Genomic DNA, 53,790 nt, shown 5'->3' with positions numbered 1-53,790 from the left:
CCGCTAATGCTGGGATCGCATATCGACACTGTGATCAATGCCGGCATTTACGACGGCTGCTATGGCGTGCTCTCGGGCCTCGAAGTTATCGAAACACTGAAGGCGGAAGGGTTCGTTCCGGCCCGTCCGATCGTCGTTGCCGCCTTCACCAATGAGGAAGGCGTGCGCTATGCGCCCGACATGATGGGGTCGCTTGTCTATGCGGGCGGCCTGGCCGTCGAGGAAGCACTGGCGACCATCGGCACCGATGGCAGCGTCCTGGGCGAGGAACTCGCAAGGATCGGCTATGCCGGGCCGCATGAGCCCGGCTTCCTGAAGCCGCATGCCTATATCGAACTGCATATCGAACAGGGCCCGGTGCTCAAGCGCGAAGGCATTCCGGTCGGGGCGGTCGAGAACTTGCAGGGCATTTCCTGGCAGCGGGTGACCATCCAGGGCGACGCCAATCATGCCGGCACGACGCCGATGTCAATGCGCCGCGATGCCGGGCTAGCGGCGGCGCGTGTCATTACATTCCTGCGTGCCCGAGCGCAGGCGTCGAACACGCCGACGGTCGCCACGGTCGGCTGCATGGCTTTCGAGCCGAACGCGATCAACGTCATCCCGTCGCGGGCGACCTTTACCGTCGATTTGCGCGATCCTGACGAGGAGCGGCTTCAGGCCGAAGAGGCTGCACTTGCGCAATTCCTCGAGACGATCGCCGAGGAAGAACAGGTCGAGGTGACCACGGAGCGGCTGGCGCGCTTCGAGCCCGTGACGTTCGACAAAGGCATCGTCACGCTTGTCGAGCAGGCCGCGATGGCGCGTGGACTGAAATCCCGGCGCATGACATCGGGGGCAGGCCATGACGCCCAGATGATCGCGAGAATCGCGCCTGCCGCGATGATTTTCGTGCCGAGTGTCGCCGGCATCAGCCACAATCCGAAGGAATTCACTCCCGAGGCCGATCTGGTCGCGGGGGCCAATATTCTGCTCGACGTCGTGCGCAAACTCACCGGACCGGAGGAATGACAATGGCAGATCTGCAAGCACTCCAGGCGGAAATGACCGAATGGCGTCATCGCCTTCACGCCAATCCGGAATTCGGCTTCGAGGAGACATCGACATCCGCCTTCGTGGCTGCCAAGCTGCGCGAATTCGGTCTGGACGAGGTCGCCGAGGGCGTCGGCGGCACCGGGGTGGTCGGCACGATCAGACGCGGCAGCGGCAATCGGGCGGTCGCGCTCAGGGCCGACATGGATGCGCTGCGCATCACCGAGCTCGGAGACAAGGGCTACACGTCGCGGAATCCGGGCGTCATGCATGCCTGCGGCCATGATGGTCATACGACGATGCTGCTCGGAGCGGCGAAACTGCTGGCCGAGGATGGCGGCTTTGACGGCACGGTACGCTTCATCTTCCAGCCTGCCGAGGAATGGGGCAAGGGCGCGCTGGCAATGATCGCGGACGGTCTTTTCGAGCGGTTTGCCTTCGACGAGATCTATGGCATCCACAACATGCCGGGTCTTCCGATCGGCTATTTCCAGACCCGACCCGGTGCGCTCATGTCGGCCGAGGACAATTTCGAAATCACCCTGAAAGGCGTCGGCGGCCATGCCGCGCGGCCGCATTGGGGCAACGAAGTCCTGGTCGCCGCCTGCGCGCTGGTGACCAATCTGCAGACCATCGTGGCGCGCCGGATCGACCCGGCCGATATCGGCGTCGTCTCGGTGACCGAGCTGATCACCGACGGTACGCGTAATGCCCTGCCGGGCACCGCCCGCATCCTCGGCGACGCCAGGAGCTTCAGTCCTGAGGTCAGCGAACGTATCGAACAGCAGATGCGGGTGATCGCCGAGGGAACCGCCCTCGCCTATAATGTCGAGGCCGACGTCCAATATTCGAGGGAGTTCGTTCCGCTCCTCAACGACGCCGGGCTTGCCGAAGAGGCACTCGCCGTGGCGACTGATCTCTATGGCGCTGACAATGCCGAGATTGCGGACAAGCCGATGACAGGTTCAGAGGATTTCGCCCAATTCCTGTCGCGGGTGCCGGGCTGCTTCGTCTTCCTTGGCAATGGCAAGGCGTCCGCGCCGCTACACAATCCGAACTTTGATTTCGACGATGCCGGGTTGATCCACGGCGTGAATTTCCACACGGGCATCGTCCGTCGACGTCTGCCGGCGACGTGATATAAGCCGGCGCCTGAACACGACACGCGACAACCGCGAAGGCAGCCGGATCGCCAAGGCTTGACGAGCAGCCGATACCAAGCGTCAAGTCGGCTCCTCCAGGGCTGAAGTCATGGACTTGAAGCGCTTCAGGATATCTCCAGCATAAGGATTGGCCTTCAGGATTGCCTGGAACACTTCCGGCGCATCATACCGGACCATGTCCACGGCGGACATCAACAGTTCAAAGCTTCGTGTGGTCATGCGTGTCGGTTGCAGATTCATCTTCACCAGCACGCTCGCCACCAGATGCGTGATCCCCTGAACCTGGGCGATATCCCGGTCGTGTGCCCCCGGTGTCGTCATGATGACATCGAGGCCGAGCATCCTGCAAAAAGCCGCCACCCGGAAGCGTCGCCCGCGAATGGGGCATATGGCGATCGGTAATCCGCGGATACCGTCACGCGCGCTCTGCGGGCCGAAAAGCGGATGTGTCGCGACGACCTCGACATTGCCGGGAAGCAGTTCGTCCATGATCGCGGCAGGCTCGACCTTGACGCTGCCGACGTCGAGGACGAGCGTCCCGGGTTGCAAAAGCGGAGCGAGGCGGGCGACGACGTTGCGCATCTGGCCGACCGGAACTGAGAGGATGACTACGGGGCACGCCGCGACGGCCTCGAACGGCGCCATCGATACGTTGAGCGCTTCCGCTCTCGCAGCGTCGGCTTCAATGTCGAAAGCCATGATCGGAAAGTGAGAGCAGAGATGCTCGGCCATTAATTGCCCGAATGCGCCGAAGCCTATAACGCCGATCGGCATCTTCGTGAGTTCATTTGGATTGTTAGACATGACGTCCTCTCGAAAGCCACGCGGGCCAGAGGCGTCCGTCAACATCAACCGCTGGCCAGGCAGCGGTTGAACATAATGATGCACCCTGCCGCTATTTCTGCGGCGCGTAATAAAATCCAGTGAAGTTCGGCACGGTCATCATATATTTTGGATATCGGCGAAGCCAGCCAAAGTCAATCTGCCGATCATGCGTCCGCCCGATGCGATCGGTCGGATCTGACGGAGACGGCGCGCGTCTAGAGCGCTTTGCGTTCTGATGGAATCAGAACCGCGCTCTACATCTTTGTTTTTGCGCATGTCGTTATCCTGAAACCGGTTCCACTTTCAGGCGACATGCTCCAGAGGGGGAACGGGAGGTCATCTTGGTTGTCATCAGGCTTTGCAAAATCGCACTCGTGGCGGCGAGCGCGCTGTTTTTCTCGTTGGTCGCTTACGGAAACATCGCCGACTACGGCAGCAATTGGCTGTTCGTCCAGCATGTGCTCTCGATGGATACGACCTTCCCGAATTCCAGCCTGCATTGGCGCGCGATCACCAATCCGTCCGTGCAGGAGGCGGGTTACTGGCTGATCATCGCGGCGGAAATGATCGCCGCTGTGCTTCTCTGGCTGGGCGCCGCGCGTCTGCTGACCGTGGCCGGAACGCCGGCATTCGAGGAGGCTAAAGGCATTGCCGTCGCCGGGCTGACCATAGGACTTCTGCTCTACATGGTGGGCTTCATCATCGCCGGCGGCGAATGGTTCGCGATGTGGCAGTCCGCAGTCTGGAACGGCCAGCAGAAAGCCTTCGACTTCATTGCGATGATCGGTCTCGTGCTTGTCGTCCTCCTGTTGCCTGACGGTGATCACGCAGAATAGCCGTTGCCCTCTTCTCAGGATTGCGCAAAGTCGCTCGCAGTGAAGGTTGGCAACGGCATCTCGGCCTGCAACCGGGAAAACGGCCAGAATTCCGAATCCAATGCGCTAAAATACCATTCTCGCGCAAGCGACCTATCGTATTTTACGACTTGGTCAGGAAGCACTGTTCGGAAATGCACTACGCAATGAGCACCGGGACTTGGAATCGCATCATTACTATCGAAATCGGTACCAGAACGCATATGGTGGTCCGCGTCGAAAATACCCGCCAGGCCGCCGAATGCCTTCTGGGCGAATGGCCGGTCAAGTCAGGCTTTTACTACCATCGTGCCATACTGGCCTGCACGCGGGCGCTCAAAGGTGAATTGCCGGACGAAGACGCGCGCTTCCTGTTCACTGACGCCATCGACGATGCACACCTGCCCTATCTCGTATCGCTCAACAATGCATTGCGCGATGAGCTCGATACGGAGATCGCCGCAATCTGTGACGAAATCGCGTTCGAAGATCGCACCGCGCAATAGCGGAATCTTTGGTAATTGTCCGTTTTCTTGGATTTTGGATGAAGCCGCACCCAGCGGCGGCTCAGCTCTACCGGCCTGACCGGCGTGGACGTCCCGCAAGATCTGAAGCAGGACAGAATGAAGTGACTAAAGAAACATTCGGAGCAAATTCATACGGCTAATATCGGATGCGGGAAACCGGACCGTCATCCTCCTCCGACCCCAGCTTATGGATCAGCCCGAAGATGCGCGACCAAGTCCCGCGTCCGGACACGGAAACGGACCGCCGCCCGATAATGGTGGGGATGCGATGTGCGGGCAGTGCCCGCGCAGAATCCGGCAGCGGCAGCTGTCTATCTTGATGTTCGATGTCCGACATGGGTTTCCCCGCTAAGCGGCGATTCAACGTTCTGTGACCCGGATAAGTTCCGGCAGCACATGACCGATAGTCCATTTGACGGACAAAAATTGGCAGCATCTCGCAAGCCCTCCCCGCCGGCCGCTATCTCTACGACTCCCGATCGGCCGGCGGATCATATTAGCTTTGTCGAACTTTAACACCTGCGAAAGTATCGTATGGGAAAACTAACGCGATTGTGAAGTGCAATCGGAAGCGCGAACCAGCAAGGCAGCGGGGAGAGCGTGGCTACCGTTAGCATCGGTGCACCCCTTTTTACATCAGGGGCGCCGGCCGCGACTGCATCGGGTTCGCGGATGTGCCGGATTGCCCTTTGCAGGGCCACAGCCCACAGCAACCAAAAGGCAACCTGAGGCGCATCGCAATTTCCAGGCTTTGCTCCCGGTCTTTCAGCCCTCGTTTCTGCACATGCCTTTATTCCGGAGCCTGAACCCAGTTTCGCAGACTATGCGCGGAAAGCGATTCATTCGGCTGCTGCGGCGGCGGCGCATCCGTCGATGATCCCCCGAATCTCGGCGCGGCAGGAGCCGCAATTGGTCCCGGCATTGAGCGCCTTGCCGATCGCCTCGACGCTCCGGCAGCCCTGCCGGGCGGCAGCGACGATCTGGTTGACGCCGACGCTGAAGCAGGCACAGACGGTGGCGCCGGGATCCGGTTTGTCGGCACCCGGCCGGCCGGCGACGAGGGCGAAGCGCTTGCGGAGATTGCCGTGTTCGGCTGTCAGTTGCGCGATTGCCCAGTTGCGGGCGACAGCGACTGGTTCGGACGCCAGGAACAGAGCGGCGAGCAGACGATCGCCGTCGAAGAAGGCGAGCCTGATGTCACCGGACTGACGGTCGACATAGCGGAGCGGCTCGATTGTGTCGGGAATGGAAAAAGCGCTGCGGCACAAGCTCACCCAATCTTCGACAGGCTGCCGGAAAGCGAGTTCCACACGCCAGCCGCCATCGGCCTTGGCCAGAGCCCAGTAATCGGCGTTGAGATGATCGGGTTTTGCCTGGGAGACGGCAAAACCATAATATGCCGCCTTGAAGCGGCACGCTGCAACCGCGACATTCTTCGACGCCGGCTGACCCGAGATCGGGTCCGTCACCGGCGGCACGAGCGTGTCGATGCGGGCCCTGGCGGTAAACTGGTCGTTCCAGTGCATCGGCACGAACACGCTGCCGCGCGCCTGACGTTCTGTGATCAGCGCGCGGACGACGACGCTGCCGTGGGGGCTCTGGATCTCCACCAGGCTTGCGCTGCCTATGCCCAGCTCGATGGCATCGCGTGGATGCAGTTCGGCGAAGGGCTCGGCGATATGGGAGAAAAGACGTGCCGTTTTGCCGGTCCGCGTCATCGTGTGCCACTGATCGCGAATGCGGCCGGTGTTCAGTATGAAGGGATAATCAGCGTTGGTGCGGTCTGAAGGATTCGGCACAATGGGAACGAAGCGCGCCTTTCCGTCCGCATGATAGAAACCGCCCTCGGTGAAAAAGCGCGTTTCGACCGCCTCCCGCCCCGTCGGCTGCGGCCATTGGAAAGGCGCGAGCACGTCATAACTTTGCTGGTCGATAGTGGCGTAGGCGCCGATATCGAAATCACGGCTGCCATTGTTTTCAAACGCCGAAAGCGCTGCGTGTTCAGTGAAAATCTCAGCATTCGACTCAAAGGCGAAGGCGTGGGAAAAGCCCATCCGCTGCCCCACCTCCGCTAGCTGCCACCAATCTGCGCGCGCCTCTGCCGGCGGATCGAGGAAAGCACGCTGACGGGAAATGCGGCGCTCGGAATTGGTGACCGTGCCGCTCTTCTCACCCCAGCCGAGTGAGGGCAGCAGAACATGGGCGTGCCGCGCGGTATCGGTGTCCTTGAGGATGTCGGAGACGACGACGAACGGGCAGGCCTTGATGGCAGCCTCGACAATGTCGGCGTCGGGCATGGAGACGACCGGGTTCGTTGCCATGATCCACAGCGCCTTGATCCGCCCATCGGCAACCGCCCGGAACATGTCGACCGCCTTTAGCCCCGGCTTGGCGGCAATCGCCGGCGACTGCCAGAAGCGCTGCACGCGGTCACGATCGCTTGGATTTTCGATCGCCATATGGGCAGCGAGCATATTGGCCAGCCCACCGACCTCGCGCCCGCCCATAGCATTCGGCTGCCCGGTAAGCGAAAACGGCCCCATGCCGGGGCGACCGATGCGGCCGGTGGCAAGGTGGCAATTGATGATGGCGTTGACCTTGTCCGTGCCGGATGAGGACTGGTTGACGCCCTGGCTGTAACAGGTCACGACCTTTTCGGTCGTGGTGAACAGGCGGTAGAATTCGCGCAACTGCATGGCCGGCAGACCGGTCATTTCCAGGACTTCCGTAAAGGACAGGCCGGAGGCGGAGGCGAAGGCCTCGGAGAAGCCGCTGGTATATTGGGCGACGTAGTTCTGGTCGACCGCGTTGTTCTTGATCAGATGTGAGGACAGGCCAACGAACAGCGCCACATCCGTGTCCGGCCGGATTGCCAGATGTAGATCGGCAATGTCGGCCGTCATCGTCCGGCGCGGGTCGATGACCACGACCTTCATGCCCGGGCGGCGCGCCTTCGCAGCCGCCAGCCGCTGATAGATGACCGGATGGCACCAGGCGAGATTGGAGCCGGTGAGGATCACCAGGTCGGCGAGTTCAATATCTTCATAGGTCCCAGGCACGGTATCCGAGCCGAAGGCGCGGCGATGGCCGGCGACGGAGGACGACATGCAGAGGCGAGAATTGGTGTCGATATTGGCGGAGCCGACGAAACCCTTCATCAGCTTGTTGGCGACGTAATAATCCTCGGTCAGCAACTGCCCGGAGACATAGAAGGCGACCGAGTCCGGCCCATGTTCGGCAATGGCGTCCGAGAACCGACGCGCGACCAGATCAAGCGCTTCGTCCCAACCGGCACGCTGCCCGCCGATCTCGGGGTGCAGGATGCGTCCGTCGAGATCGATGGTTTCCGCTAGCGCCGAGCCTTTCGAGCATAGCCGCCCGTAGTTAGACGGATGGTCCGGATCACCCTTGACGGAAACCGCGCCGTCATCGCGCACGGTGGCAATGACGCCGCAGCCGACGCCGCAATAGGGACAGGTGGTCTTGACCTCCCCGTCCATCATTCCGCTGCCATCATTAGGCTTTCAAGCGCGATGAACAGCGCGCCGTCCTCGTTGCGCAGCGGGATGGTCCGCACTGCGCCCTCGTCAGCGCCCAGCGCCTTGCCGGTTTCGAGCGAAATCACCCAATTGTGCAGCGGGCACGTCACCGCCTTTGCATGGACGATGCCTTGCGAGAGTGGGCCACCCTTATGCGGGCACTGGTCCTCGATGGCGAAGACTTCGTTTTCCGCGGTGCGGAAGACGGCGATTTTGCCCTGCGGTGTCTTCACACAGCGCGCACCGCGCAGCGGGATGTCGGAAATGTCGCCGATCGGGTGCCAGTTGTTGTTTGGCCAATCCATGTCCAACTCCTATTCCGCTGCCTGCTGGTAGCCGATCGTCGCCATCGGCCTGAATTCATGCTTGTCCTTGCCGGAAACGCGTTCCGACCAGGGATCGACCTGGGCAAATTTCTGGCTGAAGACGAAGCGGTCGTAATAGGCCTTGCGCTTTTCCGCATCGCCCATGATCTGCCTGCGGATCTCGTCGAGGCCGACACGCTTTGCCCATTTGTAGATGCGCTCGAGATATCGGCCCTGCTCGCGATACATCTGCGTCAACGCGACGATATGTTCGAGCGCCTCGTCCTCGGTCTTGACCAGACCGAGCACTTCGGTGCCCTTGATGTCGAGGCCGGCGGCGCCGGCGAAATGGATCTCGTAGCCGGAATCGACGCAGATGACGCCGATGTCCTTGCAGGTGGCTTCGGCGCAATTGCGCGGACAGCCGGAGACCGCCATCTTCAGCTTGGCCGGCGTCCAGGAGCCCCACATGAATTTCTCGATGCGGATGCCAAGGCCGGTCGAATCCTGCGTGYCGAAGCGGCACCAGTCCGAACCGACGCAGGTTTTGACGGTGCGCAAGCCCTTGGCATAGGCCTGCCCGGAGATAAATCCGGCCTTGCCGAGCTCTGCCCAGACTGCCGGCAGGTCTTCCTTTTCGATGCCGAGCATGTCGATGCGCTGGCCGCCGGTGACCTTGACCATCGGGACGTTGAACTTGTCGACGACGTCGGCGATCGCGCGCAATTCCTTCGAATTGGTGACGCCGCCCCACATACGCGGCACGACGGAATAGGTGCCGTCCTTCTGGATATTGGCGTGGACGCGTTCATTGATGAAGCGCGACTGATAGTCATCGGCATATTCGTCCGGCCAATCGCAGACGAGATAGTAATTGAGCGCTGGCCGGCATTTGGCGCAGCCGCAGGAGGTCTTCCATTCGAGCTCCTGCATGACGGCCGGAATGCTCTTCAGGCCCTTGGCCTTGATCAGCCGGCGGACCTCGTCGTGACCAAGCGTCGTGCAGCCGCACATCGGCTGCACCGCGGCCGGGTTGTATTGGTCGCCGAGCGTCAACGTCATCAGTTTTTCGACGAGGCCGGTGCAGGAGCCGCAGGACGCGGATGCCTTGGTGTGAGCCCTGACATCGTCGAGCGATGTCAGGCCCTTTCCCGTGATCGTCGAGACGATCTTGCCCTTGCAAACGCCGTTGCAGCCGCAGATTTCCGCATCATCCGGCAAGGCTGCAACGGCCGCCATAGGGTCCAGCGGGGACCCTCCCTGGTAGGCCTGGCCGAAGATCAGCGTCTCGCGCATGCCGCTGATATCGGTCTGTTTCTTCTTCAGGTCGTTGAACCAGGCGCCATCGGCTGTTTCGCCGTAGAGAACGGTGCCGATGATCTTGTTCTGCTTCAGCACGATGCGCTTGTAGACGCCGGCGGAAGCGTCGCGCAGGACGATTTCCTCACGGTCGTCGCCGTCGGCGAAATCGCCGAGCGAATAGAGCTCGATGCCGGTCACCTTCAGCTTGGTCGGCGTATCCGAATGAACGAAGGCGGCGGAGCGATCGCCCGCCAGATGCGAGGCGGCGACGCGCGCCATCTCATAGAGTGGCGCGACAAGGCCATAGACTGTGCCGCCGACCTCGGCGCATTCGCCGAGCGCCAGGATATTGCCGTCCGAGGTCTGCATGCCGTCATCGACGACGATACCGCGATTGACGGCAATGCCGGCGTCGCGCGCCAGCCCGACACTAGGCCGGATGCCGACCGCCATGACGACGAGCGTCGCCGGGATGATGCGGCCGTCATCGAGCTCGACGCCCTCGACCTTGCCGTCGCCGACGATCGCCTTGGTGTTGGCCTTGCAGAGGATCTTGATGCCGCGGCCTTCCAGTTCCTTCTCAAGGAGATAGCCGGCAGAGGGGTCGAGCTGCCGGTCCATCAGTGTCGGCATGACATGCAGCACAGTGACATCCATGCCGCGTCCGGCGAGACCGGCCGCGGCTTCGAGGCCAAGCAGTCCGCCGCCGATGACGATGGCCTTCTCACGCGACTGGGCGGCGAGCAGCATGGCCTGCACGTCGTCGAGATCGCGATAGGTGATGACGCCGCGCAGATTGTTGCCGGGCACCGGGATGATGAATGGCACCGAGCCGGTGGCGATGACCAGTTTGTCGTAGCTTTCGGTGACGCCGTGATCGGAGGTGACCGTCTTGGCGAGGCGATCAATCGCCACGATCTTGTGGCCCTTGTAGAGGGTGATGCCGTGCTTGATATACCAGCCGTCGCCGTGGATGATGATCTCTTCATACTCCTTCTCGCCGGATAGGACCGGCGAGAGCATGATGCGGTCGTAATTGACCCGCGGCTCGGCATTGAAGATGGTGACCTGGTATTGATCCGGCGCCTTTTCCAGCAGGTGTTCCAGCATGCGGCCAGGCGCCATGCCATTGCCGATGATGACGAGTTTTTCAGTCATGAGTTCAAGTCCTTCGATTGCATAGGCTCAGGCGGCGGCAACGGCTTGCGCCGAGGAGCTGCGGCGGTTGAGCTGCATGACCGACAGATGCATCCAGACGAGCGAGATGACGACGACGGCGAAGAGCAGCATGAAGCAGCTCGACCAGAGGCCGGTCATATCCTTGAGAAAACCGAAGGCGATCGGCAGGATGAAGCCGCCGAGGCCGCCCATCATGCCGACGATGCCGCCGACGGCGCCAACGCTATCGGGATAATAAGCCGGGATGTGCTTGTAGACCGCCGCCTTGCCAAGGCTCATGACGAAGCCGAGCACGAAGATGACGACGATGAAGACCAGAGGGGTAATGCCGTGCGCATTGCCGCTGCCCGCTGCCGGCAGGGACAGGATGAGCGTTGCGACCGCGGCAACCGCAAACATCGTATACATGACGCTGCGGGCGCCCTTCTTGTCCGACAGCATGCCGCCGAAGGCGCGGAAAATGCTGCCTGGGATCGAATAGGCTGCTGCGACCATGCCTGCGGTTTCCAGGTTGAAGCCATAGACACCGACGAGGTAGCGCGGCAGCCACAGCGACAGTGCCACGAAGCCGCCAAAGGCGAAGAAATAGTAGAGCGAGAAGCGCCACACCTGGATGTTCTTCAGAGGCGCAAACTCCTCGGCAAGGCTCTTGGATGCGACACCCTGCTGACGCCGCAAGCGGAATGCCGGATCATCCGACGTGGTGAACCAGAAGACGATCGCCATCACCGCCAGCACAGCCGCCCAAATCTGGGCGACGGACTGCCAGCCCCAGGCCATCAGGACGAAGGGTGCGGCAAACTTGGTCACGGCGGCGCCGACATTACCGGCGCCGAAGATACCGAGCGCCGTTCCCTGCTTTTCCGCCGGAAAGAAGGGCGAGACATAGGCCACGCCGACCGCGAAGGAGCCGCCGGCGAGACCAACGCCGAGCCCGGCAATCAGCATCTCGGTATAGGTATGGGCATAGGAGAGCAGGAAGGTCGCAACTGCGGCAGACAGCATGGTGAGCGTATAGACCAGGCGACCGCCATAACGGCCGGTCCAGATGCCCAGCACGATGCGGACGAGCGAGCCGGTCAGCACGGGCGTGCCGATCAGCAATCCGAACTCGGCTTCGTTCAGGCCGAGCTGCTGTTTGATGCGGATGCCGATGATCGCAAAGATCGTCCACACGGCGAAACAGAGCGTGAAGGCAATCGTGGAAATCCACAATGCCTTGGCCGGCTCGCCGGCGGACATGGGCTGGGTTTTCTCGATAACAGACATGGCTTCTCCGAGGCCCGACAAGGTCGTGCCGATCCATCTTTAGGGGTTAAAAACAAAAAGCCGCTGCTCAAGAAACGCTTGCACGAAAGGGGCGTGCGCGAAAATCCTGATCAGCGGCTTTGCTGGTGGCGCCCGCCATTGGACGCCGAATTCGTGACCCGAAGGCCTGCCTATATCAAAGCAATCTTCGTGCCAGATTGAAAAAGCGCTTATTTTTCAATGAAACCACCCGCCTCACACACTCAAGCGGCTAGGTCGGCATTATCGGAGAAGCAGCTGCTGCACTAAATTTTGTGCAATGCGCATAAAATAGACGCGCGGCTAGCCGTGCGTTTGCGACGCAATATAGCCGTCCACATCGTCCGGATCGAACAGGCCGCCGTCGAAAAATCCATCCGGCCCGAGCGTCAGCGCACCGCTGGAACCGACCGGCGTTTCGACGCGGAGCGCGCCCTCTACCTTGGCGCTCGCCGCCGGCAAGGCGACGCCCATCGCCTTTAACGCGCTGCGATAAATATCGGGCCTGTAGCTGTCCCCGGCAATCCTCTGATGCTCGGCCATGTGCCGCACCTGACCCCAGCGGACCATCTGCGTGTAGAACCACAGCGCATGACTTTTCCAGGGAAAGGTCGCAGCCTTGGCATTGGGCACGAAGAAGTCCTTTACATCAAGAATTTCGCCGCCACCGGTGTGAAGCATGCCGGTCAGGGCCGGCAGCAGGCTTTCCGCCGGACGACCGACATAAGCAGGCCGCGCCATGAGGTCGGCCAATTCGTGCCGATTGCCGCTGTCTCCGCACCAGAGCGAGGCTTTGTAGAGCGCCTGCAACAACGCCGACAGCGCCTCGGCGTGACCGTCAGCCCATCGGCTGTTGACGCCGAGCACCTTTTCCGGGCTCGATTTCCAGATCGCAGCCTTGACCGTCGCAAGATGCGCATCGTTATGGAGAACGCCGAGCGTATTCCAGGGCTCGCCGGCGCAATAGCCGTCGATGAGATTGGCGGTCAGAGCATCGGCCATATCAGGCGGAGGCAGGATGCCGATCTCGACGTCGCGGTCGGGATCGATGCCGCTGGCGGCAAGCCAGTAGCGCAATTCGTAATTATGGCCCGAATAGGGATGGACGACAGCGAAGCGGAGCCGTTCGCCCTGGCGATGATCGATAACCTGGCGCAGCGCCCGCCCGCTTGAACGGGCATCGAGGTCCGGTCGGGCGCCGAAGTCACCCATCTCCCGCCAAAGGCCGGCGGAGACGGTGACGGCATTGCCACCCAGCCCCATCGCCATCGGCACGATCATGCGCGGCGCCGGCGCGGTCAGCCCGAGATTACAGGCGATCGGCATGGGCGCGAGAATATGAGCGACGTCGAAATGGCTGACGGCAAGCCGGTCCCGGATGGTGGCCCAGGAGCGTTCGCGCACAAGCTTTAGATCGATGTCCAATTCCGCCGCAAAGCCCTTTTCCCTGGCGACGACGAGGAGCGCGCTGTCGAGCAGCGGCAGGAAGCCGGCATTGATCTGATGTCTTGACGTCATGCGCTTGTTCCCGGGTCGAGAAGGCTTGCGGCGGTGATCAGGCTCTGCGCGATCTCGACGATCTTCCTGTTCTGGTTCATCGCCGTTCGCCTGAGCAGAGCATAGGCCTCGTCCTCCGACAGGCCGCGCGAGCGCATCAGCAATCCCTTGGCGCGATCGATCAGTTTGCGGTTTTCGAGTTCGCCACGCGTCTCCTCCAATTCGCGGGTCAGGCGCGAATAGGCGTTGAAGCGGCTGATGGCCATTTTCAGGATCGGCCGCACCCGTTCCTGCTTGAGGCCGTCGACGATATAGGCGGAAACCCCCGCCTCCACCGCGGCCTCGATGGAAGCCTCATCGGACTTGTCGACAAACATGGCGATCGGGCGCTTGACCACCCGCGAAATCTGAAAAATGCTTTCCAGCATGTCCCGATTGGGGTTTTCTATATCGATGACGATGACATCGGGATTGATGTCCATGATGCGGCGGGCAAGGCCGTTCATGTCATCGATGATCGTGACATTGTCATAGCCCGCTTCGCGCAAGCCCATTTCGATGATCGAGGCCCTGATGCTGTTCTCGTCGATGACGAGCACATTGAGATCGCCAGGCTTGGAAAGACGGTTTGCCAAGGATTACCACCGGTCGACAATGCCGGGCACGAAGACAGGCCGAATCGGCCTCGGCATCATTATCGGAAAAATTGCCATGCTTGTTGCGCTGCTCTCTGGTCGACACTCTCTCGCGAAGCTCGCGTGGCCGTTAAATGCGCGAACGTCGCCCGAAAATCAAGCAGTTTCGACATTTGCCTATTTAGTAGGCAAAACTCACAAAAATTGAACAGCCGTCCGGAGACAGTACACGGCAGCGGCAGCGTCCTCTTCAGTCAAAGAACAGGAACTAGGTGGCAACCATGGCTGTCTACCACGATCGTTACGACAGCACATCCTCACCGCACCTGGTCGAGCAGGCGTTTGCATTCCAGGAGATCGAACAGCGCCTCCTGCAGCAAAGCCCGATCCTCCTTGCCGATCTGCGGGCCGCCGATAGCGGAGAAATCGTCGTCGTTACCGCCGATCAGGCCGAAGAATCGACGATGCGTCGGCGGCTTGGCGCGGCCGACGATCTGGTCATCCTCGAAAGTGGGTTGCGGTTTCGGCTGCGGCGCGGGGGCGGCCTCTTCCTGCTCTTCCGCCTCGCTCGCGGCAGCAAGCGCCTCCATAGTCGCGAGATCGCCGCTGGCAGCGGCGGCGACGAATTTGTTGCCGTTGTTTTTCAGAAGCTTTTGCACGCCCTTGATCGTATAGCCGTGATCGTAGAGCAGATGGCGGATGCCCTTGAGCAATTCGACGTCGTCCGGCCGGTAGTAGCGGCGGCCGCCGCCGCGCTTCAGCGGCTTGATCTGGGGAAAACGGGTCTCCCAGAAGCGCAGCACATGCTGCGGCAATTCGAGCTCGTCAGCCACTTCGCTGATGGTTCGGAAGGCATCCGGGCTTTTTTCCATGGCTGAGGCGGCTCCGCGTGACGGACAGACTGCCGGTCCGGCGGGCGAACCAGTATGAACTTTCGATTATAAGCAATTGAAACAGCCGGAAAAGGCCGAATTTATGTTTTAGGCCTTCGCCTTCGCCTTACGGGAGAGATGGCTCTTCAAAATCCGGCTCTTGAGCACGTTCGAGGCCTTGAAGGTCATGACCCGGCGCGGCGAGATCGGCACTTCCTCGCCGGTCTTTGGGTTGCGGCCGATACGCTCGTTCTTGGCGCGCACCTGGAAGGTTGCAAAGGAGGAAAGCTTGACGCTTTCACCCCGCACGATCGCGTTGCAAATCTCGTCGATCACCGTCTCCACGAGCTGGGCGGATTCGGTTCGCGACAATCCGACTTTGCGGAACACAGACTCCGCCAGATCCGCCCTCGTCACAGTCTTGCCGCTCATGGTCCCCCGCTTATTCTATTTTGGACGTGAACACGGGCGAAGAGTATTGTTGTTGCACCTTCGGGTCAAGCACCGCCGCGCACCCGGAAGCGACCTTTTTTTTCGTGTATTACCAGCGCAGTAGCACCGATCCCCAGGTGAAGCCGCCGCCCATGGCTTCGAGCAGGACAAGGTCCCCTTGCTTGATCCTGCCGTCTGCGGTTGCAGCGGCCAAAGCGAGCGGAATCGAGGCGGCAGAGGTGTTGCCGTGCTGATCGACGGTGACCACGACTTTTTCCATCGGAATGCACAGTTTTTTAGCGGAGCCTTCGATGATGCGGATATTGGCCTGGTGCGGCACCAGCCAGTCGATCTGGTCGACCGAAAGTTCCGCCTTGTCGAAAGCATCGACAATGACGTCGGTGATCATGCCGACGGCATGCTTGAACACTTCGCGGCCTTCCATTCGCAGATGTCCGACCGTGCCGGTCGACGACGGGCCGCCGTCGACATAGAGCTTTTCCTTGTGGGTGCCGTCGGACCGAAGCGAGGCCGTCAGCACGCCGCGATCGGTATTGGCGCCAGTCCCCTCGCCTGCTTCCAGCACCACGGCGCCGGCACCGTCGCCGAAGAGCACGCAAGTTGTCCGGTCGGTCCAGTCGAGGATCCGCGAGAATGTTTCGGCGCCGATCACCAGCACGCGCTTGGCCATGCCGCCGCGGATATAGAGATCGGCGGTGTTCATCGCATAGACGAAGCCGCTGCAGACCGCCTGCATGTCGAAGGCGGCACCGTGACGGATGCCGAGACGCTGCTGGATGTTGACCGCGGTGGCGGGAAAGGTGTTGTCCGGCGTCGAGGTGGCAACGATGATCAGATCGACGGCATCGGGCGCCAGACCGGCATTGGCAAGGGCGGCACGCGCCGCAGCCTCGCCGAGCGAGGCAGTGGTTTCGTCGTCACCAGCGATGTAGCGCTGGCGGATGCCGGTGCGCTGTATGATCCATTCATCCGTGGTATCGACAATGGATTCCATTTCACGATTGGTCAGCAGCCGCTTCGGAAGCGAAGCGCCAACCCCACGGACGATTGATCGGATCATACTATTCCCGCCGTTTCCTCCTGCGCATCCGAGGGAGGAACGCGCAGCGCATGATATTTTTTTAGGTCGGCTTGAATTTTCTCGAACAGACCGTTGCGGACCATGTCATAGCCGACCTTGATGGCCGCCGCATAGCCCTCGCCATCCGTTCCGCCATGACTTTTTATGACAACGCCGTTCAAACCGAGAAACACACCGCCGTTGACCTTGCGCGGATCCATCTTCTCGCGCACCCGGTCGAAAGCGCTTTTGGCGAGCAGATAGCCCAGCTTGGCCATCCAGGTCCGCTCGATTGCCATGCGCAGGAAATCGGCGATCTGGCGGGCGGTGCCTTCCGCAGCCTTGAGCGCGATATTGCCGGTGAAGCCTTCGGTAACCACGACATCGACGGTGCCCTTGCCGATATCATCGCCCTCGACGAAGCCGCGATAATCGATCGTGTCGAGACCGGCTTCACGCAGCAATCGGCCGGCCTCCTTGACCTCTTCCTGGCCCTTGATCTCTTCGACGCCGACATTGAGCAGACCGACGGTCGGCCGGCGGATTTCGAACAGCGCCCGCGCCATGGCGCCACCCATCAGTGCGAAATCGAGAAGCTGCTGCGAATCGGCGCCGATCGTGGCACCTATGTCGAGGACGATGCTCTCGCCCCGCATTGTCGGCCAAATGCCCGCAATCGCCGGCCTTTCGACATTTGCCATCGTGCGCAGACAGAATTTCGACATTGCCATCAGGGCGCCAGTATTGCCCGCGGACACCGCAACATCGGCTTCACCGAGCTTCACCGCTTCGATCGCCTTCCACATCGACGACGAATAACGACCGCGCCGGAGCGCCTGGCTCGGCTTCTCATCCATACGCACCGCGATGTCGCAATGATGGAAGGCCGCATTGGCCTTGAGCTTCGGATAGCGTTCGAGGATCGGGCGGCAGACACTWTCCTGGCCATAGAGGATGAATTGAATGTCGGGCTGCCGGACCAAAGCCGTCGCGGCTCCCGCCAGACTGACTTCCGGCCCGAAATCGCCGCCCATAGCGTCGAGAGAGATTCTGATCACGCGTCCCTAGTCCTTGTCGTTTCGCGCCTTTGGCGGCGTCTTTGCTTGGGTCCTTGCCGGCCGGTCACTGCTTATAGGGCGAGTTGCCACAATTTTGTGGCAAACCTGCCCAGATCGGCAAAATCTGTCGGACTGGCGCTCATTTATCGATTTTCAGGTTCTTGAGCACGGCAAATGGCGAGGGTTTCGCCTCCGTTCCAGCGGAATTTTCGATGTGTGGTTCAAATTCGACACCCACCTTGCGCGGATAGGGATCAATGCCCATGGCGGCAAACTCGGCGACGACCGCGCCGATATCGATCGTGTCGCCAGCAAACATCTCCGGCAGGTCCGGCCCATCAGGATCGATGATCATCTCACCCTGGTCATTGGCAGGCATTCGGGCGAGCGCCGAGCCCTCCGGCACGAAGATCTGGTCCATCTCCTCGTCGATATCCGACTCGACCGGATCGAGCGTGACAACGCAGGCCTGGGTGACATGCGCATGAATGGTGCCGAAAACCTTGACGCCGTCCTTCTTCCAGCGGCGTATCTTGAGGTCGGCGCGCAACGCTTCGACACTCTGCACCTTCCAGAGCACGGCAAGCGCCTTGAGCTCGCGCGCGTCAGCTTCGACATGCACCTCGATCGGATTATGCGAAACGTGGCCCACCTTGACCAGGTAGGAAAACGGCGGCCTCTCGCCTGTATTTTCATGGCGCATCATCGCTCGCCTCCATCGTCCATCACCGGGATCTCCGCTTCCCCGCGCTCCAGGGCCTCGGTGCTCACCGCGGCAAGCGCCGCTGCAGCGCGCATCATATAGCGTGCGAGCACCGCCATAGAAAGTTCAGCATCCTGGCTTTGCGGGTAAAAATTGCGCTTCAGCGCCGCCGCAAGGGCGACCTCGTCGCCGGCATCGAGCGCCTTGCCGTAGGAATCGACGCGTCCATAGAACATCGACGCCAGCTTCTTCATGCGTTTTGGCACGCCCTGGTCGCCGATACCAAGCTCGCGAATCGAATGATCGAGGTCCAGGAAGAAGGCGTCGACGATCTCCTGGGCGATGTCCTTGATCGCGGCGCCTTCGCTATTGGTGCGGCGGAAATAGAGAATCATGATGACGGAGAGCATTTCGAACCGGCCCATGACGGTGTCGGGCACATCGGCGTTCAGATAGAATGCTTTCTGTCGCGCCGCTGTTGTCAAAATGCCATACTGTCGGTCGATAATCGCGCGATTGGCGTTATTTCGCCGAAAGAAGCCCAATATCATCAATTTGCCCTGATTTGCCTTTGTGAAAGTCGACACAGAGGCAAGCGCCGTGTTGCATCCTGCCAAAAGCTGGTTTACCGAAGCAGGCACGAATTGCAATGGCGTTGGCGCATCTGGGGCAAACCGTCCCGGCATCCCGGCCGGCGCGGATGGACGGGGCGATGGCCAGGAGCCATAGACTGTGGAGATGTCGTTGAGAATGCAATTTCACGGGCACCGCGCCAAAGCTGCGCATGGCGTTTTCCTGGCGATGGCGCTGGCCGCGACAACGCTTTCCGGTTGCTCGTCGTTCGGTGAAACGATCCAGAACGGCTATGTCGTCGACCAGCAGACGCTGGCGCTTGTGCCTGCGGGATCGAGCAAGGAGCAGGTTTACCTCTCGCTCGGCACGCCTTCGGCGACCGCAACTTTCGACAACGAGGTCTTCTACTATATCTCGCAGAAGCGCTACCGCGCGATCGCCTTCATGAAGCCGCGGCTTGAAGAGCAGACGGTGCTGGCCGTCTATTTCACCAAGGACGGCACTGTCGACCATCTGGCGCATTATTCGCTGAAGGATGGCCGGGTCATCGACATGCTGACCATGACCACACCGACCGGCGGCGTCGAAAAGACCTTCCTGATGCGTCTGCTCTCCGGCGGCATCAATCCGGCCGACGCAGCACAACAGCTTCTCGGACACGTGCCCAGCACCTTGGGCCAGCACTATTGATTTGAACGGAGCCGTTTGGCTCCCGCATTCTTCGCAGATGTAGAAAAAGCCGCATCCGGTCACCCCGATGCGGCTTTCGATTTTTACGGCATATGAGCCGAAACTGGTCCTTTGTTTCAGGATAGTGATATCCGCAGAAACAGAAGATAAAGCGCATCACTTTGTGCGACGCGCTTTATTTGATCGGCTCAGGCCAGGACGGCGAGCAGCAGCAGCGCCACGATATTGGTGATCTTGATTGCCGGGTTGACGGCGGGGCCGGCAGTGTCCTTGTAGGGGTCGCCCACGGTGTCGCCAGTCACCGAGGCCTTGTGCGCATCCGAACCCTTCATGTGGCGGACGCCGTCCTTGTCGACGAAGCCGTCCTCGAAGCTTTTCTTGGCATTGTCCCAGGCGCCGCCGCCGGAGGTCATCGAGATCGCCACGAACAGACCGTTGACGATCACACCGAGCAGAGAGGCGCCAAGTGCGGCGAAAGCCGAGGCCTTGGAGCCGGAGAGCAAGAGCACGCCGAAATAGACGACCAGCGGCGCCAGCACCGGCAGCAGCGACGGCACGATCATTTCGCGAATCGCCGCCCGGGTCAGCAGGTCGACGGCGCGGCCATAATCGGGCCGTTCCGTACCTTCCATAATGCCGGGCTTCTCGCGGAACTGCCTGCGCACTTCCTCGACGATCGAGCCGGCGGCGCGGCCGACAGCAGTCATGGCAATGCCGCCAAAGAGATAGGGGATGAGGCCACCGAAGATCAGGCCGGCGACGACATAGGGGTTGGAGAGGTCGAAGGAGATTTCGCCGATGCCCTTGAAGTAGGGGTAGAGGGTCGAACCTGCCTTGTTGGCCTCGGTGGCAAAGAAATGCAGGTCGTTGGAATAGGCGGCGAACAGGACCAGTGCGCCAAGGCCGGCCGAGCCAATCGCATAGCCCTTGGTCACCGCCTTGGTGGTGTTGCCGACAGCGTCGAGCGCGTCGGTGGACTTGCGCACTTCCGGCGGCAGATGCGACATTTCGGCGATGCCGCCGGCATTGTCGGTGACCGGGCCGAAGGCGTCGAGCGCCACGATCATGCCGGCAAGGCCGAGCATGGCGGTAACGGCGATGCCGGTGCCGAACAGACCGGCGAGCTGGTAGGTGGCGATGATGCCGCCGACGATGACGATGGCCGGCAGCGCCGTCGATTCGAGCGAGACAGCCAGACCCTGGATAACGTTGGTGCCGTGGCCGGTAACGGAGGCCTGGGCGATCGACACAACCGGCCGCTTGCCGGTGCCGGTATAGTATTCGGTGATCACCACGATGAGCGCCGTGACGATCAGGCCGACCAGTGCGCAAAGGAACAGATTGGTGCCGTTGACCGTCGTGCCGGCAGCGCCGACCGGACCCCAACCGACCGTCAGCCAGGTGGCGAGCGCGACAGCGACGATCGAGAGAACGCCGGTGACGATCAGGCCCTTGTAGAGCGCGCCCATGATGTCGTTACTCGGGCCGAGCTTGACGAAGAAGGTGCCGATGATCGAGGTGATGATCGAGCCGCCGCAGATCGCCAGCGGATAGAGCATGGCGCTTTCGAGGATCGGCGTACCGGCAAAGAAAATCGACGCCAGAACCATGGTGGCAACGACGGTCACGGCGTAGGTTTCGAACAGGTCGGCGGCCATGCCGGCGCAGTCGCCGACATTGTCGCCGACATTGTCGGCGATCGTGGCCGGGTTGCGCGGGTCGTCTTCCGGAATGCCGGCCTCGACCTTGCCGACCAGGTCACCACCGACGTCGGCGCCCTTGGTGAAGATGCCGCCGCCGAGACGGGCAAAGATCGAGATCAGCGAGGCGCCGAAACCGAGCGCCACCAGCGCGTCGATGACTTCACGGCTGCCTTGCTGCATGCCGACAATATGGGTGAGGATGAAATAGTAGACGGAGACGCCGAGCAGCGCCAGGCCGGCGACCAGCATGCCGGTGATGGCGCCCGACTTGAAGGCGATTTCAAGACCTTCCGCAAGCCCCTTCGATGAGGCCTGGGCGGTGCGAACATTGGCGCGGACCGAGACATGCATGCCGATGAAGCCAGCCGCGCCCGACAGTACGGCGCCGATCAGGAAGCCGAAAGCCGCTGCAGCGGAAAGGAGCGCGAATACGAGAATGAAAACCACAACGCCGACAATGCCGATCGTCGTATACTGGCGCGTCAGATAGGCCTGCGCACCTTCGCGAATATAGCCAGCGATCTCCTGCATGCGGCTGTTGCCCTGGTCTGCGGCCATGACCGATTGCGTCGCCCATACAGCATAGGCGATGGACAATAGCCCGCACACGATCACGCACAACAAAATCCCCATTCCCAAATTCCTCCAATTTGACGGCGGATTGGCCATCCGCAGTTTCTGCGACAACCGGCAAACTCCCCACGCCAGTCATCCGGATTCACAAATCGCGTGGACATTGATGGGTGGCGTCCGCCACGTCAAGTCTCCGCCGCCAGGTTTGGATCGGTCGGGTCAAATAATTCAGTTGAATATTAAACTTCTTCGGAGCGTGGTTCGGAATGGTTCAAAAAGAACAAGAGGACGAGGCCGAGTATAGCGAGCGGCCAGACCGGCAGAATCATCGCATCCCAGCCGAAGCGGCTGAAAATCTGGCCGGAAGCGAAAGACGAGAGCGCCACGGTGGAGAACAGGATGATGTCGTGAAAACCCTGCACCTTGTCTGCCTCGTCGGGCCTGTAGCTCCGGGCGACGATCGAGGTGCCGCCGATGAAGCCGAAATTCCAGCCGGCGCCGAGCAGCGTCAACGCCCCCCAGAAATTCCACAGCTGGACGCCCATATGGGCGATCACGGCGCAGATCATCAGGATAGCGAGGCCGGTCGCCACGATTCGTTCCGCCCCGAACCGGCGGATCAGCCGCCCGGTGAAGAAACTTGGAGCAAACATGGCGAGCACGTGGAACTGGATGCCGAGCGTCGATTGACCGTCCGAGAAGCCGCAGCCGACGACCATGGCGAGCGGTGCGCCAGTCATCATGAAGGTCATCAGCGCATAGGACGCGATGCCGCAATACATGCCAGTGAGGAAGCGGCGGCGGAAGACGATTTCCGAAAGCGGCCGCGATGGCGCATGAGTATCTGCATGTGCGCGCGTCAAGGCCGGCAGTTTCAGGAAGGACAGAATCAGGGCGCCCGCTATGCTCATCGGCGCGAAGGCGACGAAGGGGCCGACAAAGGCGATCGGTGCGAAGAGGTCGCGCGCATGGATCGCAATCTGCGGGCCAAGCACGGCGGAGACGATGCCGCCGGCGAGGATCCAGGAGATCGCCGTACCCTTGTAGAAGGATGGTGACGCGTCGGCAGCCGCAAAGCGGAATTTCTGGGTGAAGCCAGCGGCGACGCCGGTCAGCATCAGGCTTGCCACGAAGAGCCAGAAATTGCCCCGATAAATGCCGATCGACGCCAGCAGGCCGCCGATACCCAGGAGCAATGCCCCGAAGATGAAGGAGGGGCGCCGCGACAGGTAGCGGGACAGCATGGCGACCAGGACGGTACCGGCTGCCGTACCGACATTGAATCCCGTCAGCGGTGCGGTCGCCAACGACTTGTCGGCGCCGAGCATCTGATAGGCGGCGAGCCCGCCGACGGCGAAGGTGATGGAAGGCGCCGCACCGAGTATTGCCTGCGCCGCGGCCAGCAGCGCGACGTTGCGGTGTGCGGAACGGATCTCCGTCTCCAGTCCTTCGACAGAGGCCGTCACGCCGTCACCCGATCACTTCTTGCCGCGCAGCTTGCGGGCGACGCTGTCGAGCACGGCATTGACGAGTTTCGGCTCTTCCTCATCGAAAAAGGCATGAGCGATCTCGACATATTCGCTGACGATGACGGCGGTCGGCACGTCCTTGCGCTCGATGATCTCGAAGGTGCCGGCGCGCAGGATGGCGCGCAGCGTCGCATCGAGCCGGGAGAGCGGCCAGCCTTCGAGGAGCGAATCGGCGATGATCGGGTCGAGCGCCCGCTGGTCACGCACCACGCCGGAGACGATCGACCGGAACCAGGACGGATCGGCCTTCAGATATTGCTGGCCGTCGATCTCCTGGCCGAGGCGGAAATTCTCGTACTCACTGACGATCTCAAGCACGCCGGTGCCGGACAGTTCCATCTGGTAGAGCGCCTGCACGGCGGCGAGGCGCGCGGCACCCCGCTGGTTTGCCTGCTTCACGTCCTGCTTTTCGGCTTCGTCGGACATTTCAGGCGCCAAGCTTCTTCTTGAGGGCAATCATGGTCAGCGCCGCGCGCGCGGCAAAGCCGCCCTTGTCGAGTTCGCTGCGTTTTGCGCGACGCCAGCCCTGTTCATCGTTTTCGACGGTCAGAATGCCATTGCCGATCGGCATCGATTCCGACACGGCCAGATCCATCAGCGCACGTGCCGATTCATTGGCGACGACGTCGAAATGGTAGGTCTCGCCGCGGATGATCATGCCGAGCGCGACGAAGCCGTCATATTCGGTGCCGTCCTCATCTGCGGCGTCGAGCGCCATGGAGATTGCCGGCGGGATTTCGAGCGCGCCGGGCACGGTGATGACGTCATAGGTGGCTCCGGCCGCCTTCAGCGCCTCGGTGGCGCCTTCCAGCAAAGCATCCGCCATGTCGTCGTAGAAACGCGCCTCGACGATCAACAGATGCGGTTTGTTCTTCTTCTTGGCCATGTTTTCCTCGGAAAATGTGYAAATCGGCGCCCGGCCGTCGTTTGGCCCCRGTCAAACCACGGACGATGCGCCTTGGCAAGGGGTTTTTCGCCTATCCAGCCCCCCGGAAAATGCATCCGCATCACACTTGGCAAAGAATGCTTCACACCATAATGATATGACAGARACGGAGCTTCTCAAATCGGCTTCGCGTACCTACATGAAGTCCGTCAAGACTCGGCATGTTGAAAAGGAATCAGACGATGAACCGCCTTACCACCGCGACACTTTTTGCAGCTCTCGCAGCTGGCACGCTCGCGGGTGCCGCTCATGCCCAGTCGACGACCAGCGACCCGCTGGGCATCAACGCCACCGACGACCCGACGACGGCGCGTCTGAACGGTCAGCTGCAGGGCGGCACCAACAGTGGGCTCGGCATGATGCCTGATTCTTACCGTAACGAGGACACGGTGAGTGGCTGGTCGTTGGAAAATGGCGACATCATTTTCCACAAGAAGGGCGATCTGAAATAAGCCGGCCTCGCCCAGAGCGACCATGAAAGATAAAGCCGGCCTCGATGCCGGCTTTTTGCTGCCGTCGTGATGCAGAATGTATGGACGAAACGGATGCCGGTTGCCTGCACGAGCAAATGGTCCGGTTTCTTCATTGAAATGACACGGGCTCCTTTGATGCCGAGGATCGATATCGATGATTGCGGCGGAGGTTGATATTCCCAATCCGTTGTTTCCGCCGAAGCTCCGGCCCGGCGACAAGGTTCGATTCGTCTCGCCCGCCAGCACACCCGGCGAGGACGCCGTGTTTGCCCGCATCAGTGTCCTGGAAACCTGGGGCCTGAAGGTCGACATAGGCCGGCATGCCTTCAACAGGCTCGGATATCTGGCCGGCACAGATGCGGAGCGATTGGAGGATCTCAACGCGGCATTTCGCGATCCGGAGGTCAGGGCCGTTTTCGCCACGCAAGGCGGCAAGGGTTCTTATCGCATCGCCGACCGGCTCGATTTCCCCGCTATCGTGCGCGACCCCAAATATCTCATCGGTTTCAGTGATATCACGGCACTGCATCTGATGCTCTGCAGCGCCAGCGGCCTGGTCGGCATTCACGGCGCACTGGTGGATGTCGATGACGACAGCGCGGTCGCAACGCTGCGCGACGCACTCATGTCGCCGGACTTTGCAACAGTGGCGTGGCGGCGCGACGAGCCGACATCGGCGCTGACGACCGAAGGTTCCGCCGCCGGCCGCCTGATTGGCGGCAATCTCGACATGGTCTCTACGATGGCGGGATGGGGTCTGCCATCGCTTGAAGGCGCAATCCTCTTCATCGAGGCGACGAACATGTATATCGGCCAGGTGGACCGGCAACTGACGGCATTGCGCAAAGGCGGCCATCTCCGCGGCCTGACGGGCGTGGCGCTCGGACAGTTCACTGGATTCGAGCTTAACAAGCGCTATTCGGTGATCGATGTGCTGCGCGAACACATGACTGAACTCGGCGTCCCCGTGCTCGGCGGTCTGCCGCTCGGTCACGGCAGTTCGCCGATGGTTGTTCCGATCGGAGCGCGTGCGAGGATCGACACAGCAAAAGGCACTTTGTCCTTCGGTTGCTGACACGTCTCACCCGCGGCATCGGTGCGGCATTTTGGTGCTCCCCACAAGCTGCCGCAATCCTGCCGCATGACGACATCTTCGCGGCAGCGCAACATGAAAAAACTTTAATTCTTTTCAGTGCCTTATTGCATTGAAACGGCCGTATTCGGCGTCCAGATCTTGGTTTGCAAGCGCGACGATGGACCGGGCCGATCGATCCACGCCGCAGGTGGTGACAGGACCAAGGAGCAAAGCCATGAACCGCTTCATTGTCATCAGCCGCGCAACTACGCCCGTCGCCGCCAAGACCGCCATGGATGGCGGCATGACCCTCTACGTCCGTTGAACCTCGTGCCCCCGGAGTTCATCGGCGACTAGCGAGATGGGCCGGTTGACCTCCCCGGCCCACCTCGTTGCCTATTTGAACTCCGCAAGCCGCGCCGCGTAGCGCGCCATCGTATCGATTTCCAGATTGACCTTGTCGCCGGTTCTGCGCTCGCCCCAGGTGGTCACTTCCTGTGTGTGGCGAATGATCAGCACGTCGAAATCCGTTCCATCGACCTTGTTGACCGTTAGCGACGTGCCGTCGAGCGCCACGGATCCTTTCGGCGCGATGAATTTGGCGAATTCCCGCGGCGCCCGAAGGGTGAAGCGGGTCGCGTCGCCCTCCTCATCGACCTTGACGATCTCCGCCATGCCATCGACATGGCCCGAAACGATATGGCCGCCCAACTCGTCGCCGACCTTCAGCGCTCGTTCGAGATTGAGCCGCGCGCCCTCGGTCCAGGCGCCTGCCGTGGTCAGGCGCAGCGCTTCTTCCCATGCCTCGACTTCGTGCCAGCGCTGGTTTGATCCTTCTTCGGCCAGCGCCGTCACCGTCAGGCAGACACCGGCATGCGAAATAGACGCGCCGATGGCGATCGTCTCGGGATCATAACCGGAGGACACACGCAACCGGATGCCTTCATTGAGCGGCGTGATCTTCTCGACCGTGCCGATATCGGTGACGATGCCTGTGAACATGACTTTTCTCTCATTCTCCATTCGCTCGATGGATATAGTCGTCCACGACATCGTCGCCAAGGCACTCGTGCCTGCGAACGGCAAATCCATCAGCAACGCTCTGTTGCGAAACCGGCGACGGTATTCCTCCCTCTCCAACCACGACAGGCGAGGAGAAGAGCAGGATGCGGTCGACGAGTTGTTCGTTGACAAAACGGTTCGCCGTTTGAGCACCGCCCTCCACGATCAGCGACGACAGACCTCGAGCTGCCAGCGCCTCGAGCAAAACAGCAAGTTCTGCCTCGACAATTATTTCCGCACCGGCAGCTTCCAGCGCCTGCCGGCGGCCTGCATCGGCTTCCGGCTCGGCAACGACGAGAAGCGGATGCCCGTCCTGGATCGTGCGGACGAGCTTTGATGTCAGCGGCAGGTCGAGCCGCTTGTCGAGCACGATCCTCAGCGGCGATCGGTCCTCCAAACCTGGTAGGCGGCAGGTCAGTGCAGGATCATCGGTCAGCGCCGTGCCGATGCCAACCAGGATCGCGTCACTTTCCGCACGCAGGATATGCGATTGCGCTCGCGCACTCTTGCCGGTGATCGGGAATTGGGAGACGCCCTGCTTGCCCATCATGCCGTCAGCGGAAGTCGCAAGCTTCAGAATCACTTGCGGCCGCTTCCTGCGCTGTCGATTCAAATAGGCTTCAAGTTGTTCTTCAGCTTGCTCGCGCAACACATCAGCCACGACCTCGATGCCGGCGTCGGCGAGCATTTTCAGCCCCCTGCCCGACACCCGCTCATCCGGATCGGTGAGCGCCACGACCACGCGCGCCACACCATAAGCAATCAGGGCCTCGGCGCAGGGGGGCGTCTTGCCATGGTGGGAGCAGGGCTCCAGTGTCACATAAGCCGTGGCGCCGCGCGCCGCTTCGCCTGCTTCAGCCAAAGCCTGGGGTTCAGCGTGCGGCCGGCCGGAAAGTGCGGTGACCCCGCGGCCGACGATGACGCCGTCCCTGACGATCAGGCAGCCGACCGACGGGTTGGAGCCCGTCTGCCCCAGATGCCAGCGCGACAGGCGGATGGCCGCCGCCATGAAGCGCTCATCCAGGCGGTGTTGCTCTGCGTCACGTGTGTGCTGGTCCATGTCCATTCGGCGCCGCCGGGAAAGACCTCAGCGCTCCTCGATCGGGTCGCGGGCGATCTTTGCCGAGATTTGCTTTATCGCCTCGGAAAAGTCCTCGATATGGGTGAAGTCGCGATAGACCGAGGCGTAGCGGACGAAGGCGACGTCATCGAGGTTCTTCAGCGCTTCAAGCACCTGCGTGCCGATCTCGGTCGAGCTGATTTCCGTCTCGCCCGAGCTTTCGAGCCGGCGGATGATGCCGGACACGGCGCGCTCGATCCGGTCGCGGTCGATCGGCCGCTTTCGCAGCGCAATCTCGAAGGACTTCACCAGCTTGTCGCGGTCGAACGGCATCTTGCGGCCGGATTTCTTGACCACCATCAGTTCGCGCAATTGCACGCGCTCGAATGTGGTGAAGCGGCCGCCGCAATCCGGGCAGATACGTCGCCGGCGAATGGAGGAGCCATCCTCCGCGGGGCGGGAATCCTTGACCTGTGTATCTTCGGAATTGCAAAACGGGCAGCGCATGGAGAACCTTATCGGGGAGAAATCACTCCGGCGTTCAAATAGCGTCCGGCGACAGGCGGGACAAGGGGTATAGCCAAGCCGGGAGCAAAGGTCCCTCTGAAAACCAGGAAGAGAGACTGCCAACAGGTTCCGAGCACCGTTTTAGTCGCATTGGCGGCTTGGTTCGCCGCCTAAAATATGAGCTATCGCCTTATAAGTGGTCAAAATTTTCGTCGCGATCGTGGAACCGCGGAAAACCTTCGCGGTTTTGTCTCGAATTTAAAGTTCTGTTCGCTTCCGGCAGAGGCGCCCTGTGCGATTGTCCCATTGCTCCCAAGCAGATCACAGAATTGGAAAAACATCATGAAATGGATCAAGACTCTCCTCGCCGCCGCGGCTCTCGCCCAGATCGTTTCGGCTGGTGCCGCACTTGCAGGCTCCAACCTTGAAGACATCAAGTCGGCCGGCACTCTCAAGGTCGGCACCGAGGGCACCTATGCACCCTTCACCTATCATGATGCCTCCGGCGCACTGGTTGGTTTCGATGTCGAGATCGCCCAGGCGATCGCCAAGAAGATCGGCGTCAAGGCGGAATTCGTCGAAGGCAAGTGGGATGGCCTGATCGCGGGCCTCGATGCCAAGCGCTATGACACCGTCATCAACGAGGTCGGCATTACCGACGGACGCAAGAAGAAGTATGACTTCTCCGAGCCCTATATCGCCTCGAAGGCGGTGCTGATCGTCAAGAGCGACAATGATGGCATCAAGACCTTCGCCGATCTCAAGGGCAAGAAGTCGGCACAGTCGCTGACCAGCAATTTCGGCAAGCTGGCCGAATCCTCCGGCGCCGAGCTCGTCGGCACGGACGGTTTCGACCAGTCGATCCAGCTGGTGCTGACCGGCCGCGCCGACGCCACGATCAATGACAGCCTGTCTTTCCTCGACTTCAAGAAGCACAAGCCGGATGCGCCGGTGAAGATCGTGGCGCAGGAAGCCAATGCCGACTATTCCGGCGTGATCATCCGCAAGGGCGAGCCGGAATTTTTGGCGGCGGTCAACAAGGCGCTGGCGGACATCAAGGCCGACGGCACCTATGACGCAATCTCGAAGAAGTATTTCGGTGCGGACGTTTCGAAATAATTTCCGGCGATTTCACCGTTCGACACAAGGCACTATAGCTCGATCCGCTCCGGGTGCCGGAGCGGATTTTCGTTCAAGGGGTCCGATTTGCCTTCCTGGCTTCAACTCATGCTGGATTCGCTCCAGCCTCTGCTCTGGGCAGGGTTGATCTTCACCATACCGCTGACGCTCTTGTCCTTCGCGTTGGGGCTGACGCTCGGGCTGGTCGTGGCTGTGGTCCGGCTGTTCGGGCCGAAGCCGCTGGTCGTCATCGTCCGGTTCTATGTTTGGGTGATCCGCGGCACACCGCTTCTGGTGCAACTCTTCGTCATCTTCTACGGCCTGCCGAGCCTCGGCATCCTGCTCGACGCCTTTCCCGCGGCGCTGATCGGCTTCACGCTCAATATCGGCGCCTATACGTCCGAGATCATCCGCGCCGTGATTTCCTCGGTCCCGCGCGGGCAATGGGAAGCGGCCTATTCCATCGGCATGAGCTGGAGCCAGGCCATGCGCCGCACCATCCTGCCGCAGGCAACCCGCGTCGCGGTGCCTCCGCTTTCCAATACCTTCATTTCGCTGGTCAAGGATACGTCGCTCGCCGCTGCCATCACGGTGCCGGAACTGTTCCAGACGGCGCAACGCATCGTCGCCACTACCTATGAGCCTCTTATCCTCTATATCGAAGCGGCGCTGATCTATCTTGCCATGAGTTCGGTGCTTTCAGCGCTGCAGGTGCGGCTCGAGCGCCGCTTCGCCCGCTATGGCGGCTTCCTGGAGGCGCGGACATGATCGAGCTCTCCCATATCGAAAAGCGCTTCGGCGACAATATCGTCTTGAAGGATATCAGCGTCCGGATCTCAGAAGGCACGGTGACGGCGCTTGTCGGCCCCTCGGGCGGCGGCAAGAGCACGCTGCTGCGCTGCATCAACCTCCTGGAAATACCGACCTCGGGCGACATCCGGTTGGGCGAGGAAAACATCCACTTCCAGCCGGGCAAAAAGGTCGGCTGGGATGCGATCCAGCACCTGCGCCGGCAGACGGGCATGGTGTTTCAGAGTTTTCAGCTCTTTCCGCACCAGACTGCCATCGAGAATGTCATGGAAGGGTTGGTGACAGTGCTGAAATGGCCGAAAGCGAAAGCCCGAGCGCATGCGCTCGAACTGCTGCAGAAAGTCGGCATGGCCCACAAGGCCGATGCCTGGCCGGCCACGCTTTCGGGCGGCCAGCAACAACGCGTCGCCATCGCCCGGGCATTGGCGCCATCGCCACGCGTGCTGCTTTGCGACGAGCCGACCTCGGCGCTTGATCCCGAACTCGCAGAGGAAGTTGTCGAGGTGCTAAGCCGGCTTGCCCGTGAAGGCACGACGATGATCATGGCGACGCATGACCTGCGGCTCGCGTCTCGCGTGGCCGAGCAGGTCCTGTTCCTCGACGGCGGTTTGATTGTCGAAAGCGGTCCGCCAAAGGCGATCTTCCAGTCGCCGGAGCGGGAGCGAACGAAAAGATTCATTGCCTCGCTGAATGCGGGGCATAGTTACGATATCTGAGCCCTGTTGTCAGATTTTGAATGCCAGCGCAGAGGACGCTTTTCCGACATGCATAGTGTTGCCGCCATCAACTCATCCGACAAGACGACGTTCTACGCTGAACTTGCCCAACAACTGGCAGCCGTACTCGAAGGCGAGCGCGATCCGATTGCCAATGCGGCTAATCTTTCGGCGCTTGTGTTCGATCAGGCTCCGGATCTCAACTGGGCAGGTTTCTATTTCCTGAAAACGCCGCAGGAACTGGTGCTTGGCCCGTTCCAGGGTAAGGTAGCCTGCGTCCGCATCGCGGTTGGCAAAGGCGTCTGCGGCAGTTCGGTGGCGGAGAAAAGGACGATGCTGGTCCCGGATGTCCATGCTTTTCCGGGCCATATCGCCTGTGACGCCAATTCCCGCTCTGAGCTCGTCGTGCCGCTGATCGCTAATGGCCGGGTCATCGGTGTACTCGATCTCGACAGCCCCTTGCCGGGCCGGTTCGACACCGCGGACCAAGCGGGCTTCGAACGCCTTGCCGAGATCTATGTCGGCGCGAGCGATGTCTGACCCTCACCTGTCGTTCTACTCGAATTTGGCAGGTCCTGGCCTCAAACTTCACCGCACCGTATGCGCATTGCGCCGTATGCTTTTTGGCCAGATCATGTAACTTCAGCTTAGAAAACCGGGGGATATCCGGAACGTGCCGGAGAGCGGCGGAGCGCAAAGGCATGTCAACTGAATTGCACTGCGCTATTGCAATGTTACTTTTCGTTGCATGAAATAATCCGCCCGAAAACCAAGTCGCCAGCCACGGCATTGCGTCTCGGTTCGGCGGAACAAATCCGTGTCTCAATAATTATAGGTGCTGGGGAGTTTCATTCTTGAAGAATGGAAAACACACCTTGACTGCATGATATGCTCATCGGTCCCCGTCGCGGCCAAGCAAGGTAACGAGTAAACAGGGGACGTACATGTTGCAGGGCGATCTTCATGGCGGTGATCCCTTCCGATTTCTTGGCCATAACGGCGATGTTGCCCGCCTGATCCGGAATTTCGACTGGGCATCGACGCCTCTCGGCCCCGTGCAAAGCTGGCCGCCATCCCTCAAAACTGCCACCGCTCTGCTGCTTCATTCTCCCGTGCCGATCGTCATGCTCTGGGGTGAGACCGGCGTGATGATCTACAATGACGCCTATTCGGTTTTCGCCGGCCATCGCCACCCGGCGCTGCTTGGTTCCAATGTGCGCGAAGGCTGGGCGGAGGTCGCGGACTTCAACGACAACGTCATGAAAGTCGGCCTCTCCGGTGGCACGCTTGCCTATCGCGACCAGGAACTTACCCTGCACAGAAAAGGCTATCCGGAGCAGGTCTGGATGAACCTCGATTACTCCCCGGTTCTTGATGAAAACGGCAAGCCGGCAGGCGTGATCGCCATCGTCGTCGAGACGACCGAACGCGTGCTGGCAGAGAGACGCAACAGGGAAGAGTTTCAGCGTCTGCAGAACATGTTTTCGCAGGCCCCGACCTTCATGGCCGTGCTCGGTGGGCCGGAACACCGCTTCGAACTGGTGAACCCCGAATATCGTAAGCTGATCGGCAATCGCCTGGTCGACGGAAAAACCATTGCCGAAGGGTTGCCTGAAGTCGTCGAGCAGGGTTTTGTCACGCTGCTCGACCAGGTGTTCCAGACGGGTGAAGCGATTGCCAGAACATCAGAGCGCATCCTGTTGAGATGGACCGACGAAGGTCCTCTCGAAGAGCGCTTCGTCGATTTCGTCTATCAGCCGATCCGCGATGAAAAGGCAACGGTGACTCATATCTTCGTGCAAGGATACGATGTGACCGAGCGGGTCCGCGCCGAAAACCATCAGAAACTATTGATCAACGAACTCAATCACCGCGTCAAGAACACGCTGGCGTCGATCCAGGCGATCGTCTCGCAGACGTTGAGAGGCGTGCAAACCACCGAGGAGGCATCGAAGGCGATCTCCTCACGCATCCAGGCACTCTCGACCGCGCACAATGTGTTGACGAACGAGAATTGGGATGGCGCCGACCTGCGCACCATGGTGGAGCATTCGCTGGAGGCGTTCCAGCATGCCGGGCGCGCGGCGATCCATATTTCCGGTCCGAAATTGCGCGTCGGTCCCCACGCCGCTCTTTCCATCGGGCTGGCAATGCATGAGCTTGCGACCAATGCCGCAAAATACGGAAGTCTCTCCGGTCCAACGGGAGTCGTCGATGTAAACTGGTCGGTTGGATCCGGCGACGTCTTCAAACTTGCCTGGATGGAAACCGGAGGCCCAACCGTCTCTACAACAGATCGGACAGGCTTTGGCTCCAGGTTGATCCTTCATGTACTGCCGAAGGAACTGCAAGGAACCGCCGAGATTGACTATCGTTCCACTGGCGTGGTCTTCAGCCTGACCACGACGCTTGAGGCCGTCAGCGACAAGCCGCGCTGAACAGGGGATAAATTTTGAGAATACTTGTCGTCGAAGACGAGATGCTGGTCGCCATGCTGATCGAAGACGCGGTCACCGATCTCGGACATCAGGTGGTCGGGCCCGCGATGCGGCTGGACGCGGCACTGGTGGCGGCCGGCGAGGAAGACTTTGATTTTGCCATTCTCGACATCAACCTCGCGGGCAAGCAATCATTTCCCGTGGCCGATCGACTGATCGAGCGCGGCATTCCGTTCATGTTCGCCAGCGGATATGGCCTTGCCGGCCTGGTCGACCCCTATCGCAGTGCGCCGGTGCTGCAGAAGCCGTTCGAGGTCGACCAGATCGCGAAAATGCTGCTGCGGGTGCCGGCACGATAGCGGACTTGCGGCACGGGGGCTCAAGCGCAACCGAACAGCAAGGCTACCTAAAGAAAGAACCCTCTCCATCGCTGGAGAAGGTCCCAAGGATCGGCCCAAAGCCAATCAAGCTTACATATAGCCGTACATCGGGAAGCGGCCGGTCATCGCCACGACCTTGTCGCGCACCTTGGCTTCCGTGGCGGCATTGCCCTCATCCGAATTGGCTTCGCGCAGGCCGTCCAGCACTTCGACGATCAGGTTGCCGATCTCGGTGAACTCGGCTTCCTTGAAGCCGCGCGTCGTGCCGGCCGGAGCGCCGAGGCGGACGCCAGAGGTGACGAAGGGCTTTTCCGGGTCGAAGGGAATGCCATTCTTGTTGCAGGTGATGTAGGCGCGGCCGAGCGCGGTTTCGGCGCGCTTGCCGGTGGCGTTCTTCTTGCGCAGGTCGACCAGCATCAGGTGGTTGTCGGTGCCGCCAGAGACGACGTCGAGGCCGTTCTTGATCAGCGAGGCAGACAGCGCCTTGGCGTTCTTGACGATCTGGGCGGCGTATTCCTTGAATTCCGGCTGCAGCGCTTCGCCGAGGGCGACGGCCTTGGCGGCGATGACATGCATCAGCGGGCCACCCTGCAGACCGGGGAACACGGCTGAGTTCATTTTCTTGGCCAAATCCTCATCATTGGTGAGGATCATGCCACCGCGCGGGCCGCGCAGCGACTTGTGCGTCGTCGTCGTGGCGACATGGCAATGCGGGAACGGCGACGGATGCTGGCCACCAGCGACGAGGCCGGCGATGTGGGCCATGTCGACCATCAGATAAGCGCCGACCGAATCGGCGATCTCGCGGAAGGCCTTCCAATCCCAGATGCGGGAATAGGCGGTGCCGCCGGCGATGATCAGCTTCGGCTTGGTCTGTTCGGCCTTCTTGCGGACATCGTCCATATCGAGCAGGTGGTCCTCCTCGCGCACGCCATAGGAGACGACGTTGAACCACTTGCCGGACATGTTGACCGGCGAACCATGGGTCAGGTGGCCACCTGAATTGAGGTCGAGCCCCATGAACGTGTCGCCGGGCTGCAGCAGCGCCAGGAACACGGCCTGGTTCATCTGCGAGCCGGAATTCGGCTGGACATTGGCGAAATTGACGCCGAACAGTTTTTTCGCGCGCTCGATGGCGAGGTCCTCGGCGATATCGACGAACTGGCAGCCGCCGTAATAGCGCTTGCCCGGATAGCCCTCGGCATATTTATTGGTCATGATCGAGCCCTGCGCCTCGAGCACGGCGCGGGAGACGATGTTTTCGGAGGCGATCAGCTCGATCTCATGGCGCTGGCGGCCGAGTTCCTTGGTGATGGCGCCAAAAATGTCAGGATCGGTATCGGCAAGCGTGCGGGTGAAGAAGGTATCGGTGGCGCTCATGGGCTCATCTCTCCGGGAACCAGGAATGTGAGCGGTCTTAGCGGCAGACGGGCGGAGGAGCAAGACGATTTGCGCCGACGAATGTGACGCCTGCGGCACGGCGGCGTTCTTGGCGAGCCCGCTCGCCACCGCATGTGGCGATTTCGCCGCAGCTTGACACCTGGCGGAAACTGGCAAAGATGGCGCCACCTGAATCGAGAGCCACACCGAAAGAGCCTGACTTGTCTTCCAAAACCGTCGAGCTCTTTTATTTCGACGCCGGCGGCGGCCACCGCAACGCGATGAATGTCCTGTCGCGGCAATTGAGCGTGCAGCACCCGGACTGGCTGATCATTCCCGTCGACCTGCAGAAGCTGCTTGAGCCGATCGACCCCGTCTACCGGATGACGCTGAAGCTGACTGGATCGCTGAAGCGGTTCCTGGCGCCAAGATTTGCGCTTTCGCCCATCCAGGCGCAGGATATCTACAATACGGCGCTGAAGCGCGGGGCGACGCGGGGCATGGGCGCGATCCTGCCGATCCTGCAGGGCTTCGTGCGCCGCTATTCGCCACAGATCGAAATGCTGCTCGAAGCGCGCTGGCGCCGGCCTGAAACGCCGCGGCCGGACCTGGTGGTCTCGGTCATCCCGAATTTCAACAGTGTGATGTTCCGGGCGCTGCGCCGGTTCGACACGGCGATACCCTATCTCACCGTGATCACCGACATGGTGGATTGCCCGCCGCATTTCTGGATGGAGGACCAAGACCAGTATATGGTCTGTGGCACTGAGAAGGCGTTCGAGCAGGCCGTGGAGACCGGTTTTTACGCACCGGAGAAGATTTTCCGTGTCTCTGGCATGCTGCTGAAGGAATCCTTCTATGCCGCGCCGGCAGCGGAAGGCCTGACGCGCGCCTCACTCGGCCTCGATCCCAAGAAACCGACAGCGCTGATCATGTTCGGTGGCAATGGATCGCTGCGCTCGACGCTGGCAATCCTCTCCCAGTTCGAGCGTTCCAAGCTCGATATCCAGACGATCGTGCTCTGCGGGCACAATGCCAAGCTTGCTGCCAGCCTCCAGGGCCGCGCCAATTGTCATCCCCTCGGCTTCATCACCAATGTCGCGGACTATATCCGGCTTGCGGATTTCCTCATCGGCAAACCCGGCCCCGGCAGCATCAGCGAGGCGGTGCATCTCGGCCGGCCGGTCATCGTCGAGGGCAATGCGACGACGATGCCGCAGGAATTGCCGAACGTCAAATGGGTGCGAGACAACGATGTCGGCATCGTCGTCCGCTCCTTCCGCAAGGAGATTGTCGGCGCCGCCGAACGCATCCTTGCCGATCTCGACCGCTACAAGGCCAATATCGCCAACAACATCCCCGAAAACCGCGCCGTGTTCGAAACCGCCGAAATCATCGAAAGCGTGGCGACGGCCGTCCATCTGCCGTCGTTCGACCGGGCGGCGCGACCGCCTCTGCCGCTCAAGCCGAGCCGGCTTTCGCCACGCGCCTGGCTGGGAAAGGGCCGCACAGGCCGCTCGCGCGCCTGATCAATGCTCAGGAAGAATGTGTTCGCAGACATGCAAAAACCCGCCAGTTTGGCGGGCTTTTGCATGTTCTTATCCGTACTCAGTTGTTGGCGACGGCCGGTTCCTGGTTGAGGCCGGTCTGCAGCGCCAGTTCCTGGGCGCCATCCATCTGGTAGATGTCGTCGCGGAACTGCACGACATGGTCCTTGGCGGACCAGGCGGTGACATATTTGAAATAGATCGGGATTTCCTCAGTGATATCGATCGGCGTGTTGACGCCGGTCTTGATCACCTGCTCGATATGCTGGCGGCTCCAGCCGGGCGTGTCGCGCAGAATCCAGGTCGTCAGATCACGGATGTTCTGGCAGCGCACGCAGCCCGACGATTCGAAGCGCGAGAGCTTGTTGAACAGGCCCTGCTGCGGCGTGTCGTGCATATACGTGTCGAACTGGTTGTGGAAGTTGATCTTGGTCGACGCCATGGCATTGATCTTGCCCGGGTCCTGACGGAACATCAGGTTCGGCGCCTTTTCGGCGTTCCAGTCGATGGTCTTGGGATCGACTTCATTGCCCTTGGCATCGAACAGACGAATCTTGCTCTTCGTCAGATAGGTCGGATCCTTGCGCATCAGCGGCACAATATCCTTTTCGATGATCGAGCGCGGCGCTGTCCAATAGGGGTTGAGCGTGACGTTGTAGATCTTCGAGTCCAGGATTGGCGTGGGGCGCGAGATACGACCGACGATCGCCGTATGGCGCTGCACCACGCGGTTGTTCTCCACCGCTTCAATATAGGCGGCCGGGATATTGACCATGACATAGCGCTGACCGAGATCGGTGGTGATCGCCTGCACACGCGTCAGGTTGGTGCGCAGCTGCGCCAGGCGCATATCGGCCGGAATATTCATCGCTTCAAGGGTGAAATTGCCGAGCACGCCGTCCTCGGGCAGGCCGTGGCGCGCCTGGAAGCGGCGCAGTGCCTCCTCGACGAGCGAATCGAAGGAATTGGAAATGCCAGCGGAATGCGACAGGTCGCCGGAGATCATCAGCCGCTTGCGCAGCACCGCGACGGCCGGATCGGCCACGCCGATCTGCAGCTTCTGGTTTGTCACCACTTTCGGCCAGCCGCCATTGGCGTTGATGGTCTCGTAATCGTAGATCGCCTGTTGCAGATTGGCGGCGGCATCGACGCCGAAGATCGGATTGTTGGAAACGACCGCGGCGGCTGTGCGCGACGCCTTGGCGTCGAACTGGTCATCCCAGTTGCCGCGGCGCGGCGCATTGATGATATCCTGCAGGGAAAGATCATCTGCAGCGGCGCGGCCGGCTATGGCCGCGGCACCCAGAAAAGTCGCCGAGCGCAGAAAAGCTCGGCGGGAAAAAGAAGAAGAATTGTCCTTGTCCGACATGCGTACTGCCTTCCAACTATCCGGCAAATTGTGGATCGCGCTTCGCCCTAACACGGTCGTGGTTAACAATGGGGAAGTCTCGCGTTCCTTGTGCACTGCCGTAGAACGCGTCGCAACTTATTGATCGGACGAATGGTCAAGCCCACCCGATTGCCTTCCCCGTTGTGGCCGGCATGCCACAATAATGTGGCCGGAATGTGCAGAGAGGAACTCACGAGCGCGTGAGCACCGGATTGCCTTGATCCTCGGACGAGGTAACGCGCCTACGGCCGGGCGACGCGCATCTGTATATAGTCCTGGTTGATCAGGAATTCGGAGCGGTGGGCGACAAAATAGACGGCGAGCTGTTTTGCTTGGGATGGTGGCGAACTTGGCGTCGTTGCCCATGATCTCAGGCCGCGTCCCGGTCGCATACACCTTGTCATAGAGTTTCTGGTCTGCGAGACTGGTAAGCACGTAGTAAGTGCCATTGTCCGCGGTCAGGAAAACCAGGGCTGTCTGGCTGGCGCTGGCATCCGGCTTGCCGGTCTCGGCATAGCGCAGCACATAGGCATTATCGCCGAGTTTCTGCGCCCGGATGGCCAACTGGTCGGATTCGCCGTTGAACATGAAGGTATAATGCATCTGTTGGCCGGCCACCGCCTTCACGGGCGTCATCGTGCCGGTCAGCCGGAATTTTTGCGTGTCGCGGTCAAAACTTTCGAGCTTGAACGGCGCATCGCTGGGCAGGCCGGGGATCGCGTCGCCGGCGGCATCGGCGGTCGGCAGGATGACATCGGACTGGAAAGAGCAGCCGGCCAGCCAGACCAGCGCCAACAGTGCGATCACCAATTTTGCAAGACGCATCTCAAATCTCCGCCGGACAACAGGCYGTCTTCCGTGGAGACGTTTCAGGTGGGGGATTTCATCCCCGCGCCTAAAATATTGCGCGGCTGATTATCGTGCTGCGGCCAACCGATATCCAAGGCAATGTCAGCCGGTCCGAACCGCCCCATGCGCCGGCCCCTCTTCCTTGACCTCGCGCGGCGTCGGCACCGGGATCACGCCATGGTTCGGATCACGCACGTCCTGTCCTCGCGATCCGTCAGCCGCCACTGGCAATTCGCGCTCGCGGCTCTGCCGCAGCGTGTGGCGCAAGCTGGTCGCCTCGTCGATCACGTGGGTCAGTTCGTCTTCGGAAAGATCAGAGAGGTCGAATGTCTTGGCCATGATCGGCTCCTTGGTTGGATTGGCGTTGCCTAGCCTAAACGCACGAACCGACGAATCGATCATTGCCAGCGACAGATTTAGAAATCGAGTGCGCCGCGCATTCAATTGAAAGGCCGTTTGAACGGGAACGCGAGTATAGACCGGATGGTTTGAGCGCGATTCCCAACCCGGCGTTCCTCCCAAGCCAGAACCTCGGCCCTCGTCCCCTCCAGGCGAGGGCTCCTTTTTTGATGACTACCTGCGAGATCGCACCAGCCATCGAAATGCCAACCCTCATAGAGGGACTTCGAGCCTCGGAATTGTTAGCGGCGGCGGCGGAAGTCCACTCTGATGATGTTGTCGCCATCTGCGGCTTGCCGCGGCAGAGCGCGCGCTACCGTGTGTGTCCTGCCCTGGGCTTCCATCCCGGAACGCAATTCGGACAATTCATGATAGAGCCGCGCCACCTGCTTGCGGTAATAGTCGACGATCTGTTGATGTTCGTCGCGTGAAATGTAGCGCTGATCAAACCATTCCGTCATGTTCGGTTCGCCTGCTTGTCAAGCGATGAACCCGCAGGGTTTCACAGAAGTTCCTTGTTGGGGGGGGTATTTCTCTGATCTTGCTTAACCAATTCTCAAGAGGTCGGGTTCTCAAGAGGTCGGGAAAGGTGCAACCACGCCTATTCCGGACTTTCACGGGATAGCGCAGCCCCCCGAGAGCGGCGGCGAAGAACGCGCCTGTAGCGCTGTCGCGGCGCAATCACCCCCGAGCGGCAAGCAACCTGTGCAGCATCTCTCGCCCGAGGTCGCTGAGGTGAAATAGCCCGCCTCGCGTGCGAGAGCCGAGACCCATAGTCATCAGGTTCGCCTCATGGAAATACTTCTCGCCCTTGTCCCGACTGTCATACCAGCGGCCAAGCGTCTCCCATTCCGTCGTGTTTGTCCCATCACGCATTGCGCCCTAATCCTGCTAATTTAGCTTACACGCGGAACTCTTCTAACAGCAAGGCAATTGATTACTTGCAACCCCTTGAACCGTGAAATATCCGCAACTATTTCTCCCCATGAATTCGATGGCCATTGAGGTAACTGGCCGGAACATTAGGGAGAAATCGACATGATTAAGACAGCGATGGCGGAAGCCGGAGTATTGCGTGCCGAGGAAGTTGCTATGCTCGGCCAAGTCTACGACGAAATCACTTCCGCACCCCAATACCTTGGGGACAAGCCCGCCTGCGAGGCGCTGGCCAAGAAAATCCTTCAAATGTACGAGTCGGGCGTGACTGACCCCTACGAGCTCAAACGGATTTGCGGTAAGCCCTAGCCTAAATCAACCGAAGGCCGCCGGAAATTTTATTCCCGCTTTGTTCTTATCGAAGCAGGACGAGTCGCGTCGACACATTCGGCGAGGCAGCGGGCACAAGATTATTCTTGTCGTGAAATGCCGCCTATGCGGGCGTGAGGGACGGCTCTCGGCAAATAGGCAGTCCGGGCAAAGGGCATCCTATCAGAATCGGGCGCTGTCGCGGCTGAGGTTGGCGCCGGATCCCGACAGGCCACGGGGCTGTGGTTACTTCGGAGCCGCTCGCCTCCGAACAACTTTAAAAGTGGGACAACTCAACTTTTGCAAGTTTTGATACTGAAACGCAAACGGGCGCTACGGCATGAAATTTCACGCCCCGTAGCGCCCCTTTGTGCTTCCGCACGACTGGAGGGAATGCGGTGTGGCACGCAGCGGAGTGCTTACAGCCGATAGAGAATGCTATCGTTCCAGAACCGGTCCAAGCGCTGCAGGAGCTTGTTCATTTGGCCGAATTCATCGGTGCCGATGCCGCCCACCTTGTGGATCGAGCCGACATGGCGCTGGTAGAGCTTGGCGACGGTTTCGGCCACGGACTGGCCCTTGTCGGTCAAGGAGATGCGGACCGAGCGGCGGTCGATGCGCGAGCGGGAGTGATTGATGAAGCCCATGTCGACCAGCTTCTTAACGTTATAGGAAACGTTCGAGCCCATATAATAACCGCGTGAACGCAGTTCGCCGGCGGTCAGCTCGGAGGCGCCGATATTGAACAGCAGCAGTGCCTGTACCGCATTGATGTCGTCGCGGCCGGAGCGGTCGAATTCGTCCTTGATCACGTCGAGCAGGCGGCGATGCAAACGCTCCACCAGGTGGACGGATTCGAGATAGAGGTTGTGGATGACCTGTTCCTGCGGATCGACGGCGACCGGTGCTGCCTGGACTTTGAATTTCGGGTTCATTTTTCTGCCTCGCTGTTTGCCGGCGGTTCTTGTTTTTTTGATCCCGCCTTGTATGAGCAAAGTAGCGGGGACCTCTAAAATTCTACTTAAATCATAGGATTAACGCGTCGTTACGGGGAAAGAACGAAGCGACAGAGTCAACAGAGGCTTAATGTAAAGGGTTTGTTAACCGCGCGCGGCAGCGTTGCGAGCGGGTTTGAGGAAGAAGATCGCCAGCCTGAAAATGATGTAAACCAGTGCCGTTGCGGCAATCGCAATGACCTTGATGCGGTCATCGCCGAAGGTGGGCCGCATCAGTTCATGCATGCCGACTTCCATCGCCGCGGCCGCCGTCCAGATGACCGGCCCCCAGGCGCCGCGCAGCCAGAGCCCCAGTGCCGCCACCGGATAAAGCACGGCCAGCGTCGTATGCGCCGCCTTCATATCGACCCCGATCAGATCGAAGCGCAGCTTGCCGCCATGACTGTAGCCGATGAGATCGCCCCACAATTGCAGGCCATACCAAAGGCAGCCGAGTGAAACCACTCTGAGGAACAGCGTCATCAGCAGATCGGGCAGGAAGAGCTTTGGCGGTTTCAGGGCAAAGTCGGTCATGCATTCTTTCTAGTCGATGGCTGATATGAAAACCAGAGCCCGCGGCATTCTGGTTTTTGCAATGCGCCTATCTACATGCTAATCACGCGCCACCTCCCCGCTTGGATCTCCGCCATGACCGACAAGACCCATATCGTTGACGAAATCACCGGCCATCGCCGCATGCGCCGCAACCGCAAGGCCGACTGGTCGCGGCGGCTTATCCAGGAGAACCGGCTGACGGTCGACGACCTGATCTGGCCGATCTTTCTTGCCGAGGGTTCCGGTGTGGTCGAGCCGATCCCGGCCATGCCCGGCGTTAACCGGCTTTCGGTCGACAAGGCGGTGGAGGCGGCGAAAGAAGCGGCGGATCTCGGTATTCCGGCGCTCGCCACCTTTCCCAATGTCGATCTGGGCCTGCGCAACGATACGGGTTCGGAAGTCCTCAACGCGAACAACCTGATCAACCAGGCGACAGCGGCAATCAAGAAGGCGGTGCCGAATATCGGCGTGATCACCGATGTGGCGCTCGATCCGTTCACCAGCCACGGCCATGATGGCATCCTGCGCGAGGGCATCATCGTCAACGACGAGACGGTCGACCAGATCGCCCGTGCCGCGGTGATGCAGGCCGATGCCGGCGCCGACATCATCGCGCCGTCGGATATGATGGACGGCCGTATCGGCGTGATCCGCCGGGCGCTCGACGCCGCCGGTCACCAGGATGTCGGCATCATGTCCTATGCGACAAAATTCGCTTCCGGCCATTATGGCCCCTATCGCGAGGCGATCTCGACCAGCGGCCTGCTCAAGGGCGACAAGAAGACCTACTACATCGATCCGGCCAACGGCACCGAGGCGCTGCGCGAGGCGGCGATGGATGTCGAGGAAGGTGCTGATATGCTGATGGTCAAGCCGGGACTGCCCTATCTCGACATCTGCTGGCGGATCAAGGAGGCCTATGGCCTGCCGGTTTATGCCTACCAGGTGTCGGGCGAATATACGATGGTCAAGGCCGCCGCCGCCAATGGCTGGATCGACGGCGAGCGTGTCATGCTCGAACAGTTGCTCTGCTTCAAGCGCGCCGGCTGCGACGGCATTCTCACCTATTTCGCCATGGATGTGGCGAAAATTCTCAGCCGCCGCTGATGATGATGCCGTTTTGGGAAAATGCGGCCGCGATGCCAGGGAGTTCTGCACTATATCGGCGCAAGAATTGAATTCCTGCATTCAGGCATTCCAATGTCGTCAAACCGATGAACGAGGCTTCTCCGGACCAACATGGCCGGAGCCATAAGTTGTCGTCCAAGCGGCCTCAGGCGTGCGCATCTTGCGGCGCCTGCCTTGCATTCCCACATCTGGCCCACGTGCTTGTCCCGAAAGGCGGAACAGATGGCAAATATCTATGACGATGATCGCGCRCTCGATCACTATCTTCTCGACGGACTTCTCACCCGGCGCATGCTGGCCTTCGTCATCGATTATATGATCGTGGCCTTCCTGATGATCCCGGCTGCGGTGGCGGTATTCTTCATCGGCGTGCTGACGCTGGGGCTCGGCTTCTATCTCTATCCGGTATTGTTCTTCATCATAGCCGGCCTTTATTTCGGGCTGACGCTCTCCTCGTCGGCGCAGGCGAGCCTGGGCATGCGAGTCATGGATGTGATGATGGTCCGGGACGACGGCTTGCGGATCGATTTTCCGACGGCGATCGCGCATCTGGTGATCTTCTGGATCCTCAATTCAGTGTTGACACCCTTCATCCTGCTCGCGGCCCTTTTTACCAACCGCAAGCGCCTGCTGCACGACATCGCGCTCGGCACCGTGCAGGTACGGGCGAGCCGGTGGCTTGCGCCGGGCTGGCGCTAAGGCCGAATTGCGCCACCTCATTGCCGCAGATGCGGGAAAAGACCGTCTCGCGCCGCTTTGGACAGTTGACGTTTTCTATTCTTTCGCCATGCTGATAGGCTGCATCGAAGGAAGCGAGATACTGCGTCGAGAATGAATACTCAGGTCCATCCCTCTCCTCAGTTCTTCATGACGGCACCGGCGGCGTGCCCCTATCTGCCGGGCCAGGTCGAGCGCAAGGTGTTCACGCATCTGGTGGGACAGCGCGCACCGGAAATGAACGATATCCTGACACAGGGCGGTTTCCGCCGCTCGCAGAACATCGCCTACCGGCCGGCTTGCGAGAGCTGCCGCGCCTGCGTCTCGGTGCGCATCCTCGCCGACCAGTTCGAACCGACGAAATCGATGAAGCGCGTGCTTGCCGCCAATGCCGATCTCGTTGCCCGGGAATATGCCGCCGAACCCTCGACCGAACAGTTCACGCTGTTTCGCAAATATCTCGACAGCCGCCACCAGCAGGGCGGCATGTCCGACATGTCGGTGCTCGACTATGCGATGATGGTCGAGGACACGCATGTCAACACCCGCATCATCGAATTCCGCATCCGCGAGGAAGGCGATGGCGTGCAGCGACGCCCGACCGGCAAGCTGATCGCCACGGCGCTGACCGACGTGATGGCCGACGGGCTCTCCATGGTCTATTCCTTCTACGATCCGGAAGAAGATCACCGTTCGCTCGGCACCTGGATGATCCTCGATCATATCCGCCGCGCCAAGGCCAAGGGCCTGCCGCATGTCTATCTCGGCTACTGGGTCGAGGGCTCGCGCAAGATGACCTACAAGACCCGCTTCCTGCCGCAGGAGCATCTGCTGCACCAGGGCTGGACGCTCTACCAGCCGCCGGCTGGCGAACCGGGCGTGGCAGGCAAATAAATCATGCCGCTCTCCTCTTTGTCGCCTCACGCCCGAGGTGTGTTCATCACCTTCCTCGGCGGGCTGGCGCTGTCTTTCGATATCCCGGTCGTTCGTCTCGCAGAGGGCGGGGCATGGTCGATCCTGGCGGTGCGCAGCATTTGCACGGTCATCGTCACGCTTGTTCTCTGGAGCGCGTTGCGGCTCATTGCCGGCAAGGCGCCAGTGCTGGTGCCCGGCCGCGCAGGCGTGATCGTGTCAATCTTCTATTCGTTCAGCAGCATCGCCTTCATCTTGTCGGTGTTCAATACGACAACGGCGAATGTCGCCTTTATCCTGGCGTTCAATCCGATGTTCGCTGCCCTGCTCTCCTGGATTTTCCTGAGAGAGCGGCCGCGGATGGCGACCTTCGTCGCCATGGCGGCGATGACGGCCGGTGTGCTGCTGATCGTCGGCAGCGGGCTCAAAAGCGGGCATCTGTTCGGTGATAGCTGTGCGGCGCTCTCCGCCTTCTCGATCGCCTGCGCACTGACCTATAGCCGCGCCGCGAAACAGGATTTCGGCTTCACCCCGATGGTGGCAACGATCCTGCCAGCGGTCGTTGGCGGGTTCCTGGCGACCCAGACCGGCGGCTTTCACATCGTTTCGCCCGGCTGGATCATCTTCAACGGACTGTTCCTCACGCCTTTCGCCTTCTGGGCGCTGGCAACCGGCCCGCGCTTTCTCTCCGCGGCGGAGACGGGGATGTTCTATCTGCTGGAAACCGTACTGGCGCCGGTCTGGGTGTGGCTGATTTTCGCCGATCGACCGCCGGTGCCGACGTTGATCGGCGGGGCAATCATCCTCGGGGCGCTGATCTGGCATTCGACGCACACGATGCGGCGGGACAAGATACCGCTGCATTGATTGCGGACGGCGATATGTTATAATGCCGTAACAACATTCGAGGTACGGCTATGAATATTACAGTTCGCCGCGTTGGCAATTCTCTCGGCATCATCCTTCCCAAGGAAATGCTCGATCGTTACGGTATCAAGGAAGGTGACGCCGTCGATGTGGTCGAAGGTGAAAAATCCATCGAACTACACCCACAGAATGCTGACCTGGCCGATCAATTGAAGGCTGCGCGCATTGGCATGGCGAAATACCGTGTCGCGCTGCGCGAGCTTGCGAAATGACCGGATTCCGTTGGCTGACGCGCGAGGCCATCGAGATCATTCACAGTGAGCAGTTGGCCGAACATGGGGGGCTCGCCGGCGTTAAGGACGAGAACGCCCTGGAGTCTGCACTTGTCCGGCCGCTCAACAAGGCGGCCTATGGCGAAGACGACATATTCACGCTCGCCGCTGCTTATCTCTATGGCTTCGTCAAAAACCATCCGTTCTCGGACGGCAACAAGCGAACCGGCTATCTTGCTGCCTTCACCTTTCTATACCTGAACGGCTACCTCATCGAAGCCGACCAGACGGATGTCATCGAATTCGTGCTGGAGGTCGCAGCGGGCGAAATCGACGAGGACGGCGCGACGCGCTTTCTGCGCGACTTCACCGTCCCACTCTGATCACCCGGCGAACCTGCCCGAACGTGGGAAACCCTTCGGCACCGTCCGCCCTACGCCGGCACGGTCGCCAAGCCATTCCGCCAGTTCGTCCTTTTTGCGCACGAAGGTGCGGCCGGCGCTGTCGTCCCAGGTGAGGCCGTCTTCCATGCGGAAGGTGCGGATGTCGGAAACACCGCCGTCCTTGTAGCGCTGCAGGCGAACACCCTTGCCGCGGGTCATTTCCGGGATCTGCACCAGCGGGAAGACGACCAGCCGGCGGTTTTCGCCGACCACGGCGACGTGATCACCGGTGACCGGCACGACGAGCTTGGCCTCGTCGGGCATCGCGACGTTGAGGATCTGCTTACCCTTGCGAGTGTTGGCGACGAGTTCCGCTTCCGGCACGACGAAGCCATAGCCCTGGACTGACGAGACGATCAGCTTGCGCGACGTATCGAGCACGAAGGCGGTCAGCACGTCCTGGTCGTTTTCCATGTCGATCATGATACGCAACGGTTCGCCATGACCGCGGCCGCCCGGCAGCTTGTCGGCGCCGAGCGTGAAAGCCTTGCCGCCGGTGGTGAAGATGATGACCTTGTCGGTCGTCTGTGCATTGAAGGCGATCCTGAGGCTATCACCTTCCTTGAACTGCAGGCCGCTGTGATCGGTCATGTGACCCTTCATCGCGCGAATCCAGCCCTTCTCTGAGACGACAATGGTCACCGGCTCCTTCTCGATCATCGCCTGCTGGATGGCCTCATTGTCGGTATCAGGCGCATCGGCAAAATCTGTGCGGCGGCGGCCGAGCGGGGTGGCCTTGGCGAATTTCTTCTTCACCTCGCCGATTTCCCAGGAAACGGTCTGCCACTGCTTTTCTTCCGAAGCGAGCAGTGCCTCGATGCCGGCCTTTTCCGAAGACAGATTGTCGAATTCGGTCTTGATCTCGAACTCTTCGAGCCTGCGCAACGACCGCAGACGCATGTTGAGGATCGACTCTGCCTGCAAGTCGGTGAGGCTGAAGCGCTCCATCATGACTTGTTTCGGCTCATCCTCCTCGCGGATGATGCGGATCACCTCATCGATATTGAGATAAGCGATCAGATAGCCGCCGAGGATTTCGAGCCGCCGGTCGATAACACCCAGCCGATGCCGCGAGCGGCGCACCAGGACCTCGCGACGATGCGCCAGCCATTCCGTCAGCACTTCCTTGAGCGACATCACCCTGGGCACGCGGCCCATGGAAAGCACGTTCATGTTGAGCGAGATGCGGTTTTCGAGCTCGGTCAGGCGGAAGAGCGATTCCATCAACAGCTTCGGATCGACCGTGCGGCTTTTCGGCATCAGCACGATGCGGATATCCYCCGCCGACTCGTCGCGCACATCCTCGAGCAGCGGCAGCCTGCGGGCGATCAGGAGTTCGGCGATCTTTTCGATCAACCGCGACTTCTGCACCTGATAGGGGATTTCCGTGACGACGATCTGGTAGCCGCCGCGGCCCAGGTCCTCCTGCACCCATTTGGCGCGAACGCGAAAGCCGCCGCGGCCCGTGGCATAGGCGTCGATGATGCTGGCGCGGCTTTCGATGATCGTGCCGCCGGTCGGCAGGTCTGGGCCTTGGATATATTCGACCAGTTTTTCGATCGTTGCATCCGGATTCTTGATCAGATGCAGTGCAGCGTCACAGACCTCGTGGACATTATGCGGCGGGATATTGGTGGCCATGCCGACGGCGATGCCGGAGGCGCCATTGGCGAGCAGGTTCGGGAATGAGCCCGGCAGAACGACCGGCTCGCTGTCTTCCTCGTTATAGGTCGGGCGGAAATCGACGGCGTCCTCGTCGATGCCGTCGAGCAGCAGCGCCGCCACCTCGGTCATGCGCGCTTCGGTGTAACGCATGGCCGCCGGATTATCGCCGTCGATATTGCCGAAATTGCCCTGACCATCGACCACGGGATAGCGGATGGCAAAATCCTGCGCCAAGCGCGCCAGGGCGTCGTAAATCGCCTGGTCGCCATGCGGGTGGAACTTACCCATGACGTCGCCGACGATGCGGGCGCATTTCTTGTAGGCGGTGTTGGGGCGGATCCCCATTTCGCTCATTGCGTGGATGATGCGGCGATGCACCGGCTTCAAACCGTCGCGGACATCGGGCAGCGCCCGGTGCATGATGGTCGATAGCGCATAGGCGAGATAGCGCTCTTCGAGCGCCGTCTTCAGGTCCACCGGCTGGATGTCGTCTCCGCCAGAGGGCGGCATATCGTTTGTTCCCATGACCCCCGTCTATCCGAACCGGCCGCAGCGAGCAAGAATTCCCGGCAAACAGGCTGTGGACAGCGCGTTGACGTGGTTGGTGGAAATTGGCAGGCAGGCGTGGCGGCTATAATGACGCCCCGGCATCCAGGAGGTGTCGATACACCCAGAAATGGTCGCCCGCCGTGGCTGACGATCCGCTATGAAGCCTCAGGGACGCACTGTCCGGCCGGGGATCGTCAGGAGCGAGGCGGCGGGCTGAACCACCATCAACGATCGTGAGGGAACATCCTATGCCAATAAGATCAATGCCGGCAATCGCACTTGCTCTTCTTATTGTCGCGGCGCCCGCGGCCGCCTTTGCGGATGACTCCTTCGGCGCCATCGCCTATTCGCCCGCCACTGGTGAGATCGGCTGGGTCAAGAACGACAAGGAGAAAGACGACGCGGAACAGGGCGCGATGGCGAAATGCGCAGAAAAGGGTGCAACCGACTGCAAGCTCACCAATACGTTCAAGAACAATTGCGCCGCGATCGCCATGGGCGACAACGGCTGGGGCTCGAACTGGGACTCGACGACAACGGCTGCCGAAACCAAGACGCTGGCGACATGCGGCCAATACACCACCAATTGCAAGATCGCTCTCAGCATCTGCACCGAATGAAGCGATCGTCGGTTTGGATGGCCGGCCGCCACCGGCGCCGGGTATTGCCGGCCGTGCGCGCTAGGGCATTCACTTACATCCGGAGACTGAAAGCCTYTCGTTTTGGTTGCGTTGTTGTTCGCAACCAAATAACAGTGCAGCATCCGCAATCTGGATAGGCTTTCATTCATGCGTCCCCTCAAATTCGGCATGGTCGGTTTTGCGTTTGCGCTGGCTTCACTCGGCCAAGCGTCCGCCGAGACCCGCACCGTCCCAGCCAACAAGACGTCGACGATCGGTTTTTACTACACCTATACCCACAGCAGCTGCCACTACGGCGGCAAGCCGAAATTCAGGCTGACGCAGGCGCCTGCCCATGGCAGTGTCATCGCCAAATGGCAGGCTTCGAAGATGACGAGTGATAGTGGGAAATGCGCCGGCCAGCCGGCCTATGGGACGATGATCATCTATACGCCGAACAAGGGTTTCCAGGGCATCGATTCGATCGCATTCGACCTGATCGGCTCCGGCATCTATCCGGGGCCGACCTATGCCCTGAGCCGCGGCTTCCACATAGACGTCAATGTCAGCACCAGCGTCCGTTCGGGGCCAGCGCGTCTGGCAAGGGGCATCGGCAAGGTCGCCCACAGCCATTGCCAACGGCATACATGCAAAAAATCTTAAATACAAGTATGTAAAGAATCTACACGCAACCGGGTTGCATAAGATTTCCCATCATATATCAAATATATGGTCGACGATCATCACAACACGTAATACGGTATCACTTATGCGTTCCTTGCTTCCAGTCATCCTCTCCGCAGCCGCTGCAATTGCGGTCTCTTCACCGGCACTTGCCTCAGAGACGCGCGTCGTGCCGGCCAACCGCGCTTCGGCGATCTTCTTCTACTGGGCCGCAACCGAAGATTCTTGCTATTCCGGCGCCAAACCGACCGTCCACTTCAGCAGCGAGCCGACGCATGGAAGTGTTGCCACTGCGTGGAAGGCCTTCGTTGTGCCCAAGGGACGGAGATGCGCCGGGATGCCGGAGCATGGCACGCTGGTCATTTATCGACCGAAGGCGGGCTACCATGGCCCCGACAAGGTGGCCGTCATATTCAGCAACGATGCGCCGTCCGGCTACTTCGCCCGGCCGAAGGAATGGATCATCGATATCACGGTCAAGTGACACGCCTTGAGGCGCTTCACGCTCGTCTGATCAACTCAATCGACAAGCTTCCCCATCTCGCCGGCTTTCGAGCAGAGAGCCGGCATGACTTTTGCAAATCATCACACGGTATCAACCATGCGCTCAATTCTTTCCGTCATCCTTTCCGCTGCCGCAGTCATCACGATGTCTTCGCCGGTGCTCGCATCCGAGACACGCGTCGTCGCAGCCAATCGCCCTTCGACAATTGCCTTCTATTTCACCTATTCGGGCGATACCTGCTATTCCGGCGCCAAGCCGAAGTTCACCGTCACGGGCGGGCCGGCGCACGGCAGCGTTACTTCGGCATGGACAGCGACCAGGGTAGGCAGCGCCGCCGGCCGCTGCGCAGGCAAGTCGGTCCACGGCACCCAAGTCGTCTATAAGCCGGCACCTGGCTATCACGGCACTGACAAGGTCTCCTTCGTGTTCTCCGAAGGCGAAGGCAACGACTATTTCGTCCGGCCGAAGGAATTCACCGTCAACATCACAGTCAAGTAACGCGCGTTCCGAGGCGCACGACCTGCGCGTCTGACGAACCCGATTGACAATTTTCTTGGTCTCGCCGGCTTCTCAAGAAGGAGCCGGATCGAGCTCTGCGACTTAAAATAGGTATCAACAATGCGTTCCTTCCTCACAGTCTTTTTCTCCGCGGCCATGGTCATGACGGCTGTTTCGCCGGTGCTCGCGTCTGAGACCCGCGTCCTCCCGGCCAACCGCGCTTCGGGACTTGGCTTCTTTTATACCGGTTCTCAGGATGACTGCTCTTCGGGTGCAAAGCCGAAGTTTCACCTCACTGGTAAACCAGCGCATGGAAGTGTGACCTCAGCCTGGAAAGGTTTCAGGATCGGCAAAGAAGGCGGCGTCTGCACCGGTAAGCCGGCACATGGCACGCTGGTCGTCTATCGGCCCAATCCAGGCTATCACGGCTCAGACAGGGTATCGTTCGTGCTCTCCGAAGGCGAAGGCAACGACTACATAGTCTCGCCGAAGGAATATGTCATCGACATAGAGGTCAAGTAGCCGGCTGACGGTGCTTCCATTGACCGCTCGGTCGATTTATCCAAAACAATTTTCAATTCTTCTTCTTGTCGCCGGCTTCGTAAAAAAAGCCGGCGATTTCATTCGGATTATGTTCACATTCAGAATATAAAGCTCCGCTGATCCGTTGACGCATTGGACCAGGCGGAGGGCGTCCAACCGGATCATCTTTCTTTGCTCGTCCTTTGCACCGAAACCCCACCTTATCGCTCTCAGAAAGGGACTTCCATGAAACTCCATCGCTCCATCGGCCTGATGCTCGCCAGCACGGCTTTCGTCTCCATCGCAAGTGCTGCCTTCGCGCTCGATGGCAACGATATCGTCGCCAAGCTCAATGCGCTGAGTTCGAAGAGCGGCGTCGTCATTGCCGCGGCGAGCGCTACGGTCGACGGCGACAATGTCACGCTCAGCGGCGTCACTGCCACGCTCACCACCGCCGACAACAAGAAGATCCCGCTCGGCGACGTCAAGCTCGAAGGCGTGTCGCAGGACGACGAGGGCTATGAAGTCAAAAAGGCTTCCTTCGCCGACCTCAATATCATGGACAATGGTGACGGCATTTCCGCCAAGGATATCTATATCAACGGTCTCGGCATCCCGAGCAAAACGGATGCGAACGATTTGAGCTCGATGCTCTCGGCCGAGTCCGTGCATGTCGGCTCGACCGCGATCATGGCGAAAAACAAGAGCGTCATGACCATCGACCAGACCACCGTCAACTATGATTACGCCGACGACGACAGCAAGGTGTCCTTCGACGCCGACATCGCCGGCCTGAAGATCGATCTGACCTCCGCGCCGGACCCGAAGGCCCAAGAAGCGATCCAGGCGCTCGGCTTGCAGAATCTCGATGGCGAAATCACCATGAAGGGCAGCTGGACGCTGGCCGATGGCAAGATGGATATCTCCGAATATGCCTTCGATTTCGACAATGTCGGCCGTCTCGACATCAATTTCAGCCTTTCGGGCTATACGATGGCGCTGATGAAGAGCATGCAGGACGCGGTGAAGGCGGCCCAGAACAATCCGGACAAGTCGGCCGCCAATGCAGCACTCGGCATGTCGATGATGGGCCTGATGCAGCAGCTCTCCTATAACGGTGCCTCGATCCGCTTCGACGATGCCGGCATCACCGCCAAGGTACTCGATTATGCCGGCAAGCAGCAGGGCGTCGACGGCAAGCAGTTCGCCCAGTCGATCAAGGGCATGCTGCCGATGATGCTCGGCCAGATGAACATGCCCGACCTGCAGAAGCAGATCGTCGATGCCGCCAATGCCTATCTCGATGCGCCGAAGAGCCTCGAAGTTTCGGCCAAGCCGGCTCAGGGCCTGCCCTTCCCGCAGATCATGGGTGCGGCCATGGGCAATCCGGCCGACCTCGCCAAGACGCTCAACGTCAAGGTTACGGCCAACCAGTAAGTTTGCTGATTGCCTTCATTTGCGACCGGCGGCCCTTGGCCGCCGGTTTTGTATGTGGGAGCGCCATCCGAGGAAGGCTCGGCGCCGTTCGGCCCGATGCGTTCCGCCCTGACGGCATCATGCAGTCGGCGCAGCCGAAATTCGCGAAGAGGCAGTCCCCTGTTGGGGGACTGCCGCGGAGACGCCGGAACCTCGCCGGCGCCTATCGCACTGTCGCTACCCTGTTGCCCGACCAGTCGATATTGCGGGTGAAATACATGGTCGCGGCGATGGTGAGGAAGGAGACGATGGCGCCGGCGAGCAGCGCATATTCGTCCTCGCGCAGGATCAGATACATGATGCCATAGGTGACGCCGAGAACGACGGCCAGCGCCATGCCGCTGTGTCTGGTCGTCGCCGTACCGACATAGAGCGCGATCAGCACCGTCGTCAGCGCTGCCGCAATCGCATAGGCGATACCGAAGCCGAGATGCTCGGCGAAGGCGAGCAGCATGATATAGAAGATGATCAGCGCCAGGCCGCTCAGCACATATTGCACCCAATGCACCAGCCTGCCGCTCTTGAGCTCGATAATGAAGACGGCGAAGAACATCAGCGAGATGAAGCCGATGGAATATTTGAGCGTCCGCGAGATCATCTGGTAGAACTTCACCGGCTCCACCAGGT

At 60.5% G+C, this 53,790-nt stretch carries 57 protein-coding genes; 27 read left to right on the top strand and 30 right to left on the bottom strand.

All coding sequences use genetic code 11. The annotated features are described in order from the left end of the window. Together AC1D06_RS24685 and AC1D06_RS24680 are read left to right on the top strand one after the other, a co-directional pair. A partial coding sequence (locus AC1D06_RS24685; RefSeq protein WP_477988447.1) for a hydantoinase/carbamoylase family amidase occupies positions 1–1,011 on the top strand: 1,011 nt, incomplete at its 5' end. Between the two features lie 2 nt (positions 1,012–1,013). Then, a complete protein-coding gene (locus AC1D06_RS24680; protein ID WP_477988445.1) occupies positions 1,014–2,171 on the top strand; it encodes a M20 aminoacylase family protein in 1,158 nt (385 codons plus the stop codon). A gap of 84 nt (positions 2,172–2,255) precedes the next feature. Here the strand turns inward: AC1D06_RS24680 and AC1D06_RS24675 are convergent, their stop codons facing one another. Next, entirely contained in the window at positions 2,256–2,969 is a 714-nt protein-coding gene (locus AC1D06_RS24675) for a prephenate dehydrogenase/arogenate dehydrogenase family protein (RefSeq protein WP_477988444.1), read from the bottom strand. Positions 2,970–3,361: 392 nt separating this feature from the next. On the opposite strand from AC1D06_RS24675, the gene AC1D06_RS24670 reads away from it, so the two are divergent. Together AC1D06_RS24670 and AC1D06_RS24665 are read left to right on the top strand one after the other, a co-directional pair. Next, positions 3,362–3,856 (top strand): DUF2165 family protein, encoded by a 495-nt coding sequence (locus AC1D06_RS24670; RefSeq protein WP_477988439.1) that lies wholly within the window; start codon positions 3,362–3,364, stop codon positions 3,854–3,856. A gap of 185 nt (positions 3,857–4,041) precedes the next feature. Next, positions 4,042–4,380: a DUF982 domain-containing protein gene (locus AC1D06_RS24665; RefSeq protein ID WP_477988437.1), complete on the top strand. Its 339-nt coding sequence runs from the start codon at positions 4,042–4,044 to the stop codon at positions 4,378–4,380. 860 nt (positions 4,381–5,240) lie between these two features. Here the strand turns inward: AC1D06_RS24665 and AC1D06_RS24660 are convergent. The 12 genes from AC1D06_RS24660 to AC1D06_RS24605 form a co-directional block, all read right to left on the bottom strand. Then, positions 5,241–7,901 (bottom strand): nitrate reductase, encoded by a 2,661-nt coding sequence (locus AC1D06_RS24660; protein WP_477988448.1) that lies wholly within the window; start codon positions 7,899–7,901, stop codon positions 5,241–5,243. Then, positions 7,901–8,245, bottom strand: coding sequence for a nitrite reductase small subunit NirD (nirD, locus tag AC1D06_RS24655; RefSeq protein WP_477884085.1), 345 nt, complete (start codon positions 8,243–8,245; stop codon positions 7,901–7,903). The genes AC1D06_RS24660 and nirD overlap by 1 nt, the downstream gene beginning before the upstream one ends. Positions 8,246–8,254: 9 nt before the next feature. Next, entirely contained in the window at positions 8,255–10,705 is a 2,451-nt protein-coding gene (nirB, locus tag AC1D06_RS24650; protein WP_477988434.1) for a nitrite reductase large subunit NirB, read from the bottom strand. A gap of 27 nt (positions 10,706–10,732) precedes the next feature. Beyond that, positions 10,733–11,995, bottom strand: a complete 1,263-nt coding sequence (locus AC1D06_RS24645; RefSeq protein ID WP_477884088.1) for an MFS transporter — start codon at positions 11,993–11,995, stop codon at positions 10,733–10,735. A gap of 321 nt (positions 11,996–12,316) precedes the next feature. Then, the gene (locus AC1D06_RS24640) at positions 12,317–13,531 is read right to left on the bottom strand and encodes a CmpA/NrtA family ABC transporter substrate-binding protein (protein WP_477988433.1); all 1,215 of its coding nucleotides are present in this window, start codon (positions 13,529–13,531) and stop codon (positions 12,317–12,319) included. Next, complete coding sequence (locus tag AC1D06_RS24635) at positions 13,528–14,145, bottom strand: ANTAR domain-containing response regulator (RefSeq protein ID WP_477988432.1); 618 nt, start codon at positions 14,143–14,145, stop codon at positions 13,528–13,530. The genes AC1D06_RS24640 and AC1D06_RS24635 overlap by 4 nt, the downstream gene beginning before the upstream one ends. Before the next feature lie 317 nt (positions 14,146–14,462). Further along, the gene (locus AC1D06_RS24630; RefSeq protein WP_477988431.1) at positions 14,463–15,017 is read right to left on the bottom strand and encodes a MerR family transcriptional regulator; all 555 of its coding nucleotides are present in this window, start codon (positions 15,015–15,017) and stop codon (positions 14,463–14,465) included. A gap of 108 nt (positions 15,018–15,125) precedes the next feature. Further along, positions 15,126–15,449 (bottom strand): integration host factor subunit alpha, encoded by a 324-nt coding sequence (locus tag AC1D06_RS24625; RefSeq protein ID WP_477884095.1) that lies wholly within the window; start codon positions 15,447–15,449, stop codon positions 15,126–15,128. Positions 15,450–15,558: 109 nt separating this feature from the next. Continuing rightward, entirely contained in the window at positions 15,559–16,530 is a 972-nt protein-coding gene (locus AC1D06_RS24620; RefSeq protein ID WP_477988430.1) for a beta-ketoacyl-ACP synthase III, read from the bottom strand. Further along, positions 16,527–17,588 (bottom strand): phosphate acyltransferase PlsX, encoded by a 1,062-nt coding sequence (plsX, locus tag AC1D06_RS24615; RefSeq protein ID WP_477988429.1) that lies wholly within the window; start codon positions 17,586–17,588, stop codon positions 16,527–16,529. The genes AC1D06_RS24620 and plsX overlap by 4 nt, the downstream gene beginning before the upstream one ends. Positions 17,589–17,727: 139 nt before the next feature. After that, positions 17,728–18,294 carry a YceD family protein gene (locus AC1D06_RS24610; protein ID WP_477988428.1) on the bottom strand — a complete coding sequence of 189 codons (567 nt, stop codon included), beginning with the start codon at positions 18,292–18,294 and terminating at the stop codon, positions 17,728–17,730. Then, positions 18,291–18,842, bottom strand: coding sequence for a ubiquinol-cytochrome C chaperone family protein (locus AC1D06_RS24605; protein WP_477988427.1), 552 nt, complete (start codon positions 18,840–18,842; stop codon positions 18,291–18,293). Before AC1D06_RS24605 ends, AC1D06_RS24610 begins: the two co-directional genes overlap by 4 nt. A 199-nt stretch (positions 18,843–19,041) precedes the next feature. Here AC1D06_RS24605 and AC1D06_RS24600 point away from each other — a divergent pair, with 199 nt between their 5' ends. After that, positions 19,042–19,554 (top strand): outer membrane protein assembly factor BamE, encoded by a 513-nt coding sequence (locus tag AC1D06_RS24600; RefSeq protein WP_477881893.1) that lies wholly within the window; start codon positions 19,042–19,044, stop codon positions 19,552–19,554. Positions 19,555–19,742: 188 nt separating this feature from the next. Here AC1D06_RS24600 and AC1D06_RS24595 read toward each other — a convergent pair whose 3' ends face one another. The 4 genes from AC1D06_RS24595 to AC1D06_RS24580 form a co-directional block, all read right to left on the bottom strand. Beyond that, on the bottom strand, positions 19,743–21,890 hold the full coding sequence (locus AC1D06_RS24595) for a sodium-translocating pyrophosphatase (protein ID WP_477881807.1): 2,148 nt from the start codon (positions 21,888–21,890) through the stop codon (positions 19,743–19,745). A 179-nt stretch (positions 21,891–22,069) separates the two neighbouring features. After that, a complete protein-coding gene (locus AC1D06_RS24590) occupies positions 22,070–23,296 on the bottom strand; it encodes an MFS transporter (protein ID WP_477881808.1) in 1,227 nt (408 codons plus the stop codon). Between the two features lie 12 nt (positions 23,297–23,308). Further along, entirely contained in the window at positions 23,309–23,785 is a 477-nt protein-coding gene (gene nusB / locus AC1D06_RS24585; RefSeq protein ID WP_477988426.1) for a transcription antitermination factor NusB, read from the bottom strand. Between the two features lies 1 nt (position 23,786). Next, positions 23,787–24,245 carry a 6,7-dimethyl-8-ribityllumazine synthase gene (locus AC1D06_RS24580; RefSeq protein WP_477881810.1) on the bottom strand — a complete coding sequence of 153 codons (459 nt, stop codon included), beginning with the start codon at positions 24,243–24,245 and terminating at the stop codon, positions 23,787–23,789. A 242-nt stretch (positions 24,246–24,487) separates the two neighbouring features. Between AC1D06_RS24580 and AC1D06_RS24575 the strand changes: the two genes are divergently transcribed. Both AC1D06_RS24575 and AC1D06_RS24570 read left to right on the top strand, forming a co-directional pair. After that, positions 24,488–24,757, top strand: a complete 270-nt coding sequence (locus AC1D06_RS24575; RefSeq protein ID WP_477881812.1) for a hypothetical protein — start codon at positions 24,488–24,490, stop codon at positions 24,755–24,757. A gap of 175 nt (positions 24,758–24,932) precedes the next feature. After that, the gene (locus AC1D06_RS24570) at positions 24,933–25,853 is read left to right on the top strand and encodes a S66 peptidase family protein (RefSeq protein WP_477988423.1); all 921 of its coding nucleotides are present in this window, start codon (positions 24,933–24,935) and stop codon (positions 25,851–25,853) included. Positions 25,854–26,249: 396 nt separating this feature from the next. On the opposite strand, the gene AC1D06_RS24565 is transcribed toward AC1D06_RS24570, so the two are convergent. Genes AC1D06_RS24565 through nrdR form a run of 3 tightly spaced genes read right to left on the bottom strand, consistent with a single transcriptional unit; the run spans position 26,250 to position 28,482 of the window. Next, entirely contained in the window at positions 26,250–26,855 is a 606-nt protein-coding gene (locus AC1D06_RS24565; protein WP_477988422.1) for a riboflavin synthase, read from the bottom strand. Between the two features lie 10 nt (positions 26,856–26,865). Then, positions 26,866–27,981, bottom strand: a complete 1,116-nt coding sequence (ribD, locus tag AC1D06_RS24560; protein ID WP_477988421.1) for a bifunctional diaminohydroxyphosphoribosylaminopyrimidine deaminase/5-amino-6-(5-phosphoribosylamino)uracil reductase RibD — start codon at positions 27,979–27,981, stop codon at positions 26,866–26,868. Between the two features lie 21 nt (positions 27,982–28,002). Beyond that, positions 28,003–28,482, bottom strand: a complete 480-nt coding sequence (nrdR, locus tag AC1D06_RS24555) for a transcriptional regulator NrdR (RefSeq protein ID WP_477988419.1) — start codon at positions 28,480–28,482, stop codon at positions 28,003–28,005. Positions 28,483–28,824: 342 nt separating this feature from the next. Between nrdR and AC1D06_RS24550 the strand changes: the two genes are divergently transcribed. The 6 genes from AC1D06_RS24550 to AC1D06_RS24525 all read left to right on the top strand — a co-directional run bounded on the left by AC1D06_RS24550 (position 28,825) and on the right by AC1D06_RS24525 (position 33,924). Then, positions 28,825–29,601 (top strand): amino acid ABC transporter substrate-binding protein, encoded by a 777-nt coding sequence (locus AC1D06_RS24550; RefSeq protein ID WP_477988418.1) that lies wholly within the window; start codon positions 28,825–28,827, stop codon positions 29,599–29,601. An 87-nt stretch (positions 29,602–29,688) separates the two neighbouring features. Further along, a complete protein-coding gene (locus AC1D06_RS24545) occupies positions 29,689–30,369 on the top strand; it encodes an amino acid ABC transporter permease (RefSeq protein ID WP_477881819.1) in 681 nt (226 codons plus the stop codon). Then, positions 30,366–31,127: an amino acid ABC transporter ATP-binding protein gene (locus tag AC1D06_RS24540; RefSeq protein WP_477988417.1), complete on the top strand. Its 762-nt coding sequence runs from the start codon at positions 30,366–30,368 to the stop codon at positions 31,125–31,127. The genes AC1D06_RS24545 and AC1D06_RS24540 overlap by 4 nt, the downstream gene beginning before the upstream one ends. 48 nt (positions 31,128–31,175) lie before the next feature. Next, entirely contained in the window at positions 31,176–31,667 is a 492-nt protein-coding gene (locus AC1D06_RS24535) for a GAF domain-containing protein (protein WP_477881821.1), read from the top strand. 404 nt (positions 31,668–32,071) lie between these two features. Continuing rightward, positions 32,072–33,565, top strand: coding sequence for a sensor histidine kinase (locus AC1D06_RS24530; protein WP_477988415.1), 1,494 nt, complete (start codon positions 32,072–32,074; stop codon positions 33,563–33,565). 14 nt (positions 33,566–33,579) lie between these two features. Next, positions 33,580–33,924 carry a response regulator gene (locus AC1D06_RS24525; protein ID WP_477988414.1) on the top strand — a complete coding sequence of 115 codons (345 nt, stop codon included), beginning with the start codon at positions 33,580–33,582 and terminating at the stop codon, positions 33,922–33,924. Between the two features lie 111 nt (positions 33,925–34,035). Here the strand turns inward: AC1D06_RS24525 and glyA are convergent, their stop codons facing one another. Further along, on the bottom strand, positions 34,036–35,325 hold the full coding sequence (gene glyA / locus AC1D06_RS24520; RefSeq protein WP_477988412.1) for a serine hydroxymethyltransferase: 1,290 nt from the start codon (positions 35,323–35,325) through the stop codon (positions 34,036–34,038). Positions 35,326–35,546: 221 nt separating this feature from the next. Here glyA and AC1D06_RS24515 point away from each other — a divergent pair, with 221 nt between their 5' ends. Further along, positions 35,547–36,854, top strand: coding sequence for a glycosyltransferase (locus AC1D06_RS24515; RefSeq protein WP_477988410.1), 1,308 nt, complete (start codon positions 35,547–35,549; stop codon positions 36,852–36,854). Positions 36,855–36,933: 79 nt separating this feature from the next. Here AC1D06_RS24515 and AC1D06_RS24510 read toward each other — a convergent pair whose 3' ends face one another. The 5 genes from AC1D06_RS24510 to AC1D06_RS24490 form a co-directional block, all read right to left on the bottom strand. Beyond that, complete coding sequence (locus AC1D06_RS24510; protein WP_477988409.1) at positions 36,934–38,241, bottom strand: L,D-transpeptidase family protein; 1,308 nt, start codon at positions 38,239–38,241, stop codon at positions 36,934–36,936. Between the two features lie 117 nt (positions 38,242–38,358). Beyond that, complete coding sequence (locus AC1D06_RS24505) at positions 38,359–39,057, bottom strand: hypothetical protein (protein ID WP_477988407.1); 699 nt, start codon at positions 39,055–39,057, stop codon at positions 38,359–38,361. 156 nt (positions 39,058–39,213) lie between these two features. Then, entirely contained in the window at positions 39,214–39,450 is a 237-nt protein-coding gene (locus tag AC1D06_RS24500; RefSeq protein WP_477988406.1) for a hypothetical protein, read from the bottom strand. 302 nt (positions 39,451–39,752) lie between these two features. After that, positions 39,753–39,971, bottom strand: a complete 219-nt coding sequence (locus AC1D06_RS24495; RefSeq protein WP_477988404.1) for a hypothetical protein — start codon at positions 39,969–39,971, stop codon at positions 39,753–39,755. 220 nt (positions 39,972–40,191) lie between these two features. Next, positions 40,192–40,386, bottom strand: coding sequence for a hypothetical protein (locus AC1D06_RS24490; protein ID WP_477988403.1), 195 nt, complete (start codon positions 40,384–40,386; stop codon positions 40,192–40,194). 162 nt (positions 40,387–40,548) lie between these two features. Between AC1D06_RS24490 and AC1D06_RS24485 the strand changes: the two genes are divergently transcribed. Next, a complete protein-coding gene (locus AC1D06_RS24485) occupies positions 40,549–40,755 on the top strand; it encodes a hypothetical protein (RefSeq protein ID WP_477988401.1) in 207 nt (68 codons plus the stop codon). A 419-nt stretch (positions 40,756–41,174) separates the two neighbouring features. On the opposite strand, the gene ldtR is transcribed toward AC1D06_RS24485, so the two are convergent. Together ldtR and AC1D06_RS24475 are read right to left on the bottom strand one after the other, a co-directional pair. Further along, positions 41,175–41,690, bottom strand: coding sequence for a transcriptional regulator LdtR (ldtR, locus tag AC1D06_RS24480; RefSeq protein ID WP_477881834.1), 516 nt, complete (start codon positions 41,688–41,690; stop codon positions 41,175–41,177). Positions 41,691–41,855: 165 nt separating this feature from the next. Beyond that, complete coding sequence (locus AC1D06_RS24475) at positions 41,856–42,284, bottom strand: DUF6163 family protein (RefSeq protein ID WP_477881835.1); 429 nt, start codon at positions 42,282–42,284, stop codon at positions 41,856–41,858. Between the two features lie 114 nt (positions 42,285–42,398). Between AC1D06_RS24475 and hemB the strand changes: the two genes are divergently transcribed. The 6 genes from hemB to AC1D06_RS24445 all read left to right on the top strand — a co-directional run bounded on the left by hemB (position 42,399) and on the right by AC1D06_RS24445 (position 46,584). Next, positions 42,399–43,412 carry a porphobilinogen synthase gene (gene hemB, locus AC1D06_RS24470; RefSeq protein WP_477881836.1) on the top strand — a complete coding sequence of 338 codons (1,014 nt, stop codon included), beginning with the start codon at positions 42,399–42,401 and terminating at the stop codon, positions 43,410–43,412. 243 nt (positions 43,413–43,655) lie between these two features. Next, complete coding sequence (locus tag AC1D06_RS24465) at positions 43,656–44,132, top strand: RDD family protein (RefSeq protein ID WP_477881837.1); 477 nt, start codon at positions 43,656–43,658, stop codon at positions 44,130–44,132. A 132-nt stretch (positions 44,133–44,264) separates the two neighbouring features. Beyond that, entirely contained in the window at positions 44,265–45,044 is a 780-nt protein-coding gene (locus AC1D06_RS24460) for an arginyltransferase (RefSeq protein WP_477881839.1), read from the top strand. A gap of 3 nt (positions 45,045–45,047) precedes the next feature. Continuing rightward, positions 45,048–45,929: a DMT family transporter gene (locus AC1D06_RS24455; RefSeq protein ID WP_477988400.1), complete on the top strand. Its 882-nt coding sequence runs from the start codon at positions 45,048–45,050 to the stop codon at positions 45,927–45,929. 50 nt (positions 45,930–45,979) lie between these two features. Then, entirely contained in the window at positions 45,980–46,201 is a 222-nt protein-coding gene (locus tag AC1D06_RS24450; protein ID WP_477881841.1) for an AbrB/MazE/SpoVT family DNA-binding domain-containing protein, read from the top strand. Then, the gene (locus AC1D06_RS24445; RefSeq protein ID WP_477988398.1) at positions 46,198–46,584 is read left to right on the top strand and encodes a type II toxin-antitoxin system death-on-curing family toxin; all 387 of its coding nucleotides are present in this window, start codon (positions 46,198–46,200) and stop codon (positions 46,582–46,584) included. Before AC1D06_RS24450 ends, AC1D06_RS24445 begins: the two co-directional genes overlap by 4 nt. Here AC1D06_RS24445 and parC read toward each other — a convergent pair whose 3' ends face one another. Then, entirely contained in the window at positions 46,585–48,834 is a 2,250-nt protein-coding gene (parC, locus tag AC1D06_RS24440) for a DNA topoisomerase IV subunit A (RefSeq protein WP_477988396.1), read from the bottom strand. 272 nt (positions 48,835–49,106) lie between these two features. On the opposite strand from parC, the gene AC1D06_RS24435 reads away from it, so the two are divergent. The 6 genes from AC1D06_RS24435 (at position 49,107) to AC1D06_RS24410 (ending at position 53,124) form a co-directional block, all read left to right on the top strand. Continuing rightward, on the top strand, positions 49,107–49,478 hold the full coding sequence (locus AC1D06_RS24435; protein WP_477881844.1) for a DUF4189 domain-containing protein: 372 nt from the start codon (positions 49,107–49,109) through the stop codon (positions 49,476–49,478). A 168-nt stretch (positions 49,479–49,646) separates the two neighbouring features. Beyond that, complete coding sequence (locus AC1D06_RS24430) at positions 49,647–50,141, top strand: hypothetical protein (protein WP_477988395.1); 495 nt, start codon at positions 49,647–49,649, stop codon at positions 50,139–50,141. Between the two features lie 106 nt (positions 50,142–50,247). Next, positions 50,248–50,646 (top strand): hypothetical protein, encoded by a 399-nt coding sequence (locus AC1D06_RS24425; protein ID WP_477988394.1) that lies wholly within the window; start codon positions 50,248–50,250, stop codon positions 50,644–50,646. Positions 50,647–50,763: 117 nt separating this feature from the next. Next, positions 50,764–51,165 (top strand): hypothetical protein, encoded by a 402-nt coding sequence (locus tag AC1D06_RS24420; RefSeq protein ID WP_477988392.1) that lies wholly within the window; start codon positions 50,764–50,766, stop codon positions 51,163–51,165. A 120-nt stretch (positions 51,166–51,285) separates the two neighbouring features. Then, a complete protein-coding gene (locus AC1D06_RS24415) occupies positions 51,286–51,687 on the top strand; it encodes an Ig-like domain-containing protein (RefSeq protein ID WP_477988391.1) in 402 nt (133 codons plus the stop codon). 246 nt (positions 51,688–51,933) lie between these two features. Further along, positions 51,934–53,124, top strand: coding sequence for a YdgA family protein (locus AC1D06_RS24410; protein WP_477988389.1), 1,191 nt, complete (start codon positions 51,934–51,936; stop codon positions 53,122–53,124). Between the two features lie 202 nt (positions 53,125–53,326). Here AC1D06_RS24410 and AC1D06_RS24405 read toward each other — a convergent pair. Further along, positions 53,327–53,790, bottom strand: a 464-nt coding sequence (locus AC1D06_RS24405) for an inner membrane CreD family protein (protein WP_477988388.1), incomplete at its 5' end; no start/stop codon positions are given.

The sequence above is a fragment of the Rhizobium sp. P2_G2 genome (assembly GCF_056403555.1).
This window is presented reverse-complemented; position numbering and strand designations above follow the sequence as displayed.

Coding starts and splice junctions, on each gene's coding strand:
- AC1D06_RS24530 (WP_477988415.1), top strand. CDS start 32,072: ATGTTGCAGGGCGATCTTCATGGCGGTGATCCCTTCCGATTTCTTGGC.
- AC1D06_RS24415 (WP_477988391.1), top strand. CDS start 51,286: ATGCGTTCCTTCCTCACAGTCTTTTTCTCCGCGGCCATGGTCATGACG.
- AC1D06_RS24485 (WP_477988401.1), top strand. CDS start 40,549: ATGATTAAGACAGCGATGGCGGAAGCCGGAGTATTGCGTGCCGAGGAA.
- AC1D06_RS24660 (WP_477988448.1), bottom strand. CDS start 7,901: ATGGACGGGGAGGTCAAGACCACCTGTCCCTATTGCGGCGTCGGCTGC.
- AC1D06_RS24410 (WP_477988389.1), top strand. CDS start 51,934: ATGAAACTCCATCGCTCCATCGGCCTGATGCTCGCCAGCACGGCTTTC.
- ldtR (WP_477881834.1), bottom strand. CDS start 41,690: ATGAACCCGAAATTCAAAGTCCAGGCAGCACCGGTCGCCGTCGATCCG.
- AC1D06_RS24460 (WP_477881839.1), top strand. CDS start 44,265: ATGAATACTCAGGTCCATCCCTCTCCTCAGTTCTTCATGACGGCACCG.
- AC1D06_RS24475 (WP_477881835.1), bottom strand. CDS start 42,284: ATGACCGACTTTGCCCTGAAACCGCCAAAGCTCTTCCTGCCCGATCTG.
- AC1D06_RS24535 (WP_477881821.1), top strand. CDS start 31,176: ATGCATAGTGTTGCCGCCATCAACTCATCCGACAAGACGACGTTCTAC.
- AC1D06_RS24450 (WP_477881841.1), top strand. CDS start 45,980: ATGAATATTACAGTTCGCCGCGTTGGCAATTCTCTCGGCATCATCCTT.
- AC1D06_RS24595 (WP_477881807.1), bottom strand. CDS start 21,890: ATGGGGATTTTGTTGTGCGTGATCGTGTGCGGGCTATTGTCCATCGCC.
- nusB (WP_477988426.1), bottom strand. CDS start 23,785: ATGTCCGACGAAGCCGAAAAGCAGGACGTGAAGCAGGCAAACCAGCGG.
- AC1D06_RS24430 (WP_477988395.1), top strand. CDS start 49,647: ATGCGTCCCCTCAAATTCGGCATGGTCGGTTTTGCGTTTGCGCTGGCT.
- AC1D06_RS24575 (WP_477881812.1), top strand. CDS start 24,488: ATGAACCGCCTTACCACCGCGACACTTTTTGCAGCTCTCGCAGCTGGC.
- AC1D06_RS24640 (WP_477988433.1), bottom strand. CDS start 13,531: ATGACGTCAAGACATCAGATCAATGCCGGCTTCCTGCCGCTGCTCGAC.
- AC1D06_RS24550 (WP_477988418.1), top strand. CDS start 28,825: ATGAAATGGATCAAGACTCTCCTCGCCGCCGCGGCTCTCGCCCAGATC.
- AC1D06_RS24495 (WP_477988404.1), bottom strand. CDS start 39,971: ATGACGGAATGGTTTGATCAGCGCTACATTTCACGCGACGAACATCAA.
- AC1D06_RS24680 (WP_477988445.1), top strand. CDS start 1,014: ATGGCAGATCTGCAAGCACTCCAGGCGGAAATGACCGAATGGCGTCAT.
- AC1D06_RS24435 (WP_477881844.1), top strand. CDS start 49,107: ATGCCAATAAGATCAATGCCGGCAATCGCACTTGCTCTTCTTATTGTC.
- AC1D06_RS24425 (WP_477988394.1), top strand. CDS start 50,248: ATGCGTTCCTTGCTTCCAGTCATCCTCTCCGCAGCCGCTGCAATTGCG.
- AC1D06_RS24420 (WP_477988392.1), top strand. CDS start 50,764: ATGCGCTCAATTCTTTCCGTCATCCTTTCCGCTGCCGCAGTCATCACG.
- AC1D06_RS24570 (WP_477988423.1), top strand. CDS start 24,933: ATGATTGCGGCGGAGGTTGATATTCCCAATCCGTTGTTTCCGCCGAAG.
- AC1D06_RS24500 (WP_477988406.1), bottom strand. CDS start 39,450: ATGGCCAAGACATTCGACCTCTCTGATCTTTCCGAAGACGAACTGACC.
- nrdR (WP_477988419.1), bottom strand. CDS start 28,482: ATGCGCTGCCCGTTTTGCAATTCCGAAGATACACAGGTCAAGGATTCC.
- AC1D06_RS24625 (WP_477884095.1), bottom strand. CDS start 15,449: ATGAGCGGCAAGACTGTGACGAGGGCGGATCTGGCGGAGTCTGTGTTC.
- nirD (WP_477884085.1), bottom strand. CDS start 8,245: ATGGATTGGCCAAACAACAACTGGCACCCGATCGGCGACATTTCCGAC.
- AC1D06_RS24630 (WP_477988431.1), bottom strand. CDS start 15,017: ATGGAAAAAAGCCCGGATGCCTTCCGAACCATCAGCGAAGTGGCTGAC.
- AC1D06_RS24445 (WP_477988398.1), top strand. CDS start 46,198: ATGACCGGATTCCGTTGGCTGACGCGCGAGGCCATCGAGATCATTCAC.
- AC1D06_RS24645 (WP_477884088.1), bottom strand. CDS start 11,995: ATGTCTGTTATCGAGAAAACCCAGCCCATGTCCGCCGGCGAGCCGGCC.
- AC1D06_RS24675 (WP_477988444.1), bottom strand. CDS start 2,969: ATGCCGATCGGCGTTATAGGCTTCGGCGCATTCGGGCAATTAATGGCC.
- AC1D06_RS24580 (WP_477881810.1), bottom strand. CDS start 24,245: ATGGCCAAGAAGAAGAACAAACCGCATCTGTTGATCGTCGAGGCGCGT.
- AC1D06_RS24610 (WP_477988428.1), bottom strand. CDS start 18,294: ATGATGCGCCATGAAAATACAGGCGAGAGGCCGCCGTTTTCCTACCTG.
- AC1D06_RS24665 (WP_477988437.1), top strand. CDS start 4,042: ATGAGCACCGGGACTTGGAATCGCATCATTACTATCGAAATCGGTACC.
- glyA (WP_477988412.1), bottom strand. CDS start 35,325: ATGAGCGCCACCGATACCTTCTTCACCCGCACGCTTGCCGATACCGAT.
- AC1D06_RS24510 (WP_477988409.1), bottom strand. CDS start 38,241: ATGTCGGACAAGGACAATTCTTCTTCTTTTTCCCGCCGAGCTTTTCTG.
- AC1D06_RS24620 (WP_477988430.1), bottom strand. CDS start 16,530: ATGATCCGATCAATCGTCCGTGGGGTTGGCGCTTCGCTTCCGAAGCGG.
- AC1D06_RS24455 (WP_477988400.1), top strand. CDS start 45,048: ATGCCGCTCTCCTCTTTGTCGCCTCACGCCCGAGGTGTGTTCATCACC.
- AC1D06_RS24540 (WP_477988417.1), top strand. CDS start 30,366: ATGATCGAGCTCTCCCATATCGAAAAGCGCTTCGGCGACAATATCGTC.
- AC1D06_RS24565 (WP_477988422.1), bottom strand. CDS start 26,855: ATGTTCACAGGCATCGTCACCGATATCGGCACGGTCGAGAAGATCACG.
- ribD (WP_477988421.1), bottom strand. CDS start 27,981: ATGGACATGGACCAGCACACACGTGACGCAGAGCAACACCGCCTGGAT.
- AC1D06_RS24490 (WP_477988403.1), bottom strand. CDS start 40,386: ATGCGTGATGGGACAAACACGACGGAATGGGAGACGCTTGGCCGCTGG.
- AC1D06_RS24600 (WP_477881893.1), top strand. CDS start 19,042: ATGCAATTTCACGGGCACCGCGCCAAAGCTGCGCATGGCGTTTTCCTG.
- AC1D06_RS24605 (WP_477988427.1), bottom strand. CDS start 18,842: ATGATATTGGGCTTCTTTCGGCGAAATAACGCCAATCGCGCGATTATC.
- hemB (WP_477881836.1), top strand. CDS start 42,399: ATGACCGACAAGACCCATATCGTTGACGAAATCACCGGCCATCGCCGC.